Source organism: Candidatus Arsenophonus phytopathogenicus, assembly GCF_056113345.1.
Window position 1 is genome coordinate 749,120 of record NZ_JBUIOB010000017.1, and the last position, 57,671, is coordinate 806,790.

Annotated in this window: 51 protein-coding genes and 11 pseudogenes (2 of these 62 running past the window's edge); 33 read left to right on the forward strand and 29 right to left on the reverse strand. The window is 37.8% G+C overall.

Annotation, left to right across the window (positions count from 1 at the left end):
- From surE to rpoS, 4 genes are all read left to right on the forward strand, one after another.
- Positions 1-62 carry the final stretch of a 5'/3'-nucleotidase SurE gene (gene surE, locus AC01GB_RS07270; protein WP_474451260.1) on the forward strand. 715 nt of this gene lie to the left of the window's left edge, so 62 of the gene's 777 nt are visible here — the last part of the coding sequence; its start codon lies beyond the left edge, outside the window; its stop codon occupies positions 60-62.
- Positions 56-682: a protein-L-isoaspartate(D-aspartate) O-methyltransferase gene (locus tag AC01GB_RS07275; RefSeq protein WP_474451261.1), complete on the forward strand. Its 627-nt coding sequence runs from the start codon at positions 56-58 to the stop codon at positions 680-682. Before surE ends, AC01GB_RS07275 begins: the two co-directional genes overlap by 7 nt.
- Positions 683-835: 153 nt before the next feature.
- Positions 836-1,900 carry a murein hydrolase activator NlpD gene (gene nlpD / locus AC01GB_RS07280; RefSeq protein WP_474451262.1) on the forward strand — a complete coding sequence of 355 codons (1,065 nt, stop codon included), beginning with the start codon at positions 836-838 and terminating at the stop codon, positions 1,898-1,900.
- Between the two features lie 54 nt (positions 1,901-1,954).
- The gene (rpoS, locus tag AC01GB_RS07285) at positions 1,955-2,944 is read left to right on the forward strand and encodes an RNA polymerase sigma factor RpoS (RefSeq protein WP_474451263.1); all 990 of its coding nucleotides are present in this window, start codon (positions 1,955-1,957) and stop codon (positions 2,942-2,944) included.
- 61 nt (positions 2,945-3,005) lie between these two features.
- Here rpoS and miaE read toward each other — a convergent pair whose 3' ends face one another.
- From miaE to aac(6'), 3 genes are all read right to left on the reverse strand, one after another.
- Complete coding sequence (miaE, locus tag AC01GB_RS07290) at positions 3,006-3,767, reverse strand: tRNA isopentenyl-2-thiomethyl-A-37 hydroxylase MiaE (protein ID WP_474451264.1); 762 nt, start codon at positions 3,765-3,767, stop codon at positions 3,006-3,008.
- A gap of 2 nt (positions 3,768-3,769) precedes the next feature.
- Positions 3,770-6,331: a DNA mismatch repair protein MutS gene (gene mutS, locus AC01GB_RS07295; RefSeq protein ID WP_474451265.1), complete on the reverse strand. Its 2,562-nt coding sequence runs from the start codon at positions 6,329-6,331 to the stop codon at positions 3,770-3,772.
- 331 nt (positions 6,332-6,662) lie between these two features.
- On the reverse strand, positions 6,663-7,109 hold the full coding sequence (gene aac(6') / locus AC01GB_RS07300; protein WP_474451266.1) for an aminoglycoside 6'-N-acetyltransferase: 447 nt from the start codon (positions 7,107-7,109) through the stop codon (positions 6,663-6,665).
- A gap of 225 nt (positions 7,110-7,334) precedes the next feature.
- Between aac(6') and AC01GB_RS07305 the strand changes: the two are divergent.
- A pseudogene (locus AC01GB_RS07305) lies at positions 7,335-7,741 on the forward strand (putative periplasmic lipoprotein).
- A gap of 289 nt (positions 7,742-8,030) precedes the next feature.
- On the opposite strand, the gene AC01GB_RS07310 reads toward AC01GB_RS07305, so the two are convergent.
- The 8 genes and pseudogenes from AC01GB_RS07310 to AC01GB_RS07345 form a co-directional block, all read right to left on the reverse strand.
- Positions 8,031-8,228, reverse strand: coding sequence for a hypothetical protein (locus AC01GB_RS07310; RefSeq protein ID WP_474451267.1), 198 nt, complete (start codon positions 8,226-8,228; stop codon positions 8,031-8,033).
- Positions 8,204-8,581, reverse strand: a complete 378-nt coding sequence (locus AC01GB_RS07315; RefSeq protein WP_474451269.1) for a hypothetical protein — start codon at positions 8,579-8,581, stop codon at positions 8,204-8,206. The genes AC01GB_RS07310 and AC01GB_RS07315 overlap by 25 nt, the downstream gene beginning before the upstream one ends.
- 773 nt (positions 8,582-9,354) lie before the next feature.
- Positions 9,355-9,642 (reverse strand): T3SS effector cysteine hydrolase SpvD family protein, encoded by a 288-nt coding sequence (locus tag AC01GB_RS07320; RefSeq protein WP_474451270.1) that lies wholly within the window; start codon positions 9,640-9,642, stop codon positions 9,355-9,357.
- Positions 9,566-9,888 (reverse strand): annotated as a pseudogene (locus AC01GB_RS07325) (T3SS effector cysteine hydrolase SpvD family protein). The gene AC01GB_RS07320 and the pseudogene AC01GB_RS07325 overlap by 77 nt, the downstream one beginning before the upstream one ends.
- 20 nt (positions 9,889-9,908) lie before the next feature.
- Positions 9,909-10,070 (reverse strand): hypothetical protein, encoded by a 162-nt coding sequence (locus AC01GB_RS07330; RefSeq protein WP_474451272.1) that lies wholly within the window; start codon positions 10,068-10,070, stop codon positions 9,909-9,911.
- A gap of 284 nt (positions 10,071-10,354) precedes the next feature.
- Positions 10,355-10,672, reverse strand: a complete 318-nt coding sequence (locus tag AC01GB_RS07335; RefSeq protein WP_474451274.1) for a CorA family divalent cation transporter — start codon at positions 10,670-10,672, stop codon at positions 10,355-10,357.
- Entirely contained in the window at positions 10,653-10,973 is a 321-nt protein-coding gene (locus AC01GB_RS07340) for a magnesium transporter CorA family protein (protein ID WP_474451276.1), read from the reverse strand. The genes AC01GB_RS07335 and AC01GB_RS07340 overlap by 20 nt, the downstream gene beginning before the upstream one ends.
- Before the next feature lie 337 nt (positions 10,974-11,310).
- A complete protein-coding gene (locus AC01GB_RS07345; RefSeq protein WP_474451278.1) occupies positions 11,311-11,544 on the reverse strand; it encodes a hypothetical protein in 234 nt (77 codons plus the stop codon).
- 89 nt (positions 11,545-11,633) lie between these two features.
- Between AC01GB_RS07345 and AC01GB_RS07350 the strand changes: the two genes are divergently transcribed.
- Positions 11,634-11,864 (forward strand): transcriptional regulator, encoded by a 231-nt coding sequence (locus AC01GB_RS07350; RefSeq protein WP_474451279.1) that lies wholly within the window; start codon positions 11,634-11,636, stop codon positions 11,862-11,864.
- A gap of 395 nt (positions 11,865-12,259) precedes the next feature.
- Here AC01GB_RS07350 and AC01GB_RS07355 read toward each other — a convergent pair whose 3' ends face one another.
- Complete coding sequence (locus AC01GB_RS07355; protein WP_474451281.1) at positions 12,260-12,949, reverse strand: hypothetical protein; 690 nt, start codon at positions 12,947-12,949, stop codon at positions 12,260-12,262.
- A gap of 502 nt (positions 12,950-13,451) precedes the next feature.
- On the opposite strand from AC01GB_RS07355, the gene AC01GB_RS07360 reads away from it, so the two are divergent.
- The 13 genes and pseudogenes from AC01GB_RS07360 (at position 13,452) to yjiA (ending at position 22,584) form a co-directional block, all read left to right on the forward strand.
- Entirely contained in the window at positions 13,452-13,808 is a 357-nt protein-coding gene (locus AC01GB_RS07360; RefSeq protein WP_474449935.1) for a RusA family crossover junction endodeoxyribonuclease, read from the forward strand.
- Between the two features lie 67 nt (positions 13,809-13,875).
- Positions 13,876-14,367, forward strand: a complete 492-nt coding sequence (locus AC01GB_RS07365; RefSeq protein WP_474451282.1) for an antiterminator Q family protein — start codon at positions 13,876-13,878, stop codon at positions 14,365-14,367.
- 529 nt (positions 14,368-14,896) lie between these two features.
- Positions 14,897-15,355, forward strand: a complete 459-nt coding sequence (locus AC01GB_RS07370; RefSeq protein ID WP_474452344.1) for a lysozyme — start codon at positions 14,897-14,899, stop codon at positions 15,353-15,355.
- 140 nt (positions 15,356-15,495) lie between these two features.
- Positions 15,496-15,774, forward strand: a complete 279-nt coding sequence (locus AC01GB_RS07375) for a lysis protein (RefSeq protein ID WP_474451284.1) — start codon at positions 15,496-15,498, stop codon at positions 15,772-15,774.
- A gap of 506 nt (positions 15,775-16,280) precedes the next feature.
- A complete protein-coding gene (locus AC01GB_RS07380; protein ID WP_474451286.1) occupies positions 16,281-16,457 on the forward strand; it encodes a hypothetical protein in 177 nt (58 codons plus the stop codon).
- 66 nt (positions 16,458-16,523) lie between these two features.
- Positions 16,524-16,742, forward strand: coding sequence for a hypothetical protein (locus AC01GB_RS07385; RefSeq protein ID WP_474451287.1), 219 nt, complete (start codon positions 16,524-16,526; stop codon positions 16,740-16,742).
- 74 nt (positions 16,743-16,816) lie between these two features.
- The gene (locus AC01GB_RS07390; protein WP_474451288.1) at positions 16,817-16,948 is read left to right on the forward strand and encodes a DUF2560 family protein; all 132 of its coding nucleotides are present in this window, start codon (positions 16,817-16,819) and stop codon (positions 16,946-16,948) included.
- Between the two features lie 16 nt (positions 16,949-16,964).
- Positions 16,965-17,354 (forward strand): DNA-packaging protein, encoded by a 390-nt coding sequence (locus tag AC01GB_RS07395; RefSeq protein WP_474451290.1) that lies wholly within the window; start codon positions 16,965-16,967, stop codon positions 17,352-17,354.
- Positions 17,351-18,764 (forward strand): annotated as a pseudogene (locus AC01GB_RS07400) (PBSX family phage terminase large subunit). The gene AC01GB_RS07395 and the pseudogene AC01GB_RS07400 overlap by 4 nt, the downstream one beginning before the upstream one ends.
- Positions 18,765-18,783: 19 nt before the next feature.
- Positions 18,784-20,944: pseudogene (locus AC01GB_RS07405) on the forward strand (portal protein).
- A gap of 30 nt (positions 20,945-20,974) precedes the next feature.
- A complete protein-coding gene (locus tag AC01GB_RS07410; RefSeq protein WP_474451291.1) occupies positions 20,975-21,205 on the forward strand; it encodes a hypothetical protein in 231 nt (76 codons plus the stop codon).
- 170 nt (positions 21,206-21,375) lie between these two features.
- Positions 21,376-21,580: pseudogene (locus tag AC01GB_RS07415) on the forward strand (YbdD/YjiX family protein).
- Between the two features lie 35 nt (positions 21,581-21,615).
- Positions 21,616-22,584, forward strand: a pseudogene (gene yjiA, locus AC01GB_RS07420) (GTPase).
- Between the two features lie 54 nt (positions 22,585-22,638).
- Here the strand turns inward: yjiA and AC01GB_RS07425 are convergent.
- The 3 genes and pseudogenes from AC01GB_RS07425 to AC01GB_RS07435 all read right to left on the reverse strand — a co-directional run bounded on the left by AC01GB_RS07425 (position 22,639) and on the right by AC01GB_RS07435 (position 26,450).
- Positions 22,639-23,980, reverse strand: a pseudogene (locus AC01GB_RS07425) (MATE family efflux transporter).
- A 406-nt stretch (positions 23,981-24,386) separates the two neighbouring features.
- Positions 24,387-25,217, reverse strand: coding sequence for a phosphoenolpyruvate hydrolase family protein (locus AC01GB_RS07430; RefSeq protein WP_474451292.1), 831 nt, complete (start codon positions 25,215-25,217; stop codon positions 24,387-24,389).
- Positions 25,218-25,232: 15 nt separating this feature from the next.
- Positions 25,233-26,450, reverse strand: a complete 1,218-nt coding sequence (locus AC01GB_RS07435; protein ID WP_474451293.1) for a Tm-1-like ATP-binding domain-containing protein — start codon at positions 26,448-26,450, stop codon at positions 25,233-25,235.
- Between the two features lie 217 nt (positions 26,451-26,667).
- On the opposite strand from AC01GB_RS07435, the pseudogene AC01GB_RS07440 reads away from it, so the two are divergent.
- Positions 26,668-27,295: pseudogene (locus tag AC01GB_RS07440) on the forward strand (TetR/AcrR family transcriptional regulator).
- A gap of 137 nt (positions 27,296-27,432) precedes the next feature.
- On the opposite strand, the gene speD reads toward AC01GB_RS07440, so the two are convergent.
- The 3 genes and pseudogenes from speD to AC01GB_RS07455 form a co-directional block, all read right to left on the reverse strand.
- Complete coding sequence (speD, locus tag AC01GB_RS07445; protein WP_474451295.1) at positions 27,433-28,233, reverse strand: adenosylmethionine decarboxylase; 801 nt, start codon at positions 28,231-28,233, stop codon at positions 27,433-27,435.
- A 26-nt stretch (positions 28,234-28,259) separates the two neighbouring features.
- Complete coding sequence (gene speE / locus AC01GB_RS07450) at positions 28,260-29,123, reverse strand: polyamine aminopropyltransferase (protein ID WP_474451296.1); 864 nt, start codon at positions 29,121-29,123, stop codon at positions 28,260-28,262.
- A 105-nt stretch (positions 29,124-29,228) separates the two neighbouring features.
- Positions 29,229-29,581, reverse strand: a pseudogene (locus AC01GB_RS07455) (YacC family pilotin-like protein).
- A 227-nt stretch (positions 29,582-29,808) separates the two neighbouring features.
- Between AC01GB_RS07455 and cueO the strand changes: the two are divergent.
- Positions 29,809-31,374, forward strand: a pseudogene (gene cueO, locus AC01GB_RS07460) (multicopper oxidase CueO).
- Between the two features lie 115 nt (positions 31,375-31,489).
- Positions 31,490-32,026 (forward strand): hypoxanthine phosphoribosyltransferase, encoded by a 537-nt coding sequence (gene hpt / locus AC01GB_RS07465; protein WP_474451297.1) that lies wholly within the window; start codon positions 31,490-31,492, stop codon positions 32,024-32,026.
- A gap of 58 nt (positions 32,027-32,084) precedes the next feature.
- Here the strand turns inward: hpt and can are convergent, their stop codons facing one another.
- Positions 32,085-32,738: a carbonate dehydratase gene (gene can / locus AC01GB_RS07470; RefSeq protein WP_474451299.1), complete on the reverse strand. Its 654-nt coding sequence runs from the start codon at positions 32,736-32,738 to the stop codon at positions 32,085-32,087.
- Between the two features lie 163 nt (positions 32,739-32,901).
- On the opposite strand from can, the gene AC01GB_RS07475 reads away from it, so the two are divergent.
- Positions 32,902-33,846 (forward strand): ABC transporter ATP-binding protein, encoded by a 945-nt coding sequence (locus AC01GB_RS07475; protein WP_474451300.1) that lies wholly within the window; start codon positions 32,902-32,904, stop codon positions 33,844-33,846.
- On the forward strand, positions 33,843-34,613 hold the full coding sequence (locus AC01GB_RS07480; RefSeq protein ID WP_474451301.1) for an ABC transporter permease: 771 nt from the start codon (positions 33,843-33,845) through the stop codon (positions 34,611-34,613). Before AC01GB_RS07475 ends, AC01GB_RS07480 begins: the two co-directional genes overlap by 4 nt.
- 340 nt (positions 34,614-34,953) lie before the next feature.
- On the opposite strand, the gene AC01GB_RS07485 is transcribed toward AC01GB_RS07480, so the two are convergent.
- The 6 genes and pseudogenes from AC01GB_RS07485 to sfsA all read right to left on the reverse strand — a co-directional run bounded on the left by AC01GB_RS07485 (position 34,954) and on the right by sfsA (position 39,800).
- The gene (locus AC01GB_RS07485; RefSeq protein ID WP_474451303.1) at positions 34,954-35,115 is read right to left on the reverse strand and encodes a hypothetical protein; all 162 of its coding nucleotides are present in this window, start codon (positions 35,113-35,115) and stop codon (positions 34,954-34,956) included.
- A gap of 230 nt (positions 35,116-35,345) precedes the next feature.
- Positions 35,346-35,825 (reverse strand): 2-amino-4-hydroxy-6-hydroxymethyldihydropteridine diphosphokinase, encoded by a 480-nt coding sequence (gene folK / locus AC01GB_RS07490; RefSeq protein WP_474451304.1) that lies wholly within the window; start codon positions 35,823-35,825, stop codon positions 35,346-35,348.
- Positions 35,826-35,827: 2 nt separating this feature from the next.
- Positions 35,828-37,183, reverse strand: a complete 1,356-nt coding sequence (gene pcnB / locus AC01GB_RS07495; protein ID WP_474452345.1) for a polynucleotide adenylyltransferase PcnB — start codon at positions 37,181-37,183, stop codon at positions 35,828-35,830.
- A 298-nt stretch (positions 37,184-37,481) separates the two neighbouring features.
- Positions 37,482-38,386 (reverse strand): annotated as a pseudogene (gene gluQRS / locus AC01GB_RS07500) (tRNA glutamyl-Q(34) synthetase GluQRS).
- A gap of 61 nt (positions 38,387-38,447) precedes the next feature.
- Positions 38,448-38,903: an RNA polymerase-binding protein DksA gene (gene dksA / locus AC01GB_RS07505; RefSeq protein ID WP_474451305.1), complete on the reverse strand. Its 456-nt coding sequence runs from the start codon at positions 38,901-38,903 to the stop codon at positions 38,448-38,450.
- Between the two features lie 192 nt (positions 38,904-39,095).
- Positions 39,096-39,800: a DNA/RNA nuclease SfsA gene (gene sfsA / locus AC01GB_RS07510; RefSeq protein ID WP_474451306.1), complete on the reverse strand. Its 705-nt coding sequence runs from the start codon at positions 39,798-39,800 to the stop codon at positions 39,096-39,098.
- A gap of 299 nt (positions 39,801-40,099) precedes the next feature.
- Here sfsA and mrcB point away from each other — a divergent pair, with 299 nt between their 5' ends.
- Positions 40,100-42,574: a bifunctional glycosyl transferase/transpeptidase gene (gene mrcB, locus AC01GB_RS07515; RefSeq protein ID WP_474451307.1), complete on the forward strand. Its 2,475-nt coding sequence runs from the start codon at positions 40,100-40,102 to the stop codon at positions 42,572-42,574.
- A gap of 67 nt (positions 42,575-42,641) precedes the next feature.
- On the opposite strand, the gene hemL is transcribed toward mrcB, so the two are convergent.
- Positions 42,642-43,925 carry a glutamate-1-semialdehyde 2,1-aminomutase gene (gene hemL / locus AC01GB_RS07520; RefSeq protein WP_474451308.1) on the reverse strand — a complete coding sequence of 428 codons (1,284 nt, stop codon included), beginning with the start codon at positions 43,923-43,925 and terminating at the stop codon, positions 42,642-42,644.
- A 218-nt stretch (positions 43,926-44,143) separates the two neighbouring features.
- Here hemL and erpA point away from each other — a divergent pair, with 218 nt between their 5' ends.
- Positions 44,144-44,488 carry an iron-sulfur cluster insertion protein ErpA gene (gene erpA, locus AC01GB_RS07525; RefSeq protein ID WP_032116700.1) on the forward strand — a complete coding sequence of 115 codons (345 nt, stop codon included), beginning with the start codon at positions 44,144-44,146 and terminating at the stop codon, positions 44,486-44,488.
- Between the two features lie 45 nt (positions 44,489-44,533).
- On the opposite strand, the gene mtnN is transcribed toward erpA, so the two are convergent.
- Positions 44,534-45,271, reverse strand: a complete 738-nt coding sequence (gene mtnN / locus AC01GB_RS07530) for a 5'-methylthioadenosine/S-adenosylhomocysteine nucleosidase (protein ID WP_474451309.1) — start codon at positions 45,269-45,271, stop codon at positions 44,534-44,536.
- Between the two features lie 123 nt (positions 45,272-45,394).
- Between mtnN and dgt the strand changes: the two genes are divergently transcribed.
- The 6 genes from dgt (at position 45,395) to eno (ending at position 55,176) form a co-directional block, all read left to right on the forward strand.
- Entirely contained in the window at positions 45,395-46,921 is a 1,527-nt protein-coding gene (gene dgt, locus AC01GB_RS07535; RefSeq protein ID WP_474451311.1) for a dGTPase, read from the forward strand.
- 685 nt (positions 46,922-47,606) lie between these two features.
- Positions 47,607-48,833 carry a 23S rRNA (uracil(1939)-C(5))-methyltransferase RlmD gene (gene rlmD / locus AC01GB_RS07540; RefSeq protein WP_474452346.1) on the forward strand — a complete coding sequence of 409 codons (1,227 nt, stop codon included), beginning with the start codon at positions 47,607-47,609 and terminating at the stop codon, positions 48,831-48,833.
- 13 nt (positions 48,834-48,846) lie between these two features.
- On the forward strand, positions 48,847-51,081 hold the full coding sequence (gene relA / locus AC01GB_RS07545; RefSeq protein ID WP_474451312.1) for a GTP diphosphokinase: 2,235 nt from the start codon (positions 48,847-48,849) through the stop codon (positions 51,079-51,081).
- Between the two features lie 72 nt (positions 51,082-51,153).
- Entirely contained in the window at positions 51,154-51,945 is a 792-nt protein-coding gene (gene mazG / locus AC01GB_RS07550; protein WP_474451313.1) for a nucleoside triphosphate pyrophosphohydrolase, read from the forward strand.
- A 225-nt stretch (positions 51,946-52,170) separates the two neighbouring features.
- The gene (pyrG, locus tag AC01GB_RS07555; protein ID WP_474451314.1) at positions 52,171-53,820 is read left to right on the forward strand and encodes a glutamine hydrolyzing CTP synthase; all 1,650 of its coding nucleotides are present in this window, start codon (positions 52,171-52,173) and stop codon (positions 53,818-53,820) included.
- Between the two features lie 54 nt (positions 53,821-53,874).
- Positions 53,875-55,176: a phosphopyruvate hydratase gene (gene eno / locus AC01GB_RS07560; protein ID WP_474451315.1), complete on the forward strand. Its 1,302-nt coding sequence runs from the start codon at positions 53,875-53,877 to the stop codon at positions 55,174-55,176.
- Between the two features lie 149 nt (positions 55,177-55,325).
- Here eno and AC01GB_RS07565 read toward each other — a convergent pair whose 3' ends face one another.
- Entirely contained in the window at positions 55,326-56,063 is a 738-nt protein-coding gene (locus tag AC01GB_RS07565; protein WP_474451316.1) for a two-partner secretion domain-containing protein, read from the reverse strand.
- Between the two features lie 493 nt (positions 56,064-56,556).
- On the opposite strand from AC01GB_RS07565, the gene AC01GB_RS07570 reads away from it, so the two are divergent.
- The gene (locus AC01GB_RS07570; RefSeq protein WP_474451317.1) at positions 56,557-56,940 is read left to right on the forward strand and encodes a ribonuclease G; all 384 of its coding nucleotides are present in this window, start codon (positions 56,557-56,559) and stop codon (positions 56,938-56,940) included.
- A 46-nt stretch (positions 56,941-56,986) separates the two neighbouring features.
- Here the strand turns inward: AC01GB_RS07570 and mltD are convergent, their stop codons facing one another.
- Positions 56,987-57,671, reverse strand: the 3' portion of a protein-coding gene (gene mltD, locus AC01GB_RS07575; RefSeq protein WP_474451318.1) for a murein transglycosylase D. Its footprint extends 680 nt past the window's final position; 685 of the gene's 1,365 nt are visible here — the last part of the coding sequence; its start codon lies beyond the right edge, outside the window; the stop codon is at positions 56,987-56,989.

Sequence of the window (57,671 nt, forward strand, 5' to 3'; positions counted from 1 at the left end):
TTGTTAAAGATTGGTTATTAAAAGCAGAGGCAAGTGAAGCAGAGGCAAGTGAGGAATGCTAAAACGGTCAATGAGAGATTTATTGACACAACTACGCCATCAAGGGATTAAAGATGAAGGTCTATTGGCAGCTATTGCAAAAGTTCCTCGTGAGCGTTTTGTCGATGAAGCACTTTCACATAAAGCTTATGAAAATATTCCTTTACCTATAGGTTTTTCTCAGACTATTTCGCAACCTTATATTGTTGCTCGGATGACAGAATTACTTACGCTTTCTCCTTCGGATCATGTTTTAGAAATAGGCACAGGGTCGGGTTATCAAACAGCCATTTTAGCTCATCTTGTTGCGCGGGTTTTTTCGGTAGAACGGCTCAAGGGGCTACAATGGAATGCTAAACGTAGATTAAAACAACTTGATCTCCATAATATTTCAACCCGTCATGGAGATGGCTGGATGGGATGGGCTTCAAAGGGGCCTTTTGATGGAATCATTGTCACCGCGGCGCCGGCAGAACTCCCACTCGTGTTGTTTGAACAATTGAAAGATGGTGGCCGCATGGTATTACCTGTCGGTGAGAAAAAACAGATGTTAAAAGTCATTAAACGTCAGGGTAATGATTTTCGTGCTACAACGGTAGAGTCAGTGCGATTTGTTCCTTTAATTCCTGGAAGTTTGGCATGAAATAGGTAATATTTTAGCGATAGATAATTTAAGGTTTTATTAATCTCTGCTTTAATAAGCATAATAATTTATTATTTAGCTATTGCGATAAATTGTCGCTCATGACTTACATTATCGATTTTTATTCAAGATTTATTTCACGGGAGAAGAAGTATGAATTTTAACAGCCCAAAATTTACGATTCGATGGGCAACTATCTGTATAATAACAGGCACAATGTTAATAGGGTGCTCGACACCATATCATCCAGCAGCGCCAATTAGTAGTGTCCAAGATAGTAGCCGCCCAATTGATACTTATCCTGCTGTCAATACATCATCAAAAAATACGCCAATACCCTCTTCTCCTAAAAATATTTCTGTTAGTAATCAAAATAATAGTATAAACAAGCCGGTATATCAGCCAGTGATACCAGCACCTAAGACTAACACCGATGGCCGAATAATTTATAACCGAAATTATGATAATATCCAAAAAGGAAGCTATAGTGGTAACACCTATACAGTTAAACGAGGTGATACGCTGTTTTATATTGCTTGGATAACAGGCAATGATTATCGTGATTTGGCGCAACGTAATAAAATTGCAGAACCTTATAGTTTAAATATTGGGCAAGTACTTAATATTGGTAGTAGTTCTACCGACTCAGAAATGGTAGTTGCTAATCGTACTCCGAATACTAACAATACAAATGTTGATTCTCAGTCAACTAATGCGTATGCTTCATCTGTCAGTGAGCAAAATTCAGGAAAGATGTTACCGAGAGCATCCAAGCCTCTAATACCTTCTACGCCGCCTGCAACAACAGCATCTTCGGGCTTAAATAGTAACAGCGTAGTCAATACAGTAGGTAAGTGGCGCTGGCCGGCCGAAGGGAAAGTGATTGAATCTTTCTCTGATGTAAAGGGCGGAAATAAAGGTGTTGATATTGCCGGATCGCGCGGTCAACCTGTTTTTGCAACTACAGCAGGAAAAGTGGTTTATTCTGGAAATGCATTACGTGGATATGGAAATCTTATAATAATAAAACATAACGATGACTATCTGAGTGCCTATGCTCACAATGATACTATATTAGTGCGTGATCAACAGGAGGTTCAGGCAGGGCAAAAGATTGCCACTATGGGTAGCACCGGTACAAGTTCGGTAAGATTACATTTTGAAATTCGTTACAAGGGAAAATCAGTAAACCCGTTGCGTTATCTTTCGCAACGATAGCTTGGACAGATTGTTTGTCAATGCTGTCTGCATTATCAAGGGTAGGAGTGACTGATGAGCCAAAATTCGCTAAAAGTTAACGAGTTATATGACGATTTAGACGAAACTAGCATGGATGCGGAAGCTTTCGATGAAAGCTTGCTAAAAGAAGAGGACTTAAATCTAGAGCAAGATGATGATTCAGATTTATTTCAGAATATTAATCAACGTGTTCTAGATGCAACTCAGCTTTATCTTGGTGAGATTGGATATTCACCTCTTCTGACAGCGGAAGAAGAAGTATTTTATGCGAGGCGCGCTTTACGTGGTGATGCAGCATCACGTCAGCGTATGATTGAGAGTAATTTACGTTTGGTTGTAAAAATTTCTCGTCGCTATAGTAATCGTGGTCTTGCCCTACTGGATCTGATTGAAGAAGGCAATCTTGGATTAATTCGGGCGGTTGAAAAATTTGATCCAGAAAAGGGTTTTCGTTTTTCAACTTATGCAACATGGTGGATCCGCCAAACTATTGAACGAGCAATTATGAATCAGACGCGAACTATCCGCTTACCGATTCATATCGTTAAAGAGTTAAATGTTTATTTGCGTATTGCAAGAGAATTGGCTCAGAAACTTGATCATGAGCCAAGCGCCGAAGAAATTGCAGAACGCTTAGACAAACCGGTGGATGATGTTAGCCGGATGTTGCGGCTAAATGAGCGGATCTCTTCTGTTGATACTCCAATCGGTGGTGATTCAGATAAAGCGTTACTTGATGTGTTATCTGATGATAATGATTCAGGGCCAGAAGGAACTATCCAAGCTAACAATATGAAAGAAAGTATTGTTAAATGGCTGTTTGAACTTAATGCAAAACAGCGTGAAGTATTAGCACGCCGCTTTGGTTTATTAGGTTATGAATCGGAAACGTTAGAAGAGGTAGGGCGAGAGATTGGTCTTACTAGAGAACGTGTTCGTCAGATACAGGTTGAAGGTTTGCGCCGATTAAAAGATATTTTGCATAATCAAGGTCTTAGTATGGAATCTTTATTTAAGACCTAATATCTTTCCAATATTGTTAATATTAATAAGGTGGGAGGAAAACCCACCTTTTTGTTTGACATCAGGCGGGAACGCCACTATGAAATTTAAAATCGCTATCCGGCCTTTCGATCAATTCAGCCTCGATGTTAGCAAAATATTCGATCCGCTGCTGAATATTTTCGCTAGAAATAGCTTGTGCTAAAACTAAATAATCTTGATAGTGGCGAAATTCTGATCTGAGTAGTGAAATATAGAATTTAGCTAAGGGTGTTTCAAGATGAGGAGCGAGTTTAGCAAAACGGTCACAAGATCGCGCTTCGATATAAGCGCCAATGATCAGTTTATCAATTAATGTGTTCGGTTCATGATGGCTAACATGACTAAATAAGCCCTTAGCATAACGACCGGCACTGATAGTTTGATATTTGATATCTCTTTCCGTCATGATTTCCAGCACTTGATAAAAATGGTGGAGTTCTTCTTTAATTAATAACACCATTTTATCAATCAGAGATTGGCTATAGCTTGTGTTTTTCTTTCCTCGGATCGATTTGGATAACTGATTTTTTCCTTTAAGCGTATCAATATTGCCAATTTTCTTATAAGCAAAATCTTCGAAAGGTTGTAACCATTGTAAGAGTGTATCACTGCTTTGTTCATCAACGGCATATTTTCGCAACAGTAGCATAGCACTTTGCGCGGCTTTTAGTTCACACAACAGGTGATCGCATAAAATAATCGCTAAGTTTTCTGACTGACTCGCTTTGTCTATCCACGCTTGCGGTGTTTTGCAGGCTAAAAAATGGTGAATTGGATCAAGTAATTTTGCATCATATAACATAACTATTTCACCATTTCTTTTAACCAATAAATCAATTCTAGCGCTTGACGAGGTGTTAATGTATCAGGATTTAACTTTTCGAGAGTTTCAATGGCTGGTGAAACCGTCTTTTCCACTACTTTTGCTAGTTGTGAATTATCAATAGATTTATTTGCTGGCAGCGTGGAGAGGGTTTCTAGTTCGATTAATTTCTGTTTTGCTCGTTGAATAACCTTGGCGGGGACACCCGCCAATGAAGCCACCGCTAAGCCATAGCTTTTACTGGCAGCACCTTCTTGAACGTTATGCATAAACGCAATCGTGTCGTCATGCTCTATTGCATCCAGATGAATATTAACCGCACCTTCCTGCTTATCTGCCAAATTGGTTAATTCAAAATAATGCGTAGCAAATAAAGTCATAGCTTTAATCTGGCTAACCAGATTTTCCGCACAAGCCCAGGCAAGTGAAAGGCCATCATAGGTTGAGGTACCGCGACCAATTTCATCCATTAATACCAGACTTTGTTCTGTCGAATTATGGAGGATATTAGCGGTTTCTATCATTTCCACCATAAAAGTTGACCGACCGGCAGCAAGATCATCCGACGCACCAACCCGAGTGAAGATCCGATCAATCGAGCCAATAATCGCTTTTTCGGCTGGCACAAAGCTACCTATATAAGCAAGCAGTGTAATTAAGGCTACTTGACGCATATAAGTACTTTTACCGCCCATGTTGGGGCCAGTAATAATTAATAACCGGCGTTGTGGCGACAGATCCAGTGGGTTAGAAATAAATGGCTCACTAAGTACCTGCTCAACGACTGGATGGCGTCCAGCAACAATTTCTATGCCAGGTTTCTGATTTAATATTGGGCAGCGATAGTCCAAAGTCTCGGCGCGCTCTGCCAAATTATTGAGTACATCTAATTCCGCTAACGCTTCGGCGCTAGTTTGCAATGCTGATAAATGGGGTAATAACAGATCAAACAGTTCTTCATAAAGCTTTTTCTCAATTGCTAATGCTTTACTTTTAGAAGTTAGCACCTTGTCTTCATATTCTTTCAACTCAGGGATAATATACCGTTCGGCATTTTTTAGGGTTTGGCGACGAACATAATGGATAGGTACCAGATGACTTTGTCCACGACTGACTTGCAGGTAATAGCCATGCACCGCATTAAAGCCGACTTTTAGGCTATCAATGCCTAATTTCTCTTTTTCCCGCAATTCAAGTTTTTCCAAATAATCACTGGCACCATCCGCCAATGCACGCCATTCATCAAGTTCGCTATGATATCCGGTTGCGATCACTCCTCCGTCTCGCATTAACACCGGTGGTGTGTCAACAATCGCTTCTTCCAATAGTGTTTGCAGTGATGCAAAGGAGCTAATGCGTGACTGTAAGTTTTTCAAATAGGGAAATTCAATCTTATCTAATATCGCGTGAATATCGGCAAATTGTTGGAAAGCATGACGCATGCGAACCAGATCCCGAGGCCGGGCTGAACGGAGTGCTAAACGAGCAAGTATCCGTTCTAAGTCACCAATTTGGCGTAGAAAAGGTTGTAATTCGAAATGATAAGATTGGAGTCCGGCTATCGCTTGTTGGCGATTGAATAATTTATTTAGATTGCGCAACGGACTATGTAGCCAACGTTTTAGCATCCGGCTACCCATCGGCGTTACGCACTGATCCAGTATCGCAGCTACCGTATTCTCGCTACCACCTGATAAATTTTGTGTCAATTCAAGATTACGACGCGTAGCGGCATCAAGGATAATGGTCTCTTTTTGTTGCTCCATGGTAATACTATGGATATGGGGCAATGCTGTACGTTGGGTATCTTTAACATATTGCAGTAAGCAACCCGCTGCGCGCAATGCTAATGTCGCCTTTTCAACACCAAAACCCATCAGATCCTGGGTACCAAATTGTAGATTCAATTGTTGTCTAGCGGTGTTTAATTCGAACTCCCATAATGGGCGCCGACGTAGTCCTTTATTATTTTCAAATAGTGCAACATCGACAAAATTCTCTGGATAGAGCAGTTCTGCCGGTCGGGTACGTTGTAATTCAGCGCTGATGGTGTTGATATCAGCCATTTCACTGATAATAAAACGACCGGAAGTGATATCTAAAGTGGCATAGCCATAACCATTATCTTCTTGCCAAATCGCTGCTAATAGATTGTCCTGACGCTCTTGTAGTAATGCTTCATCAGTAACGGTTCCCGGCGTTACGATGCGAACAACTTTACGTTCGACGGGGCCTTTGCTGGTGGCGGGATCACCGATTTGTTCACAGATAGCAACCGACTCATCTAACTGAACTAATTTGGCTAAATAACTCTCTACGGCATGATGAGGTATGCCAGCCATCGGAATGGGTTGGCCGGCCGATTGCCCACGCTTAGTTAATGAAATATCAAGTAATTGGGCTGCTTTTTTAGCATCATCAAAGAATAATTCATAAAAATCACCCATCCGATAAAATAACAAAATATCAGCATGTTGTGCCTTAAGGCGTAAATATTGCTGCATCATTGGGGTATGGGAAGCGAAGTTTTGGGAATTAGTCATAGTTTTTATTTTTTAACTCTTTGAGTTGTAATATTGCCGGTAAGACTTGCTTGCTGAATGCTATTTTAATTAAACTCGAACAATTTGCTGTGTAAGGGATTGGTTTTAAAATAGACTGTCTGCTTGTTAGCAAAATCTAGCCACTTATGAAAAATTTTCTTCACTATACTATGGATAAGCAATAATCAGAAGTCATGGTGATGAAAAAATAGTACTCACAAAATTAGCCCCATAAAGGTTCTATGGCAAATTTATTGACTACATTGCGAGCGGAGTGAAGAAAACAGATGTAACTGTTATTTGGTTGTTTGCGTCATAGCAGTGATAATAGCTATCTGATAAGCTCTTTACGAAAACAGATAACGCGTTCTGTTTCATCAAAGCCCCAATTTTGATGGGCTTCATGTGATAGTTTATTGTCAATTTCGGCATCGGAACAGAGTTCTTCAAATCCCTTTGCAATCAGATCGGTGGTTATTTTATTGATCAATGCCTGACCAATACCTTGTTGACGGTATGCAGGCTTAACCCAGATACCTTCCAGAAAGGGAACCGGTTGTTTGGTGCAGCCGTTGGTATATTCCCGTAGGCAAATTTCGGCAAAACCGACTGTCTGATGGTTTAACATAGCGATATATCCTGCATTTTGCTTACTACTTAGCATTTTATCTATGTTACTAAGATGGGCATCATGGGCATGTCGATCCCATAGTTGCAGACGCATAGTTGCCCAAACCGTACGGTCATTTTTCTCCATCCTTCTAATCATTATTGACATACCGTTTCCTTTTTTAACAGCGATAAAATTATTTTTTAGTTGGATAAAAGTTACGCCGAATTTAAACAGCTTTATTGGTTCCTTATTTTATAACAATATTATTTAATCGCGATATATGGCTAAATCAAATTGGTTTTATTGGGGCTATAAAATAAATAACCTCATATTTATTTTACACCTTGTTTTAGTTAAAATTATTTAACTTTACCTATCACAGGGATGATAATGAAAAAATTAGTTTTAGCTTTAATTGCAATGGGAATGATGAGTGGTTGTGCAACGATAGTGGGTGAAAAAACTCAGCGTATACAGATTAATAGCAATCCGTCTGGCGCTGAATTTTCCGTCAAAGATGAAAAGGGATCAATCATTGCTCAAGGAAAAACACCTCAGGGAATTACATTAGAAAAATCTGAGGGTGGTTATTTTGGTAAAAAAGTTATGAAATTACTTTGACAAAGGAAGGATTAAAACCGGTTACCTTACCGTTAAAAGCGAGTGCTAATGGATGGTATGTTGCTGGTAATTTTTTCTTTGGTGGATTAATAGGTTGGTTAATTGTTGACCCATTTAATGGTGGTATGTATACACGTCGTCCAGAAAAAATTGATGCTACTTTATCGCAAATATAATTTTAGCTAGTATGTATGAAATAATTATCGTTATTTTTATTAATAATTAAGCTCCGTAGGGGCTTATTTTACTTTCACAGAATTGTTTTAATTAATCGTATTAACGAACGGCATAAAGTGTTTTTTAAACTATTGTTGTTTATTTATTACAAACGCTATTTCTCTGCTATTAAGATTTATTGGTTTGTCGCATTAATCATTATTACATTTTTTATTTCTAACTAGCCGAGGAGTCTATTTATTGTTGAGCAAAATTAATTTCTATTAATGCGACAAAACCAGTTAATTTTTAGGCCAACTTTTGATAACGAGCAAAAAAAGCGTGGGCGTCTTTAGCATTAGCGTTCGATAAATTATCATCGATAATTTTGTCGGCATAATAAGCGGTAAAACGTCCACATTCGTTACCATTAAGCAGGGCTTGATGTCCAAGATGCTCGCTAGTGACGGCAAAATCTTTGTCTAAACCAAGCTCCTTTTCTGCCAATAACTGTTGGTTAAATGTCCTGCGCCATTATAAAAAGTATCAAGCAGCGGGCCTTTTGAATCATGGATTTTAGCCGATTGAATTTTACCTGCATGCATATCGACTTCTAGTAAGACAAAATGGCCTCGAGTACTACTGCAGAATTTATTGCTTTGGGCGATCGGTACTAAGACTTTGACTTGCTCGTGGGGATAGGTTTTTTTAATTTCATTCAGTGTCTGTGCAGCAGTACGGCCACCGGATAATAGATCCTGCATTGGATTAGGGTTAGTTAAATCATGGCAAGCAGAAGAGACAATATAAGTTATACCGTCCTTTTGCTTGCCAGCCATTTGTTGGGTTGAAGATATCATTTAAGGCAGAATTTAGTTTTGAGCAACTTAATTTCTCACCGAAAGTGCCAGTTAAATAATTGAAAAAATTACGCATCCAGGAACAAAAAACGGAATTTGCTGGCGAGGGTGGCTTGCCAAACTCAGCTGATAAGCTGTGACCAGCAGTAGAGATATTACCCCAATGACCCGTTGGATGGGGATTTGGGTGACTGTTTGAAATATATGGCATAATTTTAAATCCTTAATTAGCAACAGAATTATTATTTCATCTTAACGCTATTTCAAAGCATCAGTGACTTGTCTATTGGCTTAGATAAGTTTGAGTTTCTACAATAATTTTTCCAATAAAATTTATTTATTACTATCAGTGTTAAACCTTATTATTGTGAATTTCTTTTATCATTTATCGCTTCCGCCACTGTTGCATTTAGATTGCTGAATACTAAAAATGATTGGCTATTTTGTTAATGAGAACATATGTAAATTTTGGCTTTAATATTGCCAAAAATATCTCGCCATTAATTTTGAATATATAAAACATAAAAATGAAAAATAATTGAATTAAATTATGCTAACCATTAATGCATGATTTATTGCTGGTTAGTTCCATTTCTTCGATTAAAAATAGTGATATATTTTTGTTTTAGCTAGCGATTTTAGCTAATTTGCTAGTCTATTGAACCCGACTTTGGCTGGTAAGTAAAATAGTGGTCATTTAAATAGCCAGTTAACTTAAACACAGCTTACTGGTAGAGCCTTAATTTTTATCTGAATTACGGCATTAATCTAATTCATCTCACACCAATAGATTGGCGAAAGGTTTCCCGCCCTTTACGGCGGGTGGGGTATCGATTATTCTGCTGATAAGATCGAATATAAAATTCTGCTGATGATGGAAAATGCGCATTTAATTCTGTAATGGTTGGTAGTACATTAAATGTTTTCCAGGAATCGACAAACTGTACATAGGGTTTGTTGTCTTCTCCACACAAAACAACAGCATTATAAATCATGACCACACTGGCCAATTGTGGGAACAGTGTAACCTTGAGCTTGAATAATAAAAGATTTTTCTCCATTGATCATATATCGCATAAGAAGTTCCTTTTCTAGATCAGCAAGGCAATGAAAGCGATGTGAGCTTTCAAGTTGCTTGCCAAAAATCAATTGATCAACAATAGAACCTGGTATCCCTATTGTCGGTGACGCAGTGTTTTGGCACTTAATATATCTTTTCGATAATGAAGTTTATAATGTAAGCACGCTGCTAATAAAACACAATTGCCAGAATAGTGAATGTATGTATTATTTACATATTTAGCCATTTGCTACAAATTTTGTCGGGTTAATTTTCTGGATAATATTCTTGTTCTTCAGTTTTAACGAGTAACGCATTGTTGATTCGTTTGGCATCATGTGAATTATTATCTGGTATATATCTTGCTCTCTCTAGAAAAATAGTTTTGTTTCTTCCATCTGGTGGAGAATTATGAGCGAAAATTTTCATATTTATCCCTAAATAATAAACTGTGTAGCATATTATATTAATATTAAAAATTAACTTTCTTGCGGAAAATGTCGTAATATCCGATGAAAAATAAAAACCAAGTCAAATGGTGTTTTTCATTCGATTATTGGCCAAGATCGAAAAAAATAAATATTTTTTTAAAATTATTTCGGCAATAATGTAATAATATCTGTTATTGAGTAAAAGTTATTTGGGAATGATTACGATTATTTTAGTTTAGGATACTAACAAGCTATCTAAACGTGATAAAGAAGGTATTAATCTTAGATAAGGATTTTTTTGATCCATAAATAGTTGATTGCTAACAATCTCGTCAGTAGATAAACTGATAATACAATAATAAAGCCTATCACTTCGCCTTCAAAAGGGGCTTTAACATTCATTCCCCAAAAACTAGAAAAAATCATCGGGATAGTTAATAGTATGGTAATGGTAGCCAGAAACTTAAGAAATTTATTTTGATTATTGGCTATCGTTGAAGCAACCGTATTCATCATATCGGTAATTATTCTTGAATAGGTTGCTACTATTTCAATTGTCTGTTTATTTTCAGTATAAACGTCATCTAATAATTTCTTCATCAATTTCATCGAAATAAGATGCGTTATAACAAGCATTGTATTTTATTTTAATAATTCTCATTATAACCAAATCATTCGAATGTAATGACATTGAAAAAAAGACCAGACTTCGTTGTATATCCAGTATGCTGATAACATCTTCATTTTTGGTAGAAGTTAATAATTCAATTTCTAAACTTTCAAACTTATTAATAATTAATTTTGTGATGGCATTAAATTCACTAGCGATATTATAGATCAATGCTAGTAATACATTTATGCCAGTCATTTTTTTATAATCAATGGTCTCTAGGTATTTCAATGCACTTACTTTATCATATGAAATAATAACAATATTTTTTTAGTTAAAAAAACACAAATTGGGCTAATTGAGAATGAGTTATTACCGATTTTTATTGGCGAATTAAAGATAGCATGCTATCACCTACAGCTGTAATAATAGCTAATGATGTAGACGGTCTTTCTCCAAACATTTTCAAGGCATGATCTGGGTTTATTTCAACTGCCTGGATAATCACTATACACTCTACCTCCTCCACAACTATACTCTGTGTCGTAATGATTTATCCTGTATGTATGACCAGTATAGTTATTGGAGGAATTTTGTAAAATGAAACGGTCATGCTTTTTAGATGGATTTAAAGTTTTAGTATGAATAACATCCATCCAATAGGAAGGTTTAATGATTTTTCAATACGACGGGCGATTTTATCACCGATATTACGTATAGGATTATTACCGCTGATCTGACTAGGTTGAGCAGCAGGTATTCCAATTTTATCAGCTAACTGAGATTTCTTATTTTTTCCTGATACAGTGAAATCCTGAATCAAGGCATGCAAATTAGCACGTCTAATGTCTTTTGTTTCCATATTTACATATTGGCATCTTTTACCAATTTGATAAATGTACAAATTGGTAAATTATCCTTGTTATATATTTACCTTTAAAGTTAAATGGTATGACAAACGATTTACTCCGTTGGAGAAAAGAGTCTACCCAAGATGATTGGGTACGTCTTGCTCAACTAGCAGGGACAAGTGTCGGTTATTTAAATCTAGTAGCTTATGGATACCGCAGGGCATCTCCCAAAAAAGCTAAGCAAATGGAATTAGCAACTAAGCATTTTAATTACTTACCCGTAAAGAAAGAATTATTAGTTTTTACTAATTTAAAAATTAGCACAAATTAGCCACACAGCTCTTTAACAACCTGGCCTCCCTGAAATTGGGAGATTTATAAATTCCCAGCCCATCGGGAGGGATAACTATTATCTGAAACTTATGGATCAAGTGTAGGACATCCTAAAGATATTTAAAATAATGAAGTAAGAGGAGGACACCAAACTTAGTGTGCCATTATAATCTTATTGTGAATAAACCATTTAAATTTCTATTTTTGAATAATCTACATAATATTTTTCATTGGTAATTAATCATTTTTAATGAACTCATCTTTTTTTTATCAATATCCTTGAAGATTGTCTTCAATTAAAGATGAACTAACAGAATTGAAATAAAGATTATCAAATTTATAAACTGAAAATGGTAAATTATATTCAAGTTCTAGAACTGAGAAGGGGGTATCTCAGTACTTCATTTTGGTTTCAAAAATACTTACGTGTGGCTGCAAAGGATCATCCTGTAAACGGAGATACGGACTTTCATTTAAGTCAAACGCATCATCCATATAACCCTCAGTATTTGGTCCAGTCCACATATCACTGTTATTATGCATAGATTTTTTTATTTCTTGGTGAGAATCAAAAAAGTCATATATCCATGTATTATCAGGATTACCTTTATTACAGAGATTTCCTAATCTTTCATTAAAATGAGTTTTGTCGTCATTTTGTCGGAGAAAAGGGATGAAATTATCTATAGTATTTCCGTAGGAAAATGCTCTTTCTTCCATCGCCCCTTTTATAGAGTATTTAAATGTATAATCATTACTGGCTTCATTTTTTATAATAGATGCCTGAAATTTATCTTGATGTTTTGCGGGACTAATTTCCTTCAACTTATAAAAAGCTTCTGCTTTTTGCAAAGATGATTCAATATCGGACTGATTGTCTGGGGTATGAGTCAAGTCATAAAGTAGACCCAAAACTTCATCTGTCTTTGTTCCACAAAACCAGTCTTTTATTTTAGTAAATATATCCAGATGTGTAGCATCTTCTTTTGAAGAACTATTCTCTGCTTGTTGAATATATTTATCGCCAATTTCTCTAGTAAATAAAGAATAAGAATTTAGATTGGATTGAACTGATATTGACATAATATTTCCCTATATAAATATATTTTTTAAAATTAAGTAATTACTCTGAAGTCAATATAAAAGTTTTCAGTTTACTTTTTATGCTGTTGCTATTCGTATGAAAAGTCTAAATTAACTCAAAATACTTATTAAGTCACCTTAAACTTAAGTCTAGTTTTATACTATTCATTTAGTTAGGTCTTACCATGAACTCACGTTAGGATTGCTGCAAAAACTATCAAATCATTTTGTCTGTATGAAATTTGATTTTCGGATTTTTGAGTATTTTCTTGCAGAATAGAGATAAGTATTCGATAAGCAACAGTTATCAAATGAAGGCTGAGGCTTTTTGTCTTTCAGATTGAGAGTGAGTGATACAACCGTATTAACGGTGTCATCTTGCTTGTTAAATATGGAATCAAGGATTTGCTCTGTAGAAAGGGGTTTAGGCTTCGCTTCGTATTCAGCGCGTTGTTTTCTGCATTATTTTTTGGTTATTAATCGCATTTGGAAACTTATAATATTGGAAAAATTTAAAATCACCGTTCCTTTCCCTCCTTCCGTAAATCACTACTGGTATCACGCAAAACACAAACACTTCATCACCGCAAAAGGGAGATTATACCGCCAGTCGGTAGTTGCAGAAATCCTGCATCAAAAGCTTTGTAAGCGATTATCGCAACGTTTAGGGGTTGAGATAGGGGTGTATCCACCTGACCGTCGTAAGCGAGATTTAGATAACCTGATGAAAGCACCGATTGATGCACTCTGTCATGGCGGGTTGATAATTGATGATGCTCAGATAGATGTGTTGCACGTTGAGCGAAAGGAAATCATTAAGGGCGGGAAACTGGTTATCACCATTTGGGAATTAGCGTAATCAAGAAACCAACATTCAATGCAGGGCATCAAAACATGTCCCTATTCCTATTTTTGCCGGAGGACAGATGAAGGCGGTTAAGTCATTGGAATTAACTAAAGCACAGCATGACTGGGTAAATGGTTGGCTTGAGTTATGGGGGGCGTGGGTATGCTCAGGAGAACTCGACAAATGGCAATTCAATATCATCTGGCGATTTATGCAAAAGGCGAAAGGGGAAGTGATACCTTCGAGGCCAATGTGTAACGATGATGAAGGATTGCTCATTTCTCAAGTGGTTGATGCTGTTATGCGTATTGATGAGAAAGCCTACCAGATTCTATTAAGTTATTATGTTTACGGAAAGTCAAAATTAAGCATAGCCACCTATTATCACAAAATAGCAAAACCGAGAAGGATGATGACCAGGGCGGGGAGAAGGTGGAAAAGACCATCGCGCATAACATGCAGAAGGGAGATTGATGATATTCTCAATGCCGGCGTGTATTTAATACACAATCGGCTATTAACGGTCATGAAAAATCAAAAAACTGTTGCTAAAATGATTAATTTAACCTAATTATGGCTTGACTTTAATGAGCAAATGAGCAACAATTTTAAGGTAAACTGATACACTTATGCAAAAATCATAGAGCCTCGCTTTTTGCGGGGTTTTCTTTTTGGTTGTGTTGTTACCCAAATAGTTATATCTTATTAACGCACTACTTTTTATAAGCTCGTATGGTATATATAAGGTAATAAGGCAGTAGTGCATAGCCCCATGTGAAAACGTGGGGTTTTTCGTTTACGCCACCGCAAAACTGACAGATCAAATAGTCTAAATGAGTAAGGCGGTTGGCTCCCTTTTTAATTTAAAGCAACGGAACCCTCAACGGTAGGGTATATGCGCATGTCTGAAAAATACTCAACACTCACCGCCTACCTTTGGGGCATTATAACGACCATCTTAGGTTTTTTTCACCCTTGAGCAGTGGGTAGCGGTGATAGGTATTATCTGCACGATAGGGACTTTTTCAATCAACGTGTACTACCGCAAAAAGGAGTACAAACTCAAGGAGCGTCAGTATGAAGATACCGAAAAAATATTGATGGCAACGGGCGGTAGTGCGTTGTTTTTGGCCTCAAGCATGATAACGCATTTTGAAGGGTTGAGATTTAAGCCCTATTTTGACGGTGGCGGGGTGCTTTCTGTTTGCTACGGACACACAGGCAAGGATATTGAGCGTAACCGGACGTACACGCAAGAAGAGTGTGATAATTGGCTTGATGAAGATTTGAAAGCGGTTAAGCGCTATATTGACCCGTTGATTAAAGTGAGCATTAATACACTCACTCACGCTGCCCTTTACTCATTTGCCTACAACGTGGGCGTAGGCAATTTTGCCAAATCCACGTTACTCAAAAAGCTCAATGCCAATGACCAAAAGGGCGCTTGTGATGAGATGAAACGATGGGTTTATGTGAAAGGCGAAGTTTGGAAAGGTTTAATGAATCATCGAGAGATAGAGAGCGTAATATGCTATGGTGACCTTACACATTTATCGTAGTGATTATTGTCGCATTGGTTTTATCACTCGTTTTTATCAACTCCCGATATCAAACCGTCAAGCAAAACGATCAAACGCTAAAACAGCAATACCACGCGCAAATTGAAGCCGTGAAATTGCAGTAGCAAAAGATAGATGCCTTGCACCAACTCGATATTCAACACGCCGAGGAACTGAATAATGCCAAAAAGGAGATGGCTAAGTTGCATGATGCTGTGCGTGCTGGCACTAAGCGGTTGCGCGTCAACGCCGTGTGTCGTACATCCAAAACCGCTACCACCCAGAGCCGATATGATGAAGACACCCCACAACTTAATGAAGCAGCTCGAGAAGATTATTTCCGTCTTAGAGCGATGATAGTTGAGAACGAAAAGCAGACGGAATATTTACATCAATACATCAAAACACAGTGTCAGTGAATTAAGTTCTTAACTATCCGGAATTTCCGGATAGTTCCCGCGCACTCACCGCGCATTTAAATAAACCTGAGACAATTCACAAAAGAGACCTCAGAGAACGTCAGTCAATCATGATGCGTTCGGGGCCTGTTCGTTCTGTGTGAGCTGAGGTCTCTTTTGTGAAAGGTAAGTATCATGAAATCAGTAACAACTAAAAATAACAATTTTTTAGCAACAGAATTACCAACAATAACTAGTCTGGAAATGGTGGATTACATTAATGCTGAGCGGAAATCAAAATAGGAGGCAGAGGGATTAACGTTTCCATGTAAAAAATATCGCAAGTTACAGCACAATGATTTTTTGAAGAAAGTACCCAAGGTGCTTGGCGAAACATCAGGGAAATTTTTCTCTGATGATATTTTCACTGCTGGAAATGGTGCGCAGGCTACTCGAAAAATTTATCGATTTCCTAAACGTGAAGTTTGTTTAATGGCAATGAGTTACAGGCAAAAGTATTTGATCACATGACTAAGTTTGAAGGAACCAATGATCTAAATTTATTGGATTTCTCGGGTTTGACTGAAATGACTATAAAGCAAATGCAAGATAGAGTAGTCAAAGCAGAAGTGTTCTCTTTTTCTGAGCATGGTCAAAAAGGTAGCTCATTAATGACACTTAGAAAAAAGAGAAAAAAGCAATAAAGAAAGCTGAAAAATTAGTAAAGGATTTTATTCAATTCAAATTGTATGATCTTGGTGATTTTCCTGATGGAGACAGCCCAGCATGAACCACGAAGAATTCATAGAGAAAAACATCAAGGCCGAGTTAATCAAACTCGGCTTTCTCTATCTGTAGCAAGCTTAGCTACTCGTGAAGCTATCCGGTGTTACTGCAAACAGCCAGCGAGTAAACGCGGCAAGATGATATCGGATTGTCTCAATCAGGCTAAACGATGGGCGAAGAGTGCGGCTAAACATAAACATTAATTTGAAACAGGTGAAATGATGAAAGAAATAACCGCAGAACAACAAATGCGCCTTGATATTTTAACATCGATTTTGTGAAAGACGAGAAGCTGAAATTTGAGATATTTAAGGATTTATGGCACGAGTCCGGCGCAGAAAGTACGCCTGTTGCCCGTGCGCAAAAGTCAATCCAAAAGGGGAAAGAAGCTTTACTCCTTTTCCAGTAAACCTGGCGAGTAAATTATGGTGAGTAAAAAGAAAATTGGACGCCCAAGTAAATTAGCCGTCAGTCTTGAAAAAGCTAAACACTATTTAAATGGTGAATATAAAACGGTAGGCGATGTGGTACCCAGCGTAGCTGGCCTAGCCTGTTACTTAGGTATTAGCAGGTCTACCGCACAGGAATATGCTAAAGAAAATAAAGAATTTTCAGGCACGTTAGCGGCTATCAAAACTATTCAAGAAAATAGCCTGATAAATAAAGGGCTTACAGGCGAGTTTAACCCAACGATTGTTAAATTAATGTTATCCAATCATGGCTACGCAGAAAAACAAGAAACTGCCCTCACAGGTAAAGATGGCGGACCGGTTAAGATTAAAACATCCCCTATGAGTACACTATTCGGGAAATGACAATGATTAACCCTGTCTTTGAACCGTTCATTGAAGCGCATCGCTATAAGGTGCTAAAGGTGGGCGAGGGAGCGGTAAGTCATGGGCGATAGCACGGTTGCTCATTGAGGCAGCAAGACGCCAGGCAGTTCGTATACTTTGCGCGCGTGAATTGCAAAACAGTATTAGCGACTCGGTGATCCGATTGCTTGAAGACACGATTGAGCGTGAAGGGTATACGGCCGAGTTTGAAATCCAGCGCTTTATGATTCGGCATCTTGGTACTCACGCTGAATTCATGTTTTATGGCATAAAGAACAATCCAACAAAGATTAAGTCATTAGAAGGGATTGATATTTGCTGGGTTGAAGAAGCTGAGGCTGTGACGAAAGAGAGTTGGGATATTTTGATCCCGACTATTCGAAAGCCAAATTCTGAAATATGGGTGAGCTTCAATCCTAAAAATATTCTTGATGATACTTACCAGCGATTTGTCGTTAATCCCCCTGATGATATTTGCCTACTGACCGCTAATTATACTGATAACCCGCATTTTCCCGACGTGCTCAGATTAGAAATGGAAGAATGTAAACATCGTAATCCAATACTTTACCGCTATATCTGGTTAGGTGAGCCCGTCAGTGCGAGTGAGAGGGCTATCATCAAACGCGAATGGCTGGAAGCGGCTATCGATGCCTATAAGGTGCTTGGTTGGAAAGCGAAAGGGGCAATTATTGCCGCGCATGACCCATCAGATACCGGCCCAGATGCGAAAGGCTATGCAATGCGCCACGGTTCAGTGGTGAAACATATATCAGAAGGCTTACAAATGGACGTTAACGAGGGTGCTGATTGGGCGACGGAATTAGCCATTAAGCAGGGGCAGATCACTTCCTTTGGGACGCTGATGGCCTCGGCGCTGGACTTCGTCGACAGATTACGGAGGCTTTCGAGGGAAAAAAACCGTTGTTACCCTGTTTAAAGGGAGCGGATCGCCATTCAATGAAGAGGCGGCGTATCAATCAGGTGCCTGGTTTGATGAGGTTGTCGAAGGTGACAATATTCGTACCCTGGGCGATGTTTTCAGAAATAAACGCGCCCAATTTTATTACACGTTGGCAGATAGGCTTTATCTCATGTATCGTGCTGTTACACAGGGTGAGTATGCTAACCCTGATGATATGATAAGTTTCGATAAAGCGTGCATTGGCGAGCAGATGTTAGCGAAGTTATTTGCGGAGTTGACACAGAATCCAACGAAAATTTAACGGTAATGGGAAGCTTGAATTGATGACCAAGTTTGAGATGAAACAAAAGCTTGGCATTCCATCACCTAACCTGGCAGACGCGTTAATGATGTGTATGTATTGTCCACCCCGTCCAAGTATCCCCGATTATACGCATTACAGAATACCTTGTGGTGTAGGTTGATATGACTAAAAAAGAAAAGATGATTAGTAAGTTGGCAGACTGGCACAAAAAGGTTTTGCGTAACTTTGATAAGGCCTATTCCAACACGCAAAGTATGCGAGAGCAAGTCGCCACTGCCCAACGATTTGTGAGAGTGTTGGGTGCGCAATGGGAAGGCAGCACGAATGCGGGTTATTCATTTGAGGAAGGTCGGTTTGAACATTACCCTCGATTCGAACTAAACAAAATAGCGAGAGAGTGTGACCGAATTATCGGTGAATACCGACAAAACAGAATTAGTGTTAAGTTTCGCCCGAAAGATAGCCAGGCATCAGAAGCGTTGTCCGAGAAAATGAATGGGAAGTTTCGTGCAGACTATCAAGAAACCGCAGGGGCTGAAGCCTGTGACAACGCATTCGATGATGCGGTTGTTGGCGGGTTCGGTTGCTTTCGGCTGTATGCTGATTATGAAGATGAAATGGATCCGAATAATGAACAACGGCGAATAAGTCTAGTGCCAGTATATGACCCTGCGACATGCGTATTCTTCGATCAGGATAGCAAGCAATACGATAGAAGTGATGCAATGTGGGCGCTTGAAATGTTCTCTATGACACCCGAGGCATTTAAATCAGAGTATCCAAACGCAAACACAAGCAGCCTGAGTCGTGATGATACGGGAACACAATACGATTGGTCACCGCCTGAAGCTATCTATGTAGCACGTTATTATGAAGTCCGCATAGAAAAGACAATGGTCAGCACCTGGCGTAATCCTATTACTGGCGCAACCGCTATTTATGACACTGAACAAATTAAAGACATTTTCGATGAGCTGGAAGAGGGCGAATTTGAGTCAATAAACTAACGTGAAGTTAAAAAGCGGCGCGTTTATTGTGGCTTATTATCAGGGGCAGAATGGCTTGAAAAACCAAAGAGGATCGCCGGTGAATACATTCCGTTGATCCCTGTTTATGGTCGCTGTTCATTCGTTGATAACCAAGAGCGTATCGAAGGCCATGCCGCTAAGGCAATGGATGCTCAGCGGTTAGAAAACCTGATGGTATCGATGATGGCGGATAATGCCACCAAAGCAGGTGGTGACGGGATCCCGATCGTAGACGTTGATTTTATTCCTGTTCCACTAATGCAACATTGGGAAACCAGAAACAAGAGCAGACCGGCCTTTCTGCCGATGACGAGTTTAAAGGATAGTCTGGAAAATGTGGCCTCGCCGGCTCAAATCAGTGGTTATACCCCCATCACCGAAATGTCTCCGGCGTTGGCTGGATTGTTGCAGTACACCGGAACCGCTATTCAACAAATCACAGGCGCTTCACAGTTTGAGAATATGCCGAACAATGTAGCGACTGAAACGGTTGATAGTGTTTTTAACCGGATGGATACCCAAAGCTATATCTACATGGATAACATGGCAAAATCGATGCGGTGGGCGGGTGTTGTCTGGCTGTCAATGGCCAGAGAGATATATGGTAGCGATACCCCGATGCGCACTGTCAATGAAGACAATATTGACGATGTGGCATTGATGAATGGTGAGGTATTCGATCGCCAAACCGGTCGACGAGTAGCGTTAAATGACCTATCGCAAGGGAAGTATGAAGTCACTGTCGATGTCGGTCAGTCATTCGCAACGCGGCGAGACGCAACCGTTAAATCATTAACTCACCTCTTATCAATGGTTCCACCCAATACCCCCCAGGCATGACCTGTTAACCTCTATCGTCCTCGATAATCTGGACGGTGAGGGGCTTGATGACTTGAAGGAGTACAACCGTAATCAATTGTTATTGTCTGGTGTTGTAAAACCAAGAACACCCGAAGAAGAACAGAGGGTTACCCAGGCTCAAGCAGCACAGCAATCACAGCCGAATGCAGAGGTACTGGCTGCTCAGGGTGTTTTACTTCAAGGGCAAGCGGAAGTCATCAGGGAGGAAAACAGACGGCTTGAAATTCAAATAGAAGCCGCTAAAGTGGCCGATATATTTAACGCGATGGATTTAAGCAAGCGCAAGGAGTTCAGGGAGTTCTTAACCTTGTTTAGCACATTCCAGCAAAAGCAAGGAGACAATGCCCGTGCTGATGCGGAATTGATGTTAAAAGGGGCGGCTCAAAATCATTCACAGAGCATGAATATAGCAAACGCTCAGGAAACAATTCAGCAACAATCAGAGCAGTAATCACATTTAATCACGTTAATCGCTGTCTTTATGAAGCCAGTCATTCTATTGCCTTCCGATGGGCTTATATCGAGTAAACAAGGGGTAGTTATGTTAGATACGGCAGAAAACACACCAGAAGTAAAAACGGATAATGTGCCACCGGATGTAGGCACAGATGAAAAAGCGTTAAGTGAGAGTCAAAAGGCTTCAGCTGATGGCGAATTACCGCCAACGGATAGTGACCATAAGCCTGACGATGATTCAGAGCAAGCGTTTTAAATAGCGATAAAAGCCTGGAGAACAGCTAAAGGTTCAAATATTGAAATACCATATGTTTCTGTCGCTGAAAGTGATATTAAAATTTCCTCCTCACATTAATTAATATTAAAACCATTGTTCCCCACAAAGTAGGTTATAAGCTTAGGTGGGGTATTTTTGAGGTAATAAATATGTTTAATAATCTTGGACAAGCAGGTAAATATTTGGGGCAGGTGGCACTTATGCTAATCGGTATTCCTGACTATGATAATATATGTTCAGCATATGCGTAATACTTATCCTGAGCAACCGATCATGAGTTATGAAGAATTTTTTCGGCAACGTCAGGCAGCGCGCTATGCTAGTAGTGATAACGGCGGTTTTCGCTGTTGCTAGCCATTATTCAATGGATGTGATAACTGAGGCTTAGCATGACATCAATATCAGTAACAATATTGACCGGCTTTCTGGGAGCAGGCAAAATAACATTGCTTCGTCATATTCTCAATGCAGAACATGGCTATAAAATTGCAGTTATTGAAAATGAATTTGGAGCAGAATCGATTGATAGTGAGCTTATCGGTGATAATGCCACTCAGATAACAACCTTAGGCAATGGTTGTATTTGTTGTAATCGCTCGAATGAATTGGAAAATACGCTATTAGATTTACTTAATGCTATATATAACAAGCAATTAGATTTTTATCGCCTGATTATTGAGTGTACTGGAATAGCTGATCCTGGCCCTATTACGTAAACTTTCTTTTCACATAAAGTTTTTTGCCAACGTTTTTTGTTAGATGGCATTATTGCGGTTGTGGATGCGGTACATGCTGAGAAACAGCTTAATCAATTCATTATTGCTCAAGTGTAGATTGGTTATGCGGATAGTATCTTGCTAACTAAAACCGATATTCAAGCAAATAATGCTGCATTAATAGCCCGTTTACAGCGTATTAATGCCGGAGCACCTATTTATCAAGTCACCCATGGTGATATGGCGATACAGTCATTATTTAACATAAATGGATTTATGCTTAGCGATAAGTTAACTATTTCAAAGCCTATTTTTCGTTTTATGTCTAGCACACAAAATGCCATTCAATCAATCGTTGTCTATCTTGATCAATTAGTTGAATTGTCAGAACTATCAAAAGTGATGGAGAAGTTATTATGTCGCCATGCTGATAATCTCTTACGTTATAAAGGAATATTGGCGATTAAACATCAGCCCTGTCGATTAATATTTCAAGGAGCTCAGCGTTTATATAGTGCCGATTGGGATCGTGAGTGGCAAGATGGCGAGGTGCGTCAAGGGGTAATGATTTTTATTGGTTTACATTTACCTGAAGAGGAAATTCGGCAACAATTTGCATTATTAACCGAACGCGTTAATTGATCAGTTATTTTGGGCTACCTTCGTTACTTAAAGACAACAAAGGTAGCAATAATATTAGATATCGAGCCGCTTGGTTTGCCAACGCTTAGAGCGCCAACGCCAGGCATTGGTTAAACCTCGTAGCCATTCATCACATAGAAATCCAAGCCATATTCCTAATAATCCCATTTCCATTTTTAAACCTAAAAAATAGCTGATTGGGAGCGCAATACCCCACATAGAAATAAGTGCGGTGCAAAAGGGAAAGCGGGCATCGCCAGCAGCACGTAAGGCATTCACCATGACAATATTTAGTGTTCTGCCAGGCTCGAGAAAAACAGAGAGTAAGAACAGCGGAAGTAATAATTTTATAATATTGTGATCTTCAGTAATTGCATTCAATAGAGGTATACGAAATAACCAGAAGCAAAATACAATACCAATGGTAATAAAAAATCCCCATTTTAAGCTTTTCAAACCTCGTTGGTATGCATCTTCAAAACGCTTGGCACCGACTAAATGACCCACCATGATTTCATTACCAATACTAAAGGAAATACCAAATAGCATAATAAATAATGAAAGTTGGAAATAGAGGGTTTGAGCAGCAAGAGAGGTTTCTCCCATTAAAGCGATGAAAGCAGAAGCCACCATATAGTGTAAAATCCAGACTAAATTTTCGCCTGCAGAAGGAAGTCCGATATGTAATATTTTATTTAACGTATTTTTTGACCAGTGTAACAGCAAAGAGGGTACAAATTTGATCCTTAGTCCACTGAATAATAAGAAGAAAAGTAATATTATAGCGACTATACGACCGATCGTTGTAGACCAGGCAACGCCAGTTAAGCCATATTGTGGTAAACCAAAAAAACCATATAAAACGATCATATTACCGAGGATGGTGATCAGATTGGCAATAAATTTTACCCACATTGCCGGTTGTGATTTGCCATAAACACGCAAGCAAGCCGCTAATATGATTGAAATTGCTTCTGGTATTAAACATAAACCAAGAATATGTAAGTAAGCGTAACCATAATCCAGCAAATGTGCTGGTGTATTCATGATACCAAGTATCTTATAGCCAAAGAGTAGAATAATGGCGGCACTGATAAAGCCTAATAGGAAATTAAAAGCAATAGAGATATGGATGGCATGACTAGTCTTTTCTTTTTTACCTGCCCCTAAATATTGGGCGATAACAACGCTGCATCCTACACTGATAAAGTTAAATATGGTGATAAAAAGAATCAAAAACTTGGTTGCCTACTCCCATTGCGGTTAGATAAGCTGTGGAGACGTGACTAACCATATAAGTATTGATAAGTAACGTTGCAAAATGTAGCAGAACATCAATAAAGATTGGCCAACTTAGCGAGTAGAGTGAACGCTTGGTAACATCAGATGAATGCATTATGTACCTTTTTAAATATACAAGAAAGTTTTTGGCAAAATAGACAAAAAACAGTTAAATATTTTACACATTTTATTTTTGTATGATAGATGATTAACTATTTATTATATATCGGTCTTTTTTATTTAAATTTTATTAGTTAGATTAAATAGAATGCTTAAGAATTTTCTTTATTTTATAATTTGTTTTTTTGCGTTAACAAGTTAAGTGATGATATTAATATTAACAAATCTATAGTAACTTATTATTAACAATCATTAATTTGTTGCAAGAGTCCATTTTATAGGCTGGGTATTAATTAAATAATAATTAATAAAAATAAGCCTGTAGTAAAGTAAATACCACAGGCTCCTGGCGTTAGCGATCAAAAGTTTGGTTGATTTTACAACCTAAAATGTATTAAAAATTATTTTCGTTTTATCGTTTTAAATATTTTTGTAGTTTCAGTAATGGCAGTTTCTGCCGGTAAACGTTCCATAGAACTTGCGCCATAAAAACCGTGGCAATCAGGGCAATTTTGTAAAATATATTTTGCATCTTCAGGTGTTGCAATAGGACCGCCATGGCAAAGTACAATAATATCTTTACGAACAGACTTTGCCGCTGCCGCCCAATCGTTAATCAGTTTTACGCAATCCTCTAACGTGTGAGTTGTTTTGGCACCAATATCACCACCTGTTGTTAATCCCATATGCGTGACGATAATATCAGCGCCAGCTTCTGTCATGTTTTTCGCATCGATGGCGCTAAAAACGTAAGGCGTTGTTAATAAATCTTTTTTATAGGCTTGACGGATCACATCAACTTCTAACGCATATCCCATGCCTGTTTCTTCAAGGTTAGCTCGGAAATTACCATCGATCAAACCAATAGTAGGAAAATTTTGTATACCGGCAAATCCCATTATTTTTAAAGAGTCAAGATAGGTATCGAATTGGCAAAATGGGTCGGTACCATTAACACCCGCTAATACTGGAGTATTTTTAACCACGGGTAAAACTTCTTTTGCCATTTCCATAACAATATCGTTGGCGTTACCATAAGCAAGTAAACCCGCCAATGAACCTCTACCAGCCATGCGATAGCGGCCAGAGTTATAAATCACAATCAGATCAATCCCTCCTTTTTCTTCACATCTCGCTGATAAACCTGTGCCGGCACCACCACCGATAATCGGTTGACCATGTGAGATCATCATTTGGAATTTTGCTAATAATGATGCGCGTGTTTGTTTCATTTTCATAACTCCAAATTAATTCATTAGTTCTTGGTGCAATTCTATCACTTGATGACCAAATTCTGCTGAATTGATATGATAAGGAGTGATTATCAGTTTTCTGTTAGCTGTGGTTTGGTAGTTTGATTTAAACGCATCAATGAAGGCTTGGTTAGCTTGTGGTGACCAAAAAACGCCATCTTCAATATCTAAGGCGGAAAATCCCCCGGTTGGAATGATAAAAGTAACATCGCCTTGACATTGATTCAGCTTATGCGCAATCCAGACCCCCATCTTATAATTTTCCTCGGCCGTGGTACGCATTAATGTAACTTGGCTATTATGATGATAAAAATGACGATCTTTATATTTTTCAGGGATGGTGGTTGGACGACCAAAGTTAACCATATCTAATGCACCGCAAGAGATGATACAGGGCGTTTGGGTACGCATGATGGCACCAAAGCGATCTTCATCACAGGCAAGTATGCCGTCAAAAAGGTAATCACAAACTTCCGTGGTTGTTATATCAAGCACGCAATTCAATAATTGGCTATCAACCAGTTTTTCCATTGCTTTGCCACCACTTCCGGTAGCATGAAACACTAAACAATCATAATGGTTATCTAATTTTTTGGTTAACTGTTGGACACAGGGTGTTGTTACCCCAAACATAGTTAGCGCCAGAGTTGGTTTATTTTTGTTTTCATTTTCATTAGCAGAATTAAAAAGTACCGCACCTGCGATTTGCGCAGCGGCATTTTTTAAAATTTTACGGGAGATAGTATTCAGGCCAGAAATATCTGTAACTGAGTACATTATGGAGATATCACTGGCACCGATATAGCCTGAAACATCACCAGATGCCATCGTCGAGAGCATTAATTTTGGAATACCGATGGCAAGAGATTGCATTGCGGGTGTAATAAGCGCTGTTCCACCTGAACCACCTAATCCAAGAATAGCTAAAACATCTTTTTGTTGTGAGAGATATTTCTCAAATGCGATTGCCATAGCTGCGATAGCTTTTCCTCTATCTTGGCTAAAGATAGCTTTTCTTCCTAAAGGATGATAGCTGGCAATAGTTTCAGTACTAATATCTGCTTTATTATTCAAAGTGTTAGGATTAGTACTTAAATCAACAATACGTACCGCTAAGCCAGTTTTTTTTATAAGTTGACTAACATAAAAAGTTTCGATTGCCTTGGTATCCAGTGTCGCGGCAATGTAGATATAACTTTGCTGTTCCTTCATCATAAATCCTTGATTGTTTGCTGACTTGGATGGGAGTATTATAGGCGCAAAAAAAGTAAGCGATCATTTATGATTTTTATAAATTGAGATATTAGTCTCAATTTATTTTTAATTCTTTAGCGTTATATTGTTTTTTTATGCAGTAAATTCTATTTATAAAAGTTATCGTAAAGGTGACGTTTAAATCCATTTTGGTTAGTAATAAAGGATAAATTTTATGACGTCAATTGATTTTACTTCACAATATACTGGCACCAGGAAACGAACTTTTAACCGATTAATTTCTACCGCATTGAGCTTGTTTGAAGATGGAAAATTGCCTTCTGTTTCTGAAGTTGCCTCGCATGCTGATGTTTCGAGAGCGACAGCTTATCGTTATTTTCCAACTCATAGTGATCTAGTTTCCGCCATTGTGAGTGAAAGCTTGGGGCCTATTTTAACTTGGTTGCCTGATAGCCAAAAAACTGAAGAACGGATCCAAGAATTATTGTTATTTGCCTATCCGAGGATGTTTCAATATGAAGGAGCACTTAGGGCAGCACTACAAGTTTCTTTGCAGCAATGGGCGATAGCTCGCTCATCAACAGTAAAAGTAGAAAAACGGTTAGTTCGGGGACATCGGAAAGATATTTTGGCGATGATAGTTGAACCTATGAAGGATGATTTTTCCCCAGAAATTATTGAGAAAGTGAAAAGATCGTTTTCCCTTATTTATGGGTCTGAAGTCTTTTTGGTAATGAAAGATTATCTGGAATATGGACAATGCGGAGGTAATAAAAATTAACCAATGGATAGCAACTGCGATTTATAATCAAGCTATAAAAGATAATGAAAAAAGCCAATAGGCCTAGGCCTGTTTGTTAGCCAGTAATGTTCATTTAGTGTGCCGGAAGTTGCTAAAGTAAAAAATTGATATCAACACTGAATGGAGTCGTATGATTAGTGGATAAGAATCTATTCTTGATCCACTAATCGTTATAAATTATAATTCTGGCAAATTACGGCCGTAATAAATCTCTTGCATCTCTTTTTTTAACAAATAAGTAATCTGTTTTTTTTCCTCAACAGCCAGCTGTTCTGCGGTTGTATTAAACAAATAGTTATTCAGATTAAGCTCAAAGTTTTTTAGCATCATTTTAGTATGGAAAAGATTTTCCTGATAGAGGTTAACATCTATCATATGGTACTGAGACTGAAATTCTTCTGGCATATAATTTTGGATGGAATTGATTTCGTGATCAATATAGAGTTTGATGCCATTAACATCGCGCGTAAAACCACGAACACGATAGTCAATAGTAACAATATCTGATTCAAGTTGATGAATAAGATAGTTAAGAGTTTTTAATGGCGAAATTACGCCACAAGTGGAAACTTCGATATCTGCTCTAAAAGTGCATATACCATCCTCTGGATGGCTTTCTGCGTAAGTGTGAACACAAATATGACTTTTATCCAGATGAGCAACAATAGAATCGGGTAATGGCCCCGGATTTTCGGTGTTGTCTACATCTTTTGGATTGGTTGAATTTTCACTGATCAAAATGGTAACGCTGGCACCTTGAGGCTCATAATCTTGTCGGGCAATATTCAAGATATTGGCGTCAATGATAGAGCAGGTTTCGGTAAGGATTTCAGTCAAGCGTGTTGCATTATATTGTTCATCAATATAAGCCAAATAACTATGGCGATCTGCTGCTGTTTTGGCATAACAGATATCATATATACAGAAACTTAGGCTTTTAGTTAAATTGTTAAAGCCATGTAATTTCAATTTTTGCAATTTATTTCACCTCCTATTGAGTAAAACTAAACTTTTTTAGCGAGTAAATCCAGTAAGTACTGTGGTAAAGCGAAGCTGGCTAGATGCAGTGATGGTGTATAATAGCGACAAATAATTTCTGCTTTTTTAAAACGATTTTCCAATATTTGCAAGGATATTTGACGTAATTTTGCTGTTTGACTTGCCCAGGCAAAGGTCATCATGCCGCCATAGTAAGACGGTATAGCGGCTTGATAAAAGCTGCAATCATTAAAGTAATTAGATAGTTTTTGATGACTATTAATTACTTCATCTTGTTGCAAGAAACAAACACCATTTTGTGCAACTAAAATGCCATTTTCATTCAGGCAGTTGACACATCCTTGGTAAAAATCTGAGGTAAATAGTCCTTCTCCTGGTCCGATAGGATCGGTGCAATCAGAAATAATAAGGTCAAATTTTTTTTGGGTTGTCTTAACGAAATTGACGCCATCATCAATGACCAATTTAAAACGCGGATCGTTATAAGCGCCTGCATTATGATTGGGTAGATATTGGCGACAAAATTCGACTACACTCGCATCAATTTCAACCATAGTGATGTTTTCTAAATATTGATGGCGACATACTTCACGTAACATTCCTCCATCACCACCGCCAATTATTAGTACTTTTTTAGCGCAACCATGGGCAAATAAAGGGACATGAGTCATCATTTCGTGATAAATAAATTCATCCCGTTCAGTTGTCTGTACTACGCCATCAAGAGCCATAATCCGCCCCATCTCAGCATTTTCAAAAATAATCAGATTTTGGTGAGCTGTTTTATTATGGTACAGTATATTATCAATAGTAAAATATTGACCTACATTATGGTGGAGTGTTTCGAGCCAAATTTCTTTTTTTGACATACTTGTCTTTTCCTTTCTAACAGAGTTAAAAAAGCGCAGCTAATAATTTGTTTCGTTTCAATGGTCAGCTAGAAATTTCTTATCTAAATGGACGAAAGAAAGTATTTATTTTACATAGGCAAATAGTGCTAAAGCCTCATTGGCAAGCACCCGGCATTTCTTTTTACGAGGGATGGGGATTTTTTTAAGTCATCATAACGCTCTTCATTTAATTTTGCCATGGCACTTTTGTCGTAATTACTTATATCCCAATGGTTACTCTGGGCAAAATAGAAGATTGCTCTTTCAATTTCACGATCAGGAATTTGTGAGTAACCACAATCATGCTTTAAAAATATATAAACAGCTGTTAAATCAGCTAGATTTTTTGTTTCATTGATTGATATGGCAAATGCTTTGGTTGAAAAAACAAACCAAAAAAGCAGAGTTATATGTGAAATAAAAATAATTTTACGCATTCAGTTATTTGTATAATTTAAATATCAATTTATTCTATTGATAGTTATAACACTATTAAGTATACTTTTTTTAGCAAAACTGGATAAATATAATGTCATAGTAGATAAAAAATATTAGCTTGACCTTCCATTAAGTGGAACCTCTATATTTTAGTGAAATTATCTATTTTCTACCATTTCACTTCTATACCTTATATTATTAGGGTCTAATAATAAGGGAGCAAGCTATGTTGCGTCGGGATTTTATGAAACTGGCAGCGGCAATCGGTTCAGTAAGCTTATTACCAACCTGGAGTCGAGCTGCATTATCTGCAACTCAATATCCTTCTTTACCTATTCCACCATTATTATGGCCTGATAATCATGGCAAAATTAAGATCCGGGTTACGCAAGGTAAAACGCAATTTTTACCAGCAAAACCAGCGCTAACGTGGGGTTATAATGGATCGTTATTAGGACCAGCTATTAAGCTTAAATCAGGCCAGCGTGTCACTATTGATAATCAGTTATCCGAGGCTACCGCATTGCATTGGCACGGACTAAAGATCCCCGGCGAGGTTGATGGTGGCCCTCATTCAATAATTAAACCAAATGCGGTGAGGAGGGTTAATTTTATGGTTAACCAACCTGAGGCAACTTGTTGGTTTCATCCGCATCCTCATGGAAAAACGGGTTATCAAGTTGCCATGGGGTTAGCGGGGTTAGTATTAATTGAGGATGAGAATAGCCAATCACTCAAATTGCCAAATCAATGGGGCATTGATGATATTCCGGTCATTTTGCAGGATAAACGTTTAAATAGCGCAGGGCAAATAGATTATCAGCTTGATGTAATGAGTGCCGCGGTTGGCTGGTTTGGTAATACTATGTTGACTAATGGCGTTGTATTACCCAGACATACAGCACCTAAGGGTTGGTTACGTTTTCTTAAGGGTTGTAATGCCAGAAGTTTAAATCTGGCAACCAGTGATGGACGTAAAATGTATGTTATTGCTAGTGATGGTGGATTGTTAAATGAACCTGTTGCAGTCGATCAATTACTGATGATAAGTGCCGAACGCTTTGAGGTACTGATAGATGCCTCGAATGGTAAAGCGTTTGATATTGTTACATTGCCAGTCAAATAAATGGCTATGACAATCAAACCTTTTGATCAGCCGCTGGCCTTGTTGCATATTGAGCCGGGATTGAACGCAAGAGCGACTTTTTTACCTGATAGCTTCTATGCTTCATTGTCTGATTTGGCTGTATTAAACAGCGTCAATTGCATTTAATGATGGATGCCCGTTTAGATATGCAAGGGATGATGGCGCTTAGAAAACAGTATGGTGAGCAGGCTTTGGCGGGTATGAATATGCATGGCCATCACGATATGATGAATAGCAACGGCGATCATCATATGCATAATAGTCATCAGCAAGGCAAATTCATGAATCAACCCTTCGATTTTCAGCATGCCAACAGTATTTAATGGACGACCTTTTTCAATGCATGAATTGGCATTTAATGTCGTTAAAGGTCAATATGAACGCTGGCTCATTTCCGGTCGTGGTGACATGATGTTACATCCTTTTCATATTCATGGAACCCAATTTCGGATCCTTAGCGAGAATGGTCAAGCAGTCGCTCCTCACCGACAAGGGTGGAAAGATACTGTACGAGTTGATGGCGATATCAGTGAGGTGCTAGTAAAATTTGATCATGTAGCAACCCAGGCACATCCTTATATGGCACATTGTCATTTGTTAGAGCATGAAGATACTGGCATGATGGTCAGTTTCTCTGTTAGCTAAGATATTAACTATTTTATTTATGTTGTTAATCAATATTGAGTGAGGGCATTGTATCGCGTCTTTATTGTCCTTATGTTAGAGTCTACGGTTTTTACTTCCATGAATGCCTAAAGTTATGAAACAAATTGTAGAAGTCATGATCTCAGAAGCGGATGTTAAACAACGTATTGATGAGATGGCAAAAGAGATTGTTAAACATTATAAATCATTGCAAGATGAGTTGGTGTTGGTTGGTCTTTTGAAAGGCTCTTTTATTTTTATGGCTGATTTATGCCGTAGAATTGATATCCCGCATGAAGTCGATTTTATGACGGTATCAAGTTATGGCAATGGGATGACTTCAACTCGCGATGTGAAAATTATTAAGGATCTGGATGAAGATATTCGTGGCAAGCATGTTTTGGTTGTTGAAGATATTATTGATTCTGGTAATACACTCAAAAAAGTCCGTGAAATTCTAAAATTACGTGGTCCTAAATCTGTTGCTATTTGTACGTTATTAGACAAACCTTCTCGACGTGAAGTAGAGGTTCCTGTTGAATGGATTGGTTATGCTATTCAAGATGAATTTGTTGTTGGTTATGGTATCGACTATGCGCAGCAATATCGACATTTACCCTATATCGGGCATGTTATTTTACTAGACGATTAAACAGTAGTGTTATTTATTGGCTGTAAAAATCGAACTAACGTTCGATTTTTTGCAGTGTTTATTTTTGCTGGTTTAATTTAGCGATAGCTTGTCGATAGGTGAGTTCAAGTTGTTCACGGCTATTAGCAGTGACATCAAGATCATTGAGTCTGCCATTATGTATACCATAGACCCAGCCATGAATGATGACGTTTTGGCTGCGTCGCCAGGCAGATTGTATTATTGTTGAATGACCAAGATTATAAACTTGCTCGATGACATTGAGTTCACATAAACGATTTGCCCGTTCTTGCGGAGCCAGTTCACCTAAAATTGAGCTATGTTTAAACAAGATATCACGCACATGCAGTAGCCAGTTATTAATTAGGCCCTGTTCAGTATTATCAATTGCAGCTTCAATACCACCACAACCATAGTGACCACAAATGATAATGTGTTCAACCTTTAGTACGTCAACAGCATATTGGATAACAGATAGGCAATTTAAATCAGTATGTATCACCAAATTAGCGACATTGCGATGGACAAATAGATCGCCTGGTGCTACTTTAATTAATTTTTCGGCCGGAACCCGGCTGTCAGAGCAGCCTATCCACAGAAAATGTGGATTTTGAAATTTTGCTAATTCTTTAAAAAAAGAGGGATTTTCTTTGGTTACCGATTCTGACCACTGTAGATTGTTTTCAAACAGTTGTTTAATTTTTTTCATCATAATTCACCTGGATTAGTTATGTTTAACTGCGATAATAATCATATACAAGATCAATTTATTTTTTAATATTTACTAGTTGTTAGTTATAGTTTAATTGAAAAAGATTGCTAATGGTGTGATTTATTATCATGTATGGAATAAAAATAGATAAGAAAGGTTTTTTATGACTTATGCTTTAGAACTGCTTCAGCTTACAAAAACCTATCCTGGTGGTGTGAAAGCATTAACCGGCATTGATTTACAGGTTGAGGTAGGTGATTTTTATGCCTTATTAGGACTTAATGGTGCGGGTAAGTCAACGACAATTGGTATTATCAGTTCATTAGTCAATAAAACGAGCGGTAAAGTGAGAGTTTTTGGTTATGATCTCGATAAAGACGTGGTGAATGTTAAACGTCAATTGGGACTAGTGCAACAAGAGTTTAATTTTAATCTGTTTGAAACGGTATTACAGATAGTGCTCAATCAAGCAGGTTATTATGGGGTTCCGCGTTCCTTAGCCTTGTCTCGGGCAGAAATGTATCTTTCTCAACTGGCTTTGTGGAATAAACGTAATGAGCCTGCGCGAGATCTCTCCGGTGGCATGAAACGACGTTTAATGATTGCTCGCGCATTAATGCATCAACCAAAGTTATTAATTTTGGATGAGCCAACCGCAGGGGTCGATATTGAGCTGCGCCGTTCGTTGTGGAGTTTTTTAAAGACTTTAAACGCGCAAGGCACCACCATTATTTTAACGACCCATTATCTGGAAGAAGCGGAAATGTTATGTCGTAATATTGGTATTATTCAATATGGAGAATTGATTGAGAATACCAGTATGAAAAAACTACTCAATCAGTTGGAGTTAGAGAGGTTTATTTTTGATTTGGCGCCAAAGAGTCCTATTCCTATATTAGATGGTTATAAATTCAAGCTGGTGGATACTTCAACACTAGAAGTCGATGTATTTCGAGATCAAGGCCTGAATGGTTTATTTAGCCAATTTTCTGAGCAAGGAATACAGATAACCAGTATGCGTAATAAGGTAAATCGTTTGGAGGAATTATTTGTTGGTTTAATGAATAAACAGCATCCACTATCGATAAAGCAAGGGGAAAATAGATGACTCAGCTCTACTGGGTGGCGATGAAAACCATCTGGATCAAAGAAATAACACGTTTTGCGCGTATTTGGGTACAAACTTTACTACCACCAGTGATCACTATGTCACTCTATTTTATTATCTTTGGTAGTTTAATTGGTTCAAGAATTGGCAATATGGATGGTGTGAATTACATGCAGTTTATTGTTCCTGGCTTGATTATGATGTCGGTGATCACTAACGCTTATGCTAATGTTTGTTCTTCATTTTTTGGAGCAAAATTCCAAAAAAGCATTGAAGAATTGCTGGTTGCACCAGTTCCTACCCATATTGTGATAATTGGTTTTGTTGGCGGTGGGTTTGCTAGAGGGGTATTGGTTGGTCTTTTGGTCACCCTGGTTTCGCTCTTTTTTGTCCCATTACATATTTATTCATTATGGGTGGTAATTATTACTGTATTAATGACAGCAATTTTATTCTCATTAGCTGGATTGGTGAACGCGATATTTGCCAAAACATTTGATGATATTAGTATTATTCCTACCTTTGTCTTAATACCATTAACGTATTTAGGTGGTGTTTTTTATTCTTTGTCACTTTTGCCTGAATTTTGGCAAATGGTATCTAAGCTTAATCCGATTGTCTATATGATCAGCGGGTTACGTTATGGATTTCTTGGCATTAGCGATGTTGAATTATCTATTACCTTATCGGTATTAGTGATTTTCATTGTTATCTTATATGCCATAACTTGGTACTTAATTGAAAAAGGACGAGGATTAAGAACGTAATTACTAGTGCACAGTGCGATAAATATATAAGGAATTGCGCTATTTTTTTTAGCGCTTCCGCTGCATTATCTTTATGTTGCTGTCATGTTTTTTGTTTTTTCTGATAATGTTGGTTAATTTTATAGATAATGGTAAAAGTTTATGATGGTATGTCGTGTGGCAGGGGTAAATAAAAATAATAAAAAAATTCAGCTTAATTTTAAGGTGTCGGAACCGATAATAGTTTATCTATTTCTGTAGTAATTTGTTTTCTATTATAATTTGAATTTAATTTTTTAACTGTAAAACGTTTATAAACGTCGATTATTTGTTTTATTTTAAAACTATCTGTTTTTTTATTTTATGTTGTTAATTTTTTTACTGTCAGCTGGTGAGTATTTAAAATTGTTACACCAACATAAGTTAACTTCAACTCTTTTTTAATAACGGCATAGTATAATGGAACCATTAATGCCTTTGCTGTTACCAGATAATAATCATTTTTTTTCGAAAATTTTTTCATTTAAATCTCATTTTAGTTACCTATTCATTTTTTTTGACAATATTAGTTGTACATAATTAATATTTTATTACCTACGGTTACTAATCGTGTTCAATTTTAAAATGGAAGTTTATTTTTTAAGTTATGCAGTGTTTAATTTACGGTAACAATTTCATTATTAATGAAATTTTATTATTAAATATTACGATCGATATACAGCTTGCCCATAGCCAGTTGAATCATTGGCTAAGTTACCATAAAGTCAGCTCATTTTTAGCAACTTGCTGCAATCTATCACTGGATAATTCACCATCCGGAAAGCGTAGCTGAGGGGCAATTTCTGCTAAGGGATAAAGCACAAATTCTCGTTCTTTAAGGCCATAATGAGGGATAGTTAAATGCGTTGTCTGAATAACCTGTTGGCCATATAACATAATATCCAAATCGAGAGTTCTTGGCCCCCAACGATTGGCTTTACGCACTCTACCATGCATTAATTCTATCGATTGGGTATGTTTAAGTAGGGTTTCGGGCAATAACTCAGTATCTAACGCGATAACGGCATTGAGATAGTCAGGCTGATTTTGTGGCCCCATCGGTTTAGAGCGATAGAAAGAAGAAACCGCAATTGGTTTGGTATTCGGTAATTGCTGCAATTCTCTAATGGCACTTTGTACTTGTTGTAAGGGGTCATCTAGATTGCTGCCAATGGCGATATAAACACGTTGCATATTTAATTAACTCTGTTGTTTTTTATTGGCTTACGGTTGGTGTGATTTCGACGACGTGTCCAGTTACGACGATGAGTCGGTATACTTCCTAGCTCTGAGATCATTTCATGCTGTAGGTTATTGTTGGCTTGTTGAAACTCAGCCCACCAATGAGCCAGTTCTTCTAATTCACGTCGTTGTTCCACGTTGGCGCGTAGCTCCAGGAGATTAAACGCTGCGCGAAATTTTGGATGCTCAAGTAGCTTATCTGCTTTTTTCCCTTGGCGCCGTGGTAGTCGCAATTGTAGCTGCCAGATATCGCGCATTGTTGAAGTAAGCCGTTTAGGGATAGCGATAGAACGGCATTGTTCATCGAGGATATCATTCATTGCGATCGCAAAGGCTTCGTAATAGGGTAAGCCACTTTCCTGAGAAAGCCTTTCGGCATGTTCTACCAGTGGATACCATAACATGGTAGCAAATAAGAATGCAGGATTAACGCGTTTATTATTTTTTATTCGATAATCAGTATTTTGCAGCACCTGATTAATGATAAATTCCATCGGCGAATCATCATTGACGGTGAAGTGTCGTTCAACTAACGGAAACAATGATTGAAAGAGACTATAACGCCTTAATTGTTGATAGGTTTGATAACCTTGACCAGTCTGAAGTAATTTGAGCGACTCTTCAAATAGACGTGCAGATGGAATGTCTTTTAATAAAAATGCCAGTTGTGGAATAGGCTTGGCAGTTTCAACATCAATTTGCATATTCAGTTTGCAGGCAAATCGAATAGCCCGTAGCATCCTAGCGGGATCTTCTCGATAACGGATTTTTGGATCACCTATTAGGCGAATAGTGCCATTTTTTAGATCCTCAAATCCACCAACATAATCGCGTAGGGTGAAATCGTTAATTCGGTAATATAGGCTATTGATGGTAAAGTCGCGTCGAATGGCATCGTCTTCAATGTTACCAAAAATATTATCTCGCAGTAACATACCACTTTGTGCCTGGTGAGCCATATCCTTATTATTAGTATCAGTTTGCTCATGAGAACCACGAAAAGTAGCAACTTCGATGATTTCATAACCAAACATGATGTGCGCTAAACGAAAACGGCGTCCGACTAAACGACAATTACGAAATAATTTGCGAATTTGTTCAGGTGTCGCATTTGTAGTAACGTCGAAGTCTTTAGGTTTTTTACCTAATAGTAAATCTCTAACGCTACCACCGACCAGATAGGCTTCATAGCCAGCATTATTTAGACGATAAAGCACTTTCAGTGCATTGTCACTGATGTCTCTTCGCGAAATAGGATGCTTATCGCGCGGAACTATGGATATTGAAGTATTTATAGCAGAATCGGGTATCTGTTTATCTGCTAATTGAGCACTTTTAATGATTTTTGTACTCCGATATCTTTTTGTTAGTAAAGCTTTTACCTTAGTTTTGGACCTAGTCTCAGTCGCAGAACTATCATAAGATTTCTGTTTACTTCGATTATTCTTTTCTTTTCGTATCAATAAATTACGACAGAAATTGGCTACCTGGGTAAAAATAATACACCTCGATATCTAATGCGATTTTAGTTAAAAAAATAAATACTAATAATTAATCATATCTTATAGGATTTTTTTGAGAATGCCTAAGTAGGATAAAAATTACTAATTAATCATAATAGGTAATAATTCTCCCGCCTGGTTGGATGCTTTCTAATTGCCAATTTTGTACAGCCTGGCTAAGTAATTGTTCAGTACTAAGGTCTTGCCAATTAATAATAGTTGTTTGTGATAAAAAATTTAGTGCATCAACTAAAATAGGACTCGGATCGTTCATCGGCAGCGGCGGGGTATGATTTTGTTTAGAAAGTTTATTATGAGAACGATTTAATACTAGTGGTAAATGCACATAATCGGGTTGCGAAAAAGCCAGATAGCGATAGAGAGAAATTTGTCTAACGGTTGGCGCAATGAGATCCGCACCACGAACAACTGCGGTAATACCTTGGTCGTGATCGTCAATAACGACAACAAGATTATAAGCAAATAAATTGTCTTTTCGAACAATAATGAAATCTTCTTCTGCCAAAGAGCAAGGCGCTACATAATCACCTTGTAATTGATCATAAAAACCATACACCGGTTTTGACTGTATTATCCTCAAAGCTGCGGCAGAACAAGATAAACCAAAATTGCGACAATGAGCGTCGTAATAACCACCAATAGTATTAATACGTTGGCGGGTACAGCGACAGTAATAGCAGCCATGGCACAGCTTTAGCTGAGTTAAAATGTCACAGTAAATATCATGGCGTTGTGATTGATAGATTATTTTACCATCCCAATGTAAGCCATAATGGTCTAAAGTTTTTAAAATGCGAGAAGCTGCACCCGGCACTTCTCTAGTGGTATCGATGTCATCGATCCTAACATACCACTTTCCTTGCTTTTTTTTTTAGCTTGTAGGTAGATACCAAGCGCAGTAACTAACGAGCCAAAATGGAGATCACCGGTGGGTGACAGAGCAAAGCGTCCAATATAAGGTGGAATGTTAGTAATCATTGAATTACTCATTTATTTCAAAGGGATACGGTACACTTTTGTGTACCGTATTTTTATGGTGTAAGATTATTGGCTAACCCGCCATCTGTTTTTCACGCATTTCAGCTAATGTTTTGCAATCAATGCATAAATCGGCTGTTGGACGAGCTTCTAAGCGGCGGATACCAATTTCAATCCCACAGCTTTCACAATAACCAAAATCTTCATCATCAACTTTTTTTAGCGTCTTCTCGATTTTTTTAATCAACTTACGTTCGCGATCGCGATTACGTAACTCAAGGCTAAATTCCTCTTCCTGTACCGCTCTATCAACGGGATCAGGGAAATTTGCCGCTTCATCCTGCATATGAGTTACAGTGCGGTCGACTTCATCTCTGAGTTGATTGCGCCATGTTTCGAGAATGCGCTTAAAATGTGTCAATTGGGCATCGTTCATGTACTCTTCGCCAGGCTTTTCTTGGTAAGGATCTACCCCAGCGATGGCGAGAATGCTTAAGGACGAGGTTTTAGGTTTTTGCCCTTCTTGCATAATGCTTCTCCTACACACGCAATATTCAAAAGAACCCCTCAAGGGGGAAAAACTAAGGCCGCTATAAATAACAGAACACTCTAAACTTGGCAATGGTTCTTACAATTCGTTTTACTGTACCAGGATGCGTGTGTTATCTGCCTTAATTTGTATGTAAAACGAATTTTGCCTAAAAGAATATAATAGCTTGGTTTATTGAATAAATGGTATTTTTTTATCCATTGTTAGCCCTTTTTCTGATATTTTAATCTGATAGCAGAGTATTTCAATACCAACATTTGTTGCTTGCTGTAAGAGCGCAGCATATTGACAATCAATATGACTTGCAACGGACATTTTCTTTATACCAGTATGAAGTACGGCAAAGAACAAAACTGCTCTTTCGCCTCGTTCGGCTATCAAGGATAGTTCACGTAAATGTTTTTGCCCTCTTATTGTAACAGCATCAGGAAAATAACCGATATTGTTTTCTAGTAAGGTGACTGATTTTACTTCAATGTAGCAATTAACTTGCTGTTTTTTCTTTAGAAGGAGATCGATTCGACTATTTTCGTCGCCATATTTCACTTCCCGGCTCATGTTATCATAATCGGATAATTCCGGAATTTTATTTTCCGCTATAAATTGACTAATTAAATCATTTGCTCGATGAGTATTAACACAAACCCAATCGCCAGTTTGTGTTTGTGTCAGTTCCCAGCTATGTGGATATTTTCGCTTAATATTATTAGATGTTGAGTACCAAACTGTATCTCCGGGGGTTGCACAGCCTGTCATGGCACCTGTATTGGCGCAATGAATGGTTAGTAATTTACCTGCGGGTGTAATAACATCAGCAAGAAAACGTTTATAACGCTTTACTAATTGGGCTGATTCTAGTGGCGGGAACCAATACATTGCTAGCTACTCCGGTTGTGATAGACACGGCTAAGGGCAAAGCAATGCTACAATATTTGGCACTAAAAGTTAATAATTGTTGCTTTTTCATATAAATTAATGGATAGATAGTGTTCATTTAGTAAGATAGTGGTAATAATGTTATTATCAGAGTATAAAACTGCTATTTAGCGGATGTTTATTATTTAATTATAATAAAATGCTATTTTGATGAGATATATGAAATAAATATCTGTAAGTTATGATTAAACTCTTGGGTTAAAAATAAACTAATAGTAAATAAAGATTGATTTTATACCATGCATGACAAAGATAATTATGAACCCATTGGGCGCAGATTTAAGAAAAAGCCTACTGGTAAAAAATCAAAATCTCATCAAAATAATCGGTTAGATAACTATGAGTATGAAGATATTGATGACAACGAGGAAGAAGAACTAATGGCAAGTAAAGACAATAAGTCTCGGCCACCTAAAGATAGATGGCGTTGGTTTTGGTTGTTTGTCAAAATTGCCATAGTCTTGGCATTGTTAGTTGGTGTCTATGGTATCTATTTATATCAGAAAATCAGTGATCGTCTTGATGGTAAAGTTTGGGATCTACCGGCTGCAGTTTATGGCCGAATGGTTAATCTTGAACCGGGGATGAATTACAGTAAAGAAGAGATGATTCGATTATTAGATGGCATGCAATATCGCCAGGTAAATAAAATTACTTTACCCGGTGAGTATATTGTTAAAGATAACACGATAGAAATGTTACGCCGGCCATTTTCCTTTCCTGATCAAAGAGAAGAACAGATTTTAGCTAAATTAAGTTTTGATCATGCTCAGCTCACCAATATTACTAATATGGAAAATGGGCGTTCGTTTGGTTTTTTTCGACTAGATCCTAAACTTATCACCATGATGCAATCGGCGAACAATGAGCAACGCTTAGTTTTGCCGAGAGAAGATTTTCCTGATTCTTTAGTCAAAATATTACTTGAAACTGAAGACCGACATTTTTATGAGCATGATGGAGTAAGTATTTATTCTATTGGGCGTGCGGTTATTGCTAATTTAATGGCTGGTAAGACGGTTCAGGGGGGCAGTACGCTAACTCAACAATTAGTTAAAAACTTATTTTTAAGTAATAAAAGAACGTTAATACGTAAAGCTAATGAAGCTTATATGGCGATTTTAATGGATTCTCGCTATAGCAAAGAACGTATTCTTGAACTGTACTTAAATGAAGTTTATTTAGGACAAAGCGGCGATGACCAAATTCGGGGTTTTCCCCTTGCTAGCCTCTACTATTTTGGTCGTCCAATCGATGAGCTGAGTATTGATCAACAAGCGTTATTAGTCGGTATGGTGAAGGGTGGATCACTATATAACCCATGGCGTAACCCTAAATTGGCGCTAGAACGTCGTAATTTAGTGTTAAAGCTATTGGAAACGCGCGAAATTATCGATCATGAAATGTATAATATATTGAGTGCTCGTCCTTTAGGCGTTAAACCCAAAAGCGGTGTTTTGACACCTCAACCCGCCTTTATGCAGCTCGTTCGGCAAGAATTAGTTGAAAAATTGGGCGATAGAGTAAATAATCTTTCTGGAGCTAAAATCTTTACTACTTTAGATCCAGTCTCGCAGCAAGCAGCTGAAAATGCCGTCGAACAGGGGATAGCAGATTTACGTAAAACACGTAAGTTGCCTGATCTGGAAGGCGCGATGGTGGTGGTTGATCGTATTAATGGCGAAGTTCGCGCTATGGTCGGTGGCTCACAACCACAATATTCTGGTTTTAACCGAGCGTTAAATGCTCGCCGCTCAATTGGTTCTCTGGCTAAGCCGTCAACTTATCTTACCGCATTAAGTGAACCAGACCGTTTTCGTTTAAATACTTGGGTACCTGACGAGCCGATTAGCGTCAAATTTGATAATCAAATATGGGAACCGAGAAATTATGATCGCCGTTTTCGGGGGCAGGTCATGTTGATTGATGCTTTGGCCAGCTCGCTGAATATTCCGACGGTGAATGTTGGCTTGAGTGTTGGCTTGGATCAGGTTAGTAAAGTATTAGTAAGTCTTGGTGTGCCAAGTGATGCGATAGAAAAAGTGCCGGCAATGTTATTAGGTGCCTTGAACTTAACTCCAATGGAAACGGCGCAAATGTTTCAAACCATTAGTGGCGGCGGCAACCGAGCGGCATTATCGGCATTACGCTCCGTGATTGATGGTGATGGTAATGAACTTTATCAAAGTTATCCATCTGCAGAGCGGGCAGTATCTCCGCAGGCAGCTTATCTAACACTTTATGGTATGCAACAAGTGGTTGAGCGCGGAACATCTCGTTCATTAATGAATAAATTTGCTCAATATCACTTAGCCGGTAAGACCGGAACAACAAATGATCTACGCGATAGTTGGTTTGCTGGTATCGATGGCAAGGAAGTGGCAATTGCTTGGGCTGGTCGTGATAATAATGGTCCGACAAATCTTACTGGTGCAAGTGGTGCATTACATCTATATCGTCGTTATTTAGAAAATCAGACTCCATTGGCATTGGATAATCGCTCTCCTGATGGAATTATGGAGATGCGAGTGAATATCGATGGCAGTTTTAACTGCGCAGGTGGTGGAGATCGTATTTTGCCAGTATGGACAGAGGATTCTCAAGCATTATGTCAGCAAGGGGTACAAGTATTGAAGCCAAAGCTGAACTTAAATGAACAGCAGAGCAAAAGTAATGATGCACCTGCTTGGGTGAAAGAGATGTTTGGACAGTAATAAAAATTTAGTAAACCGGCGCTATGCTAAAAAATTGGCGCCGGTTTTTTTATGGCTTAATAAATGATTAGTTCATCTTATTAAAAGCATTTTCTGCAGCTTTAATTGTGCGATCAATATCTTCATCACTATGCGCAATAGACATGAAACCCGCCTCAAAGGCAGAAGGTGCCAAATAAACGCCTTCGTCTAACATGAAATGGAAGAATTGCTTAAATTTCTCAATATCACATTGCATGACATCCTGATAGCAGTTAACTTGTGGTGCTGCTGTAAAAAATAGACCAAACATGCCACCAACATGATTAACAACCAACGGAATAGCAGCTTGTTGCGCTTTTTCTTGTAAGCCTGTAACAAGTTTTTTCGTCAGTTCTGCTAAGCGTTTATGGGTATTGGGTTTAGCAACTTCAGTTAGGCAAGCAAGGCCTGCTGCCATCGCTAATGGGTTGCCTGATAAGGTACCGGCTTGATAAATTGGCCCTATTGGAGCGAGTTTTTCCATCAATTCGCGGCGGCCACCGAATGCGCCAACAGGCATACCACCGCCGATTATTTTACCTAAACAGGTCAAATCAGGTTTAACTTGATAATGTGCTTGTGCGCCACCTAAGGCAACCCGAAAGCCGGTCATCACTTCGTCGATGATTAATAATGCGCCAAATTGATCGCATAATGTACGTAGTCCAGGCAGGAATTCAGCCTCAGGTAAAATACAATTCATATTGCCCGCTACTGGCTCTACAATGATAGCAGCGATTTCTTGCGGATATTGGGCAAAAGTACGCCGAACTGAATCTAAATCATTAAATGTACAGGTAAGAGTATGTTTGGCAACATCAGCGGGAACGCCAGGAGAATTAGGTTGACCAAAGGTTAAAGCGCCTGAGCCTGCTTTAACTAATAGGCAGTCGGCATGTCCATGGTAGCAGCCTTCAAATTTAATAATCTTGTGACGCCCTGTATAACCGCGAGCTAGCCGTATGGCACTCATTGTGGCTTCTGTGCCTGAATTTACCATACGAACCATTTCGATGGATGGAATAAGTTGACTAATAATTTCTGCCATTGTTACTTCAATGGCGGTCGGGGCACCAAAACTCAGGCCATTTTCTGCCGCTTGGATGACCGCTTGCTTAATTGTGGGGTGATTATGACCTAAAATCATCGGCCCCCAAGAACCAACGTAATCGATATAAGCTTTGCCATCAACATCATAAATATAAGCACCGTCAGCTCGCTGAATAAATAATGGATAGCCGCCAACGCCATTAAACGCCCGAACCGGTGAATTGACACCGCCAGGAATATATTTTTTGGCTTTTAGGTAAAGTGTTTCAGATTGACTCATTAAATAACTCCAAGCATTGGTCCAGCAGAAATTTTGCGCATATCTTAAAGCAGTATTGGCAGTAAACCAAATAGCAAATGTAGCGAGAATTTTTTTAAATCAGTTAATTTCGGCTGGATCTTGAATCAATTGGCCGGCTGTTAGATAATCATCCCTTGTCCAGTGAAGTGTTGATGCTTCCTGCGTCTATTGATTGGCATGTCGGCCTGGAGTTAGAAATGAGTAATGATACTGCACTGCCTATACAGTTTACTGATGCTGCAGCGAATAAAGTTAAAGCGTTGATTGCGGATGAAGAAAATCCCAATTTGCGTTTGCGCGTCTATATTACTGGTGGAGGCTGTAGTGGTTTTCAATATGGTTTCACCTTTGATGATAAAATGAATGAAGGTGATTTAACGATTGAAAAGCAAGGCGTCGAACTAATCGTTGATCCTATGAGTTTACAGTATTTGGTTGGCGGTTGTGTTGATTATATTGAAGGATTAGAAGGATCACGGTTTGTGGTAACCAATCCAAATGCGAAAACAACTTGTGGTTGCGGTTCTTCATTTAGTATTTAATCGCTTAACTTACTAAGGGTAATTAATAACCCTTAGTATGGGGATCTAGCCGAAGTGGTTGTTAATAGCTCGTTTACGGCTTTGGCTTGAGTTAGCTAAATTAGCCAGCATAGTTTGCACCAATAGGCTTGACTGACGAGCCGCGACAGGCAAAAATTCCTCAAAAGAGAGATGGGACTCTTTATCAGCGACATCAGAAATTGCACGCACAACAACGAATGGGATATCAAATTGATAACATACATGACCAATTGCGGCGCTTTCCATTTCAACAGCGATGGCAGTAGGAAAAATTTGGCGAATATAGGTTAGCTCTTTCGCGCCATTAATAAAGCTATCACCACTACAAATCAACCCGCGAACAGCATGTAAATCTAATTTTTCAATACACTTTTCGGCCAGTTCTTGTAATTTTTTATCCGCTTTAAATGTGGTCGGACATTGTGCCATTTGGCCTGGTTGGTAACCAAAGGCGGTAATATTGACATCATGATAGCAAACTTCAGTTGAAACTACGATATCACCAACCTCTAAAGCAGGTAATAACCCACCGGCGGAGCCAGTGTTAATAATAAATTCAGGGGCAAAATGTTCTATTAGTAATGTTGTTCCCATTGCCGCAGAAACTTTACCAATGCCTGATTTTAATAATGCGATATCAAGATCATCAAGTTTTCCGCAGTAAATTTCGCAGCTAGCCCGTGATAATGTCAACTGAGCATTGATTTGCTCGCGCAATAATGCCACCTCTTGCTCCATTGCACCTATTATTGCAACTTTCATTGTATCATACTCATAGTTGATTAATTAGACATGTTGTCAGATCCGTGCCATTGTAACATTGAAAAGAGAAAAAAAGTTAACTGTGATCCATTAGCTGGGGATATTTCATCATCGGGAGGGGAAATGTCCAAGATTGATTTTAGGCAAAAGCTCAATTTTCTTCGTAAATATATTGATTACAATGTTGATGCAAAGAATGAGGAACAAGTTAATCGTCAATTTGAAAGTGATAGAGGGCGCATTATTAATTCTGCCGCAATACGCCGATTACAACAGAAGACTCAAGTCTTTCCTTTAGAACAAAATGCGGCGGTTCGAAGTCGTCTGACGCATTCGTTAGAAGTGCAGCAAATTGGCCGTTTTATTGCAAAGACTGTGATAAGCGAATTGAAAAAAAAGAAATTGTTGGCAACTTATGGTCTCTCTGAGCGCCTTGATGCGTTTGAAAGTTTGATTGAAATGGCATGTTTAATGCATGATATTGGCAACCCACCTTTTGGTCATTTTGGTGAAGCCGCCATTAAGAGCTGGTTTTCAACATTACTTGACGCTGAATTTATTTCTACTAAATCAAAGGCTATAGATCAATGCCAAATTAATTTTCTACAACTAACAAATGAATCTAACAAGGATTTGCTTCGTCGCCAATTACGTATAGATCTTTGTCAATTTGAAGGTAATGCTCAGGGACTTAGAATGATCCATCAATTGTTAAAATTGAACCTGACTTATGCCCAAATTGGCTCAATCTTAAAATATACTAAAGGTGCTTATCAACTGGATAAAATCCCTAAAGATTTTGATTATTTAACTAAAAAACCGGGCTATTATTGGTCAGAAGATAGTTTTATCAAAGAGTTGTATCGTCGATTGGATATGAAGCCATATTGTCGTTTCCCGCTTTCCTACATTATGGAAGCGGCAGATGATATCTCTTATTGCATTGCCGATTTGGATGATGCGGTAGAAAAAGGTATTTTCAGTGTTGATAAGCTGTTGGAATATTTACGGCAAGGTTGGTCGGAGGCAGGTAAAAAAGCAAAAGGTGATTTATTTGAACAGACAGTAGAAAAAGCTTACAAAAGTATTAATCACAATGAAACAAGACGTAGCAAGCAAGATCAATTTTTTATGTATCTTAGAGTTAATATTATTAGTAAATTGGCGTCGTATAGTGCTCATCGTTTTATTAAACATTTAGCTGAAATTTATGCCGGAAGTTTTAATAGTGCCTTGTTAGAAGATAAAAGTGATGAACATCATCTCTTGGAGGTATTGAAAGGCGTTGCCTATAAACATGTATTTACGCACCCGGAAGTTGAACAATTAGAGTTACAGGGTTATCGAATAATTAGTGGTTTACTAAACTTTTATCGCCCATTATTATTAATGCCACGTGCTGATTTTACCCAGCTTTATCAAGATAAGTATCACAAGAAGTATTTCATTGAAACACGTCTATTGCATAAATTATCAACTAAACATTGTTTAGCTTATGGTGAAGCCATTGAAGGAATTTGCACTACTGATGAGACAGAAAAAGATATATTAGAATTTTATTATCGAGCGCGTCTTATACAAGACTATATTAGTGGTATGACGGATCATTATGCTTATCAGGAATATCGAAAATTTACAGTGAAAAATTAAAAAATGTTATGTTATTAAATTAAATAACGAAAATAAGCATTGCTTAAATATATAGATTGGAAAATATTTTAAGTAATGCTTTAGAATAAACATATTAATTAAATATCGATTTAAGGTCTGATAAGTGAAAAATGTTTTGAATTTAAAAATCATTGTAATCTAAATTACTCTATTTATATAATTAAAGTGATTTTGATAACATTTGTTATTAGAAATTAGATAACAATTTAGTTATAACATAATTCAGAAATTGAAATTTTAATAAACTTCATTATGTTATAAATTTATAACATTATTTAGCAATATCATATTGGTTATTTGATTTTTGAGAATTTATTTCATTGTTTTTTTATTTTTATTTTTTTACAAAAATAAATAAATCTATTGCTTTATTCCTTTAAATTACAAATAATTAACAATTTATTGGTGGATAATCTACTTCAATTGCTTCGAGATGTGATACTATTCTTCACCCTCATTGAGAAAATGAATAAAGTGACCTTAATTTTCCGATAATATATGAGATGACAGTTTCTTTATTAATAGACTAACAAAATTTTATACCTTTAATGATATGGTACAATTTTATTCTTCAAAGCCGCGTAAAGTTAAATCCGATAATTTGACAGTAATAGCTGAAAGTCTTGATGTTAAGGGTCAAGGTGTTGCGCGTTATCAATGAAAAATAATTTTTATTACTGATTTACTTCCTGGTGAGCAAGCACAAATTCAATTTACAGAAGAGAAAAGGCAATTTACCAAGGCAAAAGTGAGCAAACGATTGGCTGATAGTCTTGATCGGGTGGCGCCTTTTTGTTGTCATTTTGGCATCTGTGGTAGTTGCCAACAACATGTGACGCCGGCTCTTCAACGTGCTGCGAAAATCAGTAGGTTAGAATATTTATTTCAACGTGAAACGGGCAGTGCGGTAAAATCATTGCCAGTTATTGCAGGTAGTGAGTATGGATATCGCCGTAGAGCGCGGTTTGGTCTTCAATACCAGCATGCAGAGCGTCGTTTACGCATGAGTTTTCGTCAGAGCCAATCAAATGTGTTAGTAGAACTGAAAATGTGTCCTGTGTTACAGCCAGAATTTGAAAGATTATTACTTCCTGTTGCTGACTGTTTAAACAAATTGGCAGCAGTTAAACATTTAGGTCATGTTGAGCTTGTTAATGCAGATAACGGCGTGAGTGTTATTTGGCGTCATCTTAAGCCGTTAACTACTAATGATAAAATATTATTAACTGCTTTTGCCAGGCGCTATAATTTCAATGTTTATTTGGTTGATAATAGTGCCAATCGGCTTAAACTTGTTAGTTTGGCAAGTAATGATAGTGAGCCTTATTATTCTATTGAGAATGTGAAATTGACATTTGATCCACAGAATTTTATTCAAGTAAATCCTGAAATTAATAAAAAAATGGTTGCTCAAGCGTTGGATTGGTTAGCGTTTGAGCCGCAAGATAGGGTTTTGGATCTATTTTGTGGCATGGGTAATTTTACCTTACCTATTGCACGTCATTTTAATGCTGTTGTTGGTGTTGAAGGCGTCGCTGAATTGGTGGCGCAAGGACGGTTTAACGCTAGTTTAAATCAATTAACCAACGTTGAGTTTTATCAAGCTGATCTCGAGTTTGACATAGACTGTCAACCTTGGGCAAAAATGGGCTTTAACAAAATCTTATTAGATCCTGCACGCGCCGGTACTATGGGCGTAATGCCACATATTATCAAATTTAAACCAGAACGGGTGGTCTATATCTCCTGTAACCCAACGACATTAGTAAAAGATAATCAACAATTACTTACAGCCGGTTATCAACTTATGAGTGTCAGGATGTTAGATATGTTCCCGCATACTAGTCATCTAGAGTCTATGGCACTTTTTTGTCGCGATTTAAGCAAATAGGCAAGGAAAGATTATGGTTGCAATTAGAAGCGCTCATTTGACATCTGCAGGAGAATTTGCCGTTGATAAGTGGGTTGCCAGTCTCAAACTTACCAACAATGACTCAGAACAAAAGTTAATTGAACTTTGGCATTACTGCTATAGCAAAGTTCAGCAACATGAACATCGTCAAGTACTGCTATGGCGTGGCATTGAGATGGGAGAAATCCTGTCAACATTAAGCATGGATCTCGATAGTCTGCGTGCGGCGATGCTGTTTCCCTTAGTTGATGCCAAAATTGTCACTGAGGAAATTATTAATATTGAATTTGGTAAATCGATTCACGGATTGGTTAAAGGTGTGATGGAGATGGACGCCATTGGCCAATTGAATGCTAGCAAATTAGGCGAAAAAAGTTCTACCCAGGTGGATAATATGCGTCGGATGTTGCTCGCTATGGTGGAAGATTTTCGTTGCGTGGTGATTAAGATCGCAGAACGTATTGCCCATTTACGTGAGGTAAGGGAACGCTCTGAAGAAGAAAGAGTCTTAGCAGCAAAAGAGTGCTTAAATATATATGCGCCTTTGGCCAACCGTTTAGGCATTGGGCAATTGAAATGGGAGCTAGAAGATTTCTGTTTTCATTATTTACACCCGGATGAATATAAAAAGATTGCTGAATTACTCCATGAACGTCGTATCGATCGTGAACGGTATATTGATGATTTTGTTTCGTCACTGCGACATTTTATGCTACAGGAAAGTATTACCGCAGAAATTTATGGCCGCCCGAAACATATATATAGCATCTGGCGGAAGATGCAAAAAAAATACCTGGCCTTTGATGAACTTTTTGATGTACGCGCTGTGCGTATTATCGTTGAACGTTTACAGGATTGTTACGCTGCATTAGGTATTGTGCATACTCATTTTCGCCATTTACCTGATGAATTTGATGATTATGTTGCTAACCCTAAACCGAATGGCTATCAATCCATTCATACTGTGGTGTTAGGGCCAAATGGTAAAGCGATTGAAGTACAAATCCGGACCAGCCAAATGCACGAAAATGCTGAATTAGGTATTGCCGCCCATTGGAAATATAAAGAAGGTGCGGTAATAACAGGCAAAGGCAGTAGCTATGAAAATCGTATTGTTTGGTTAAGAAAATTGATAGCCTGGCAGGAAGAGATGGCTGATTCAGGGGAAATGCTTGATGAGGTTCGTAGCCAGGTTTTTGATGATCGCGTGTATGTTTTTACACCTAAAGGTGATGTCATTGATTTGCCTGCTGGCTCAACCCCACTTGATTTTGCCTACCATATTCATAGTGATGTCGGTCATCGCTGTATTGGTGCTAAGATCAGCGGCCGGATTGTTCCTTTTAGTTATCACTTACAGATGGGAGATCAAATTGAAATTATTACGCAAAAATATCCCAATCCTAGCCGTGACTGGCTCAATCCAAATTTAGGCTATGTTACTACAAACCGCGGTCGCGCTAAGATCCACAATTGGTTTCGTAAGCAGGATCGTGATAAGAATATCCAGGCAGGGCGACAAATATTAGATAACGAACTTAATCAACTGGCGATAAGTATAAAAGAGGCGGAAAAGTTGTTATTAACCCGCTACAACGTTAACTCATTGGATGAAGTGCTGGCAGGTATTGGTGTTGGTGATATTCGTATTAATCAACTAGTAAATTTTTTACAGAATAAGTTTAGCCAAACCACTGCCGAAGAACCAGACCGCGCTGCGTTAAAAACATTGGAAGCTAAAATATCCTCTATCCGCTTGCCAGTGAAAGATAGCGGTAGAATTGTGGTAGAAGGTGTTGGCAACTTGATGCACCACATTGCTCGTTGCTGTCAGCCAATTCCTGGTGATGGTATTGTTGGGTTTATTACTAAAGGTCGAGGTATTTCGATTCATTGTATCGATTGTGAGCAACTGATCGAGCTACAATTGCATGCACCAGAAAGAATTGTCGATGCTATTTGGGGTGAAAACTACGCTAGTGGTTACTCATTAGGGCTGAGAATTATTGCTAATGATCGTAGTGGGTTATTAAGAGATATTACGACTATTCTTGTTAATGAAAAAGTAAATGTTTTAAGTGTTAGTAGTCGTAGTGATGTTAAACAACAATTGGCGACTATCGATTTAAATATTGAAATCAATCATTTACCTGTTTTAGGTCGTATTTTAGCGAAATTAAATCAACTCCCTGATGTATTTGAGGCTAAACGTTATATTAAGTCGTAACTATAACATCATGTTTTAGCAAGCGGCGCATTGATTGGTTTTTGAACTTTATTAACTTCGGATGGAAATAACATGCAAACGGACTCAGCTGCAATAGAACAATTGTTATTGATTATGACTCAGTTACGTGATCCTGAACATGGTTGTACATGGGATAAAGTGCAATCTTTTGCCACAATAGCGCCTTATACACTGGAGAAAACTTATGAAGTTGTTGATGCTATTGAACGACAAGATTTTGCTGCTTTAAAAGAAGAATTGGGTGATTTACTGTTTCATATTGTTTTTTATGCCCAGATTGCAAAAGAACAAAAATTATTCGATTTTAATGAAATCTGCCAAATCGTCAGTCAAAAGTTAATATCACGCCATCCTCATATTTTTGCTGGACAATCGATTATTAATAGCGATAAAGCAATATATGATTGGGAAAAAAATAAAGTCAAAGAACGGGCCGCAAAAAATCAGTATTCAGTTTTAGATGATATTCCACAAGTACTGTCGGCATTAATGAAAGCCAACAAAATGCAAAAATGCTGTGCGGCTGTCGGTTTTGATTGGGACAAATTTGCCCCGGTATTAGCCAAAGTTCATGAAGAAATTGAAGAGGTTTTGGCAGAAATAAATAAGCCTGAACCGAGTCAATCACATATTGAAGAAGAAATTGGTGATTTACTTTTTGCAGTGGTTAATTTATCGCGCCATCTTGGCCATGAACCTGAACTAGCATTACAAAAAGCATGTCGTAAATTTGAACACCGTTTTCGCCGAGTAGAAAAACTGATCTTAAACAAAGGCGGTTCATTAGAAAATGCTACACTAGATGAAATGGAAAAACTTTGGCAACAAATTAAAAAAGAGTGATTATTATTTTTTAGCTGAATGGATTAAGTATTAGTTAGGATGTTATAATCGAGCAGCTATTTATTGACAGGAGTTTGCATAAGCTAATTCTTGATATTGAAAGATTATTGATGAAAGTTAACCTTAATAGGTTTAGAACATTTGTAGCAGATTTAAGGTTAGGGTATACTGCTTTCCCGTCCTGTTATATTCATCGTCTTTTACACCTAAATTTTCAGGTTTAGCATGAAAACAAATTATATTTTTGTAACCGGCGGGGTAGTATCCTCTCTGGGCAAAGGCATTGCCGCAGCTTCTTTGGCTGCTATACTTGAAGCGCGTGGACTGAATGTTACTATTATGAAACTGGATCCTTATATTAATGTTGATCCAGGCACGATGAGCCCAATCCAACATGGGGAAGTTTTTGTCACCGAAGATGGTGCAGAAACTGATCTTGATCTGGGCCATTATGAACGTTTTATTCGTACTAAAATGACACGCCGTAATAATTTCACAACCGGTCGCGTATACTCTGAAGTATTGCGTAAAGAGCGTCGTGGTGATTATTTGGGCGAAACTATTCAAGTTATTCCTCATGTTACTGATGAGATCAAAAACCGGATTATTCGTGGCGGAGAAGGTCACGATATCGTTTTGGTTGAAGTTGGTGGCACAGTGGGCGATATTGAATCTTTACCTTTTTTGGAGGCAATTCGTCAATTAGCGGTTGATGTTGGTCGTAAACACACTCTTTTCCTGCATCTTACTTTAGTGCCTTATTTACCTGCTGCAGGTGAAGTTAAAACCAAACCAACTCAACATTCAGTAAAAGAACTTCTTTCTATTGGTATTCAGCCAGACGTGCTAATTTGCCGTTCAGATCGGGTTATTCCGGTTAATGAACGGGCTAAAATTGCTCTTTTCTGCAATGTACCGAAAGAAGCAGTTATTTCATTAGAAGATGTTGATTCAATTTATAAAATTCCTGCATTATTGAAATCTCAGCAACTAGATGATTATATTTGTAAGAAATTTGAATTTACCTGCCCAGCAGCTGATTTGTCTGAATGGGAACAGGTTATTGATGCGCAAGCCAATCCGGTAGGTAAGGTAACTATTGGCATGGTAGGTAAATATATAGAGTTACCTGATGCTTATAAATCGGTTATTGAAGCGTTAAAACATGGCGGTTTAAAAAATCGTTTAACAGTGAACATTAAGCTGATTGATTCTGAAGATATTGAAGCGCGTGGTACCGAACTATTAAAAGAACTTGATGCTATCCTGGTTCCAGGTGGTTTTGGTGAACGGGGTGTCGAAGGGAAAATGATGGCAGCTCGTTACGCACGTGAAAATAATATTCCTTATTTGGGTATTTGCCTGGGAATGCAAGTTGCTCTGATTGAATATGCCCGTCATGTTGCTGGTATGGAAGGGGCAAACTCAACAGAATTTGTGCCAGATTGTCCATATCCGGTTGTTGCCTTAATTACGGAATGGTCTGATGACAGTGGTAGTATTAAAGTTCGTAATGAGAAGAGCGATCTTGGCGGTACGATGCGAGTAGGTAGCCAATTATGCCGTTTAGAGAAAGGTAGTAAAGTCCGTGAGTTGTACAATAGCGACACAATTATGGAGCGGCATCGCCACCGTTATGAAGTCAATGGTAAGCTTTTGGCGCGTATTGAAGAAGCGGGTTTACGTATTGCAGGACGCTCAGCGGACAATAAGCTGGTGGAAATTATCGAGGATCTTAACCATCCTTGGTTTGTCGCTTGTCAGTTTCATCCTGAATTTACTTCGACACCAAGGGATGGCCATCCGTTATTTGCTGGTTTTATTAAAGCCGCAAAGGAATATCAGCAAGGCCAGCTGAAAAGAGATATGGGCTAATGGTATTAATTTGTTACCATTGGCTTAAATTTAACTTGTACTGAGGAAAATTTAATGTCCAAAATCGTTAAAGTCATCGGGCGTGAAATCATCGACTCCCGTGGTAATCCGACTGTTGAAGCAGAGGTTCATTTAGAAGGCGGATTTGTTGGTTTAGCAGCGGCACCATCTGGTGCATCGACTGGTTCACGAGAAGCATTAGAGCTACGTGATGGTGATAAAGATCGCTTTTTAGGTAAAGGTGTTTTGAAGGCAGTTGCAGCAGTAAATGGCCCAATTGCTGATGCATTGATCGACCAAGATGCCAAAAATCAGGCTAATATCGATAAAATCATGATCGAATTAGACGGTACAGAAAATAAATCTAAATTCGGTGCTAATGCGATTTTGGCTGTTTCACTGGCTAATGCAAAAGCGGCTGCGGCAGCGAAAGGTATGCCTTTGTATGAGAATATTGCTGAATTGAATGGCACGCCGGGTAAATTTTCTATGCCTTTACCAATGATGAATATTATCAATGGTGGAGAACATGCGGATAACAATGTTGATATTCAAGAGTTTATGATCCAGCCAGTGGGTGCAAAAAGCTTGAAAGAAGCAGTTCGGATGGGATCAGAGATTTTTCACCACTTGGCAAAAGTGTTAAAAGCCAAAGGGATGAATACAGCGGTCGGCGATGAAGGTGGCTATGCACCAAATTTAGAATCTAATGCCGCAGCTTTAGCCGCAATTAAAGACGCCGTTGAAGCAGCAGGCTATGAGTTAGGTAAAGATATTACTTTAGCAATGGATTGTGCCGCCTCAGAATTTTACAACCAGGAAACGGGTAATTATGAGCTGAAAGGTGAAGGTAAAACTTTTACTTCACAAGAATTTACCCACTATCTAGAAGAATTAACCGAACAATATCCTATCGTTTCAATTGAAGATGGTCTTAATGAGTCAGATTGGGATGGTTTCGCCTACCAGACTAAAGTGTTAGGAGACAAAATTCAGTTAGTTGGTGATGATTTATTCGTTACTAATACCAAGATTTTGCAAGAAGGCATTGAAAAAGGAATTGCTAATTCTATTTTAATTAAATTCAATCAGATTGGTAGCTTAACCGAAACTTTAGCAGCAATTAAGATGGCAAAAGATGCCGGCTACACTGCGGTTATCTCACATCGTTCAGGTGAAACTGAAGACGCTACAATTGCAGATTTGGTAGTAGGAACAGCAGCGGGCCAGATCAAAACAGGTTCAATGAGCCGTTCTGATCGAGTTGCTAAATATAATCAATTAATCCGTATTGAAGAAGTGTTAGGTGAAAAAGCGCCTTTTAATGGTCTAAAAGAAGTTAAAGGCCAGGCTTAAATTTACTGTTATTGATTAATCATATATTAAAGGCGAGAGACTTATTGTTATCTCGCCTTTTTTATTAATAGTCTTTGGATTTCTTTTATGCTTTTATTGTGGCTTAATCTTAATAAGGCAACTGTTTATTAATATTATCAATTTATCGATCATGGTTGCCGGCCAAGAATTAGCGATCCTGAATTTTCAAATAGACTATCACCGCGTAGGGAAAAATTTTGTGCGATCAGCGAGCCATTTAATTGGATATTATTATTTTTGTATGAATAACTATTAATACATTGATAAGGGTGGCTTTCCAAAATAATATTTTGCCCTTTGACAGTAGTCTGCTGGCTAAGTTTAAGCTGACTATGGTGTAAATAAGTTAGATTAGTATCCGGTTTGATTAGCTGCTTAAGTTTAATGTTAGCTTGGCGCAGGCTATAAGATATTGCGCCAGTTGCGGCAAAGTAGTGTTGTTGTGCAGCTTCCAGGGTTATATTATTGTTGATGATAATTTTATCGGCAAAAAGATTAACTTTAGCAATATTAATTTTAGCCTCAATATTCGCCAGATTGTTGATGGACAAGGAATTTTCTCTATCATCAGTTAAATTAATGCTGCTACCTATTGTGGTAATGAATTTTAGACTTTTTAGCTGTTGTAACGTTTTTTTCGCTGGAATTTCCAGTTTACCTGCGATAAGCGACAGACTTTTGACGTTATCTATTTTACCATTTTTCCAACTGATCCCATTAGGATTGGCAATAATCAAATCTGCAATAGTTCCTTTAATGCCGATGGTGCCTTGTAGATTAGAGTGCTTATCGCTAGTAATTTCTGCGATAATAATCTTAGCCGCTGTATTGTTTAGTATTGGATTTGATTGGTGATTGGATATCATTATTAAAGCTAATGCTACTTTGAGTGAAAGGAAGTTCAGAAAATGTATCGTATGAAATGCCATTTTCTAGTGGTTTTGCAATATCAACAGTAGAAGTATTGGCATAAATAAATTTATTAGCAGTAATTAAAGTAAACAATAGAATTTTTAAACCTAATTTGAATAAAATTGAGCAATAGTCCATTATTGTTCCTTTTAGTATTAATATAATTTAAGATGAAAAATTTATACCGGATTTATTTTATATTAAATAGTGGATTTTTATTTCATAAATAATCTTATTTAAAATTGCTTTAGATAATGAATATTAAATTATTTTTAATTATAAATATTATTTTATAAATTAGTATTTTTATTTTTTTAAGTTAATTAAATAATTATTTATTTTTTATTTATAATAAAATATTAAATGCAATAAAAAAGAAAATTTGATTTGATAATAAAATAGACTATGTTTCAGTTGCTTTTTACTTGTTATTTTTAGGAGAAAATTATGGAAAATCAGGTCCAAACAAAAACAATACCGGAAGGTGTTAAGCAGTGGAATTGGGGCGCTTTTATGTTTAGTATTTTTTGGGGATTTGGCAATCGAACTTACTGGCCGTTGCTGTGTATTATTCCATTATTTAATTTTATTTGGATGTTTGTATGTGGTATTAAAGGGAATGAGTGGGCATGGCGTAATGGTAATTATAGTGATGTAACCTTTAAACTTGTACAAGATACCTGGAATAGAGCTGGATTGGCTGCATTTATTATTAGTTTGATTTTTATTATTCTCTATTTTTTATTTTTTTCAGTATTTGCTATTTTTTTATTTTACCAGTCCAGACTACGGACAAGTTCAAGTGGGATAAATTATTATCTCAATGCCTAATGATAAAAAGAAATAATCGCCAATTTTTATTTTTGCCATAATATTATTAGAGGTGAATAGTCAGCGTTATGCCCGGTTTTAAATCTGCTATTCTGACACTAGAGTTCCAATTCATCAGATCTTTAAGATCGATGCCGTGGCGTTTAGCAATACTGTAGTAGGAATCACCTTGACGGACTTTGTAGGTCTTGATATTTCCTTTACCTTTCTTGCCTGATGAAGTGCTATTTTTAGCAATCACAGTTGGTGCTCGATAACTATTTTTACCGCTAATTTTTAATGTTTGCCCGATCCGCAAGTTGGCTGTTTTCATGCCATTGAGTGACTTAAGCTTATCGGTTGTGGTATTAAAACGTTTGGCAATAATCGATAAGGAGTCACCGCGTTTAACTTTGTAATTACTGATAGCACGCTGTCTAGCTAATATCTGTTTATTATTGTTGGCAACAGCAAGGCGAATACTATTTAATACGTCTTGATCAGAAAGCGCATCCTTAAGCAGATCAGCTTTATCTGTTGGTAGCATAATAGTATAGGGACCGGCTGGAGGTGTTATATTATGTTTTAAATTTGGATTATAGGTTTTAAGAGCGGTTAACGGCAGTCCAGAAAGTCTAGCTGCTTGAGGTAAGGTAATTTGTTCGCCTATATTAATCTGGGTAAGCGCATTATTTTTATTGGTTGTTGGTAATTGCAATGCATATTGTTCGCTATTGCGTAATATATTACTG

Excerpts from the sequence above, each read along its gene's own strand:
- AC01GB_RS07435 (WP_474451293.1), bottom strand. The coding sequence starts at position 26,450 with ATGAAGGAACAGCAAAGTTATATCTACATTGCCGCGACACTGGATACC.
- AC01GB_RS07315 (WP_474451269.1), bottom strand. The coding sequence starts at position 8,581 with ATGATATCTTCAACCCAACAAATGGCTGGCAAGCAAAAGGACGGTATA.
- AC01GB_RS07275 (WP_474451261.1), top strand. The coding sequence starts at position 56 with ATGCTAAAACGGTCAATGAGAGATTTATTGACACAACTACGCCATCAA.
- speE (WP_474451296.1), bottom strand. The coding sequence starts at position 29,123 with ATGTCAAAAAAAGAAATTTGGCTCGAAACACTCCACCATAATGTAGGT.
- AC01GB_RS07565 (WP_474451316.1), bottom strand. The coding sequence starts at position 56,063 with ATGATATCCAATCACCAATCAAATCCAATACTAAACAATACAGCGGCT.
- AC01GB_RS07380 (WP_474451286.1), top strand. The coding sequence starts at position 16,281 with ATGACTAAGTTTGAAGGAACCAATGATCTAAATTTATTGGATTTCTCG.
- dgt (WP_474451311.1), top strand. The coding sequence starts at position 45,395 with ATGTCCAAGATTGATTTTAGGCAAAAGCTCAATTTTCTTCGTAAATAT.
- pyrG (WP_474451314.1), top strand. The coding sequence starts at position 52,171 with ATGAAAACAAATTATATTTTTGTAACCGGCGGGGTAGTATCCTCTCTG.
- AC01GB_RS07345 (WP_474451278.1), bottom strand. The coding sequence starts at position 11,544 with ATGGAAACAAAAGACATTAGACGTGCTAATTTGCATGCCTTGATTCAG.
- rpoS (WP_474451263.1), top strand. The coding sequence starts at position 1,955 with ATGAGCCAAAATTCGCTAAAAGTTAACGAGTTATATGACGATTTAGAC.
- can (WP_474451299.1), bottom strand. The coding sequence starts at position 32,738 with ATGATGAAAAAAATTAAACAACTGTTTGAAAACAATCTACAGTGGTCA.
- AC01GB_RS07335 (WP_474451274.1), bottom strand. The coding sequence starts at position 10,672 with ATGAAGAAATTATTAGATGACGTTTATACTGAAAATAAACAGACAATT.
- nlpD (WP_474451262.1), top strand. The coding sequence starts at position 836 with ATGAATTTTAACAGCCCAAAATTTACGATTCGATGGGCAACTATCTGT.
- miaE (WP_474451264.1), bottom strand. The coding sequence starts at position 3,767 with ATGTTATATGATGCAAAATTACTTGATCCAATTCACCATTTTTTAGCC.
- sfsA (WP_474451306.1), bottom strand. The coding sequence starts at position 39,800 with ATGTATTGGTTCCCGCCACTAGAATCAGCCCAATTAGTAAAGCGTTAT.
- AC01GB_RS07480 (WP_474451301.1), top strand. The coding sequence starts at position 33,843 with ATGACTCAGCTCTACTGGGTGGCGATGAAAACCATCTGGATCAAAGAA.
- AC01GB_RS07320 (WP_474451270.1), bottom strand. The coding sequence starts at position 9,642 with ATGGAGAAAAATCTTTTATTATTCAAGCTCAAGGTTACACTGTTCCCA.
- AC01GB_RS07330 (WP_474451272.1), bottom strand. The coding sequence starts at position 10,070 with ATGAAAATTTTCGCTCATAATTCTCCACCAGATGGAAGAAACAAAACT.
- dksA (WP_474451305.1), bottom strand. The coding sequence starts at position 38,903 with ATGCAAGAAGGGCAAAAACCTAAAACCTCGTCCTTAAGCATTCTCGCC.
- folK (WP_474451304.1), bottom strand. The coding sequence starts at position 35,825 with ATGCAACGTGTTTATATCGCCATTGGCAGCAATCTAGATGACCCCTTA.
- hpt (WP_474451297.1), top strand. The coding sequence starts at position 31,490 with ATGAAACAAATTGTAGAAGTCATGATCTCAGAAGCGGATGTTAAACAA.
- AC01GB_RS07570 (WP_474451317.1), top strand. The coding sequence starts at position 56,557 with ATGGAAAATCAGGTCCAAACAAAAACAATACCGGAAGGTGTTAAGCAG.
- AC01GB_RS07410 (WP_474451291.1), top strand. The coding sequence starts at position 20,975 with ATGAAGCCAGTCATTCTATTGCCTTCCGATGGGCTTATATCGAGTAAA.
- AC01GB_RS07355 (WP_474451281.1), bottom strand. The coding sequence starts at position 12,949 with ATGTCAATATCAGTTCAATCCAATCTAAATTCTTATTCTTTATTTACT.
- AC01GB_RS07485 (WP_474451303.1), bottom strand. The coding sequence starts at position 35,115 with ATGAAAAAATTTTCGAAAAAAAATGATTATTATCTGGTAACAGCAAAG.
- mtnN (WP_474451309.1), bottom strand. The coding sequence starts at position 45,271 with ATGAAAGTTGCAATAATAGGTGCAATGGAGCAAGAGGTGGCATTATTG.
- AC01GB_RS07370 (WP_474452344.1), top strand. The coding sequence starts at position 14,897 with ATGGCAACGGGCGGTAGTGCGTTGTTTTTGGCCTCAAGCATGATAACG.
- erpA (WP_032116700.1), top strand. The coding sequence starts at position 44,144 with ATGAGTAATGATACTGCACTGCCTATACAGTTTACTGATGCTGCAGCG.
- hemL (WP_474451308.1), bottom strand. The coding sequence starts at position 43,925 with ATGAGTCAATCTGAAACACTTTACCTAAAAGCCAAAAAATATATTCCT.
- relA (WP_474451312.1), top strand. The coding sequence starts at position 48,847 with ATGGTTGCAATTAGAAGCGCTCATTTGACATCTGCAGGAGAATTTGCC.
- mrcB (WP_474451307.1), top strand. The coding sequence starts at position 40,100 with ATGCATGACAAAGATAATTATGAACCCATTGGGCGCAGATTTAAGAAA.
- eno (WP_474451315.1), top strand. The coding sequence starts at position 53,875 with ATGTCCAAAATCGTTAAAGTCATCGGGCGTGAAATCATCGACTCCCGT.
- AC01GB_RS07430 (WP_474451292.1), bottom strand. The coding sequence starts at position 25,217 with ATGAAACAAACACGCGCATCATTATTAGCAAAATTCCAAATGATGATC.
- mutS (WP_474451265.1), bottom strand. The coding sequence starts at position 6,331 with ATGACTAATTCCCAAAACTTCGCTTCCCATACCCCAATGATGCAGCAA.
- AC01GB_RS07385 (WP_474451287.1), top strand. The coding sequence starts at position 16,524 with ATGGAGACAGCCCAGCATGAACCACGAAGAATTCATAGAGAAAAACAT.
- AC01GB_RS07475 (WP_474451300.1), top strand. The coding sequence starts at position 32,902 with ATGACTTATGCTTTAGAACTGCTTCAGCTTACAAAAACCTATCCTGGT.
- mazG (WP_474451313.1), top strand. The coding sequence starts at position 51,154 with ATGCAAACGGACTCAGCTGCAATAGAACAATTGTTATTGATTATGACT.
- AC01GB_RS07395 (WP_474451290.1), top strand. The coding sequence starts at position 16,965 with ATGGTGAGTAAAAAGAAAATTGGACGCCCAAGTAAATTAGCCGTCAGT.
- AC01GB_RS07350 (WP_474451279.1), top strand. The coding sequence starts at position 11,634 with ATGACAAACGATTTACTCCGTTGGAGAAAAGAGTCTACCCAAGATGAT.
- AC01GB_RS07365 (WP_474451282.1), top strand. The coding sequence starts at position 13,876 with ATGAAGGCGGTTAAGTCATTGGAATTAACTAAAGCACAGCATGACTGG.